The organism is Chryseobacterium sp. SN22 (assembly GCF_008329705.1).
In the GTDB taxonomy this organism is placed as follows: domain Bacteria; phylum Bacteroidota; class Bacteroidia; order Flavobacteriales; family Weeksellaceae; genus Chryseobacterium.
This window is the reverse complement of record NZ_VTSX01000021.1, coordinates 57,672-101,658: the sequence shown is the minus strand read 5'-3', so window position 1 is coordinate 101,658 and position 43,987 is coordinate 57,672. Positions and strand designations below refer to the sequence as shown.

48 protein-coding genes and 1 riboswitch (1 of these 49 running past the window's edge) are annotated in these 43,987 nt (G+C 40.1%); of the genes, 21 read left to right on the top strand and 27 right to left on the bottom strand.

Annotation, left to right across the window (positions count from 1 at the left end):
- The 7 genes from FY557_RS14955 to FY557_RS14925 all read right to left on the bottom strand — a co-directional run.
- A partial coding sequence (locus tag FY557_RS14955) for a hypothetical protein (RefSeq protein WP_149248043.1) occupies positions 1-1,847 on the bottom strand: 1,847 nt, incomplete at its 3' end.
- 11 nt (positions 1,848-1,858) lie between these two features.
- A complete protein-coding gene (locus FY557_RS14950; protein WP_149248042.1) occupies positions 1,859-3,577 on the bottom strand; it encodes a T9SS type A sorting domain-containing protein in 1,719 nt (572 codons plus the stop codon).
- Between the two features lie 489 nt (positions 3,578-4,066).
- Complete coding sequence (locus FY557_RS14945) at positions 4,067-4,357, bottom strand: hypothetical protein (protein ID WP_149248041.1); 291 nt, start codon at positions 4,355-4,357, stop codon at positions 4,067-4,069.
- Positions 4,358-4,587: 230 nt separating this feature from the next.
- Positions 4,588-5,871: a glutamate-1-semialdehyde 2,1-aminomutase gene (gene hemL / locus FY557_RS14940; protein ID WP_149248040.1), complete on the bottom strand. Its 1,284-nt coding sequence runs from the start codon at positions 5,869-5,871 to the stop codon at positions 4,588-4,590.
- Between the two features lie 81 nt (positions 5,872-5,952).
- On the bottom strand, positions 5,953-7,011 hold the full coding sequence (locus FY557_RS14935) for a glucosaminidase domain-containing protein (protein ID WP_149248039.1): 1,059 nt from the start codon (positions 7,009-7,011) through the stop codon (positions 5,953-5,955).
- A gap of 66 nt (positions 7,012-7,077) precedes the next feature.
- Entirely contained in the window at positions 7,078-7,980 is a 903-nt protein-coding gene (locus FY557_RS14930) for a 1-aminocyclopropane-1-carboxylate deaminase/D-cysteine desulfhydrase (RefSeq protein ID WP_149248038.1), read from the bottom strand.
- Between the two features lie 688 nt (positions 7,981-8,668).
- The gene (locus FY557_RS14925) at positions 8,669-8,995 is read right to left on the bottom strand and encodes a hypothetical protein (RefSeq protein ID WP_149248037.1); all 327 of its coding nucleotides are present in this window, start codon (positions 8,993-8,995) and stop codon (positions 8,669-8,671) included.
- Between the two features lie 40 nt (positions 8,996-9,035).
- On the opposite strand from FY557_RS14925, the gene FY557_RS14920 reads away from it, so the two are divergent.
- The 3 genes from FY557_RS14920 (at position 9,036) to FY557_RS14910 (ending at position 11,507) form a co-directional block, all read left to right on the top strand.
- Complete coding sequence (locus tag FY557_RS14920; protein ID WP_029294953.1) at positions 9,036-9,218, top strand: DUF5522 domain-containing protein; 183 nt, start codon at positions 9,036-9,038, stop codon at positions 9,216-9,218.
- 1 nt (position 9,219) lies between these two features.
- On the top strand, positions 9,220-9,750 hold the full coding sequence (locus FY557_RS14915) for a DUF4136 domain-containing protein (protein WP_146942899.1): 531 nt from the start codon (positions 9,220-9,222) through the stop codon (positions 9,748-9,750).
- A 440-nt stretch (positions 9,751-10,190) separates the two neighbouring features.
- Complete coding sequence (locus tag FY557_RS14910; RefSeq protein ID WP_262713545.1) at positions 10,191-11,507, top strand: endonuclease; 1,317 nt, start codon at positions 10,191-10,193, stop codon at positions 11,505-11,507.
- A gap of 125 nt (positions 11,508-11,632) precedes the next feature.
- On the opposite strand, the gene FY557_RS14905 is transcribed toward FY557_RS14910, so the two are convergent.
- The 3 genes from FY557_RS14905 to namA are packed head-to-tail and all read right to left on the bottom strand — an operon-like array spanning position 11,633 to position 13,362.
- Positions 11,633-11,965 carry a CCC motif membrane protein gene (locus FY557_RS14905; RefSeq protein ID WP_146942895.1) on the bottom strand — a complete coding sequence of 111 codons (333 nt, stop codon included), beginning with the start codon at positions 11,963-11,965 and terminating at the stop codon, positions 11,633-11,635.
- Between the two features lie 16 nt (positions 11,966-11,981).
- Positions 11,982-12,278 carry a DUF2752 domain-containing protein gene (locus FY557_RS14900; protein ID WP_149248036.1) on the bottom strand — a complete coding sequence of 99 codons (297 nt, stop codon included), beginning with the start codon at positions 12,276-12,278 and terminating at the stop codon, positions 11,982-11,984.
- Between the two features lie 31 nt (positions 12,279-12,309).
- Positions 12,310-13,362: an NADPH dehydrogenase NamA gene (gene namA / locus FY557_RS14895; RefSeq protein WP_149248035.1), complete on the bottom strand. Its 1,053-nt coding sequence runs from the start codon at positions 13,360-13,362 to the stop codon at positions 12,310-12,312.
- Positions 13,363-13,465: 103 nt separating this feature from the next.
- Here namA and FY557_RS14890 point away from each other — a divergent pair, with 103 nt between their 5' ends.
- The 3 genes from FY557_RS14890 (at position 13,466) to FY557_RS14880 (ending at position 17,589) form a co-directional block, all read left to right on the top strand.
- Positions 13,466-13,948: a cytidine deaminase gene (locus FY557_RS14890; protein ID WP_149248034.1), complete on the top strand. Its 483-nt coding sequence runs from the start codon at positions 13,466-13,468 to the stop codon at positions 13,946-13,948.
- A gap of 519 nt (positions 13,949-14,467) precedes the next feature.
- A riboswitch (cobalamin riboswitch) is annotated at positions 14,468-14,643 on the top strand.
- Positions 14,644-14,672: 29 nt separating this feature from the next.
- On the top strand, positions 14,673-16,502 hold the full coding sequence (locus FY557_RS14885) for a TonB-dependent receptor plug domain-containing protein (protein WP_149248033.1): 1,830 nt from the start codon (positions 14,673-14,675) through the stop codon (positions 16,500-16,502).
- Positions 16,503-16,512: 10 nt separating this feature from the next.
- Positions 16,513-17,589, top strand: coding sequence for a hypothetical protein (locus tag FY557_RS14880; protein WP_149248032.1), 1,077 nt, complete (start codon positions 16,513-16,515; stop codon positions 17,587-17,589).
- Between the two features lie 655 nt (positions 17,590-18,244).
- Here FY557_RS14880 and FY557_RS14875 read toward each other — a convergent pair.
- The 8 genes from FY557_RS14875 to FY557_RS14835 form a co-directional block, all read right to left on the bottom strand.
- Positions 18,245-19,666, bottom strand: a complete 1,422-nt coding sequence (locus tag FY557_RS14875; RefSeq protein WP_149248031.1) for a CCA tRNA nucleotidyltransferase — start codon at positions 19,664-19,666, stop codon at positions 18,245-18,247.
- A 173-nt stretch (positions 19,667-19,839) separates the two neighbouring features.
- A complete protein-coding gene (locus FY557_RS14870; protein WP_149248030.1) occupies positions 19,840-20,388 on the bottom strand; it encodes an L-threonylcarbamoyladenylate synthase in 549 nt (182 codons plus the stop codon).
- Between the two features lie 1,150 nt (positions 20,389-21,538).
- The gene (locus tag FY557_RS14860) at positions 21,539-22,042 is read right to left on the bottom strand and encodes a DinB family protein (protein ID WP_149248029.1); all 504 of its coding nucleotides are present in this window, start codon (positions 22,040-22,042) and stop codon (positions 21,539-21,541) included.
- A 99-nt stretch (positions 22,043-22,141) separates the two neighbouring features.
- A complete protein-coding gene (locus tag FY557_RS14855; RefSeq protein WP_149248028.1) occupies positions 22,142-22,564 on the bottom strand; it encodes a GNAT family N-acetyltransferase in 423 nt (140 codons plus the stop codon).
- 79 nt (positions 22,565-22,643) lie between these two features.
- Entirely contained in the window at positions 22,644-23,783 is a 1,140-nt protein-coding gene (locus FY557_RS14850) for a cystathionine gamma-synthase (protein WP_149248027.1), read from the bottom strand.
- Between the two features lie 120 nt (positions 23,784-23,903).
- The gene (gldC, locus tag FY557_RS14845; RefSeq protein ID WP_149248026.1) at positions 23,904-24,230 is read right to left on the bottom strand and encodes a gliding motility protein GldC; all 327 of its coding nucleotides are present in this window, start codon (positions 24,228-24,230) and stop codon (positions 23,904-23,906) included.
- 123 nt (positions 24,231-24,353) lie between these two features.
- Positions 24,354-24,557, bottom strand: a complete 204-nt coding sequence (locus FY557_RS14840) for a thioredoxin-like domain-containing protein (RefSeq protein ID WP_228451799.1) — start codon at positions 24,555-24,557, stop codon at positions 24,354-24,356.
- A 396-nt stretch (positions 24,558-24,953) separates the two neighbouring features.
- A complete protein-coding gene (locus FY557_RS14835; protein ID WP_149248025.1) occupies positions 24,954-25,937 on the bottom strand; it encodes a gliding motility protein GldB in 984 nt (327 codons plus the stop codon).
- Between the two features lie 229 nt (positions 25,938-26,166).
- Between FY557_RS14835 and FY557_RS14830 the strand changes: the two genes are divergently transcribed.
- The 6 genes from FY557_RS14830 (at position 26,167) to FY557_RS14805 (ending at position 29,934) form a co-directional block, all read left to right on the top strand.
- On the top strand, positions 26,167-26,367 hold the full coding sequence (locus tag FY557_RS14830) for a hypothetical protein (RefSeq protein ID WP_149248024.1): 201 nt from the start codon (positions 26,167-26,169) through the stop codon (positions 26,365-26,367).
- A 272-nt stretch (positions 26,368-26,639) separates the two neighbouring features.
- Positions 26,640-27,185 (top strand): GNAT family N-acetyltransferase, encoded by a 546-nt coding sequence (locus FY557_RS14825; RefSeq protein WP_149248023.1) that lies wholly within the window; start codon positions 26,640-26,642, stop codon positions 27,183-27,185.
- Positions 27,186-27,202: 17 nt separating this feature from the next.
- The gene (gene nadE / locus FY557_RS14820) at positions 27,203-27,994 is read left to right on the top strand and encodes an NAD(+) synthase (protein ID WP_149248022.1); all 792 of its coding nucleotides are present in this window, start codon (positions 27,203-27,205) and stop codon (positions 27,992-27,994) included.
- A 110-nt stretch (positions 27,995-28,104) separates the two neighbouring features.
- Entirely contained in the window at positions 28,105-28,581 is a 477-nt protein-coding gene (locus FY557_RS14815; RefSeq protein WP_228451797.1) for a ribonuclease domain-containing protein, read from the top strand.
- A gap of 75 nt (positions 28,582-28,656) precedes the next feature.
- Complete coding sequence (locus tag FY557_RS14810; RefSeq protein ID WP_149248020.1) at positions 28,657-28,968, top strand: barstar family protein; 312 nt, start codon at positions 28,657-28,659, stop codon at positions 28,966-28,968.
- Positions 28,969-29,337: 369 nt separating this feature from the next.
- Complete coding sequence (locus FY557_RS14805; RefSeq protein ID WP_149248019.1) at positions 29,338-29,934, top strand: Crp/Fnr family transcriptional regulator; 597 nt, start codon at positions 29,338-29,340, stop codon at positions 29,932-29,934.
- Positions 29,935-30,114: 180 nt separating this feature from the next.
- Here the strand turns inward: FY557_RS14805 and pafA are convergent, their stop codons facing one another.
- Positions 30,115-31,761 (bottom strand): alkaline phosphatase PafA, encoded by a 1,647-nt coding sequence (gene pafA / locus FY557_RS14800; protein ID WP_149248018.1) that lies wholly within the window; start codon positions 31,759-31,761, stop codon positions 30,115-30,117.
- A 279-nt stretch (positions 31,762-32,040) separates the two neighbouring features.
- Between pafA and FY557_RS14795 the strand changes: the two genes are divergently transcribed.
- The 3 genes from FY557_RS14795 to FY557_RS14785 all read left to right on the top strand — a co-directional run bounded on the left by FY557_RS14795 (position 32,041) and on the right by FY557_RS14785 (position 33,558).
- Positions 32,041-32,625 (top strand): DUF6896 domain-containing protein, encoded by a 585-nt coding sequence (locus FY557_RS14795; protein ID WP_410496025.1) that lies wholly within the window; start codon positions 32,041-32,043, stop codon positions 32,623-32,625.
- Positions 32,626-32,751: 126 nt separating this feature from the next.
- On the top strand, positions 32,752-33,012 hold the full coding sequence (locus FY557_RS14790) for a hypothetical protein (RefSeq protein WP_149248016.1): 261 nt from the start codon (positions 32,752-32,754) through the stop codon (positions 33,010-33,012).
- A gap of 9 nt (positions 33,013-33,021) precedes the next feature.
- On the top strand, positions 33,022-33,558 hold the full coding sequence (locus FY557_RS14785) for a GNAT family N-acetyltransferase (protein ID WP_149248015.1): 537 nt from the start codon (positions 33,022-33,024) through the stop codon (positions 33,556-33,558).
- 177 nt (positions 33,559-33,735) lie between these two features.
- Here FY557_RS14785 and FY557_RS14780 read toward each other — a convergent pair whose 3' ends face one another.
- Positions 33,736-34,110, bottom strand: a complete 375-nt coding sequence (locus tag FY557_RS14780) for a winged helix-turn-helix transcriptional regulator (protein WP_149248014.1) — start codon at positions 34,108-34,110, stop codon at positions 33,736-33,738.
- Between the two features lie 88 nt (positions 34,111-34,198).
- On the opposite strand from FY557_RS14780, the gene FY557_RS14775 reads away from it, so the two are divergent.
- The 3 genes from FY557_RS14775 to FY557_RS14770 all read left to right on the top strand — a co-directional run bounded on the left by FY557_RS14775 (position 34,199) and on the right by FY557_RS14770 (position 35,701).
- Positions 34,199-34,741, top strand: a complete 543-nt coding sequence (locus tag FY557_RS14775; RefSeq protein WP_149248013.1) for an NAD(P)H-dependent oxidoreductase — start codon at positions 34,199-34,201, stop codon at positions 34,739-34,741.
- A 103-nt stretch (positions 34,742-34,844) separates the two neighbouring features.
- Positions 34,845-34,967 carry a hypothetical protein gene (locus FY557_RS20490; protein WP_262713544.1) on the top strand — a complete coding sequence of 41 codons (123 nt, stop codon included), beginning with the start codon at positions 34,845-34,847 and terminating at the stop codon, positions 34,965-34,967.
- Between the two features lie 353 nt (positions 34,968-35,320).
- Positions 35,321-35,701 carry a hypothetical protein gene (locus FY557_RS14770; RefSeq protein WP_149248012.1) on the top strand — a complete coding sequence of 127 codons (381 nt, stop codon included), beginning with the start codon at positions 35,321-35,323 and terminating at the stop codon, positions 35,699-35,701.
- A gap of 250 nt (positions 35,702-35,951) precedes the next feature.
- Here the strand turns inward: FY557_RS14770 and FY557_RS14765 are convergent, their stop codons facing one another.
- From FY557_RS14765 to FY557_RS14745, 5 genes are all read right to left on the bottom strand, one after another.
- Positions 35,952-36,878: a malate dehydrogenase gene (locus FY557_RS14765; RefSeq protein WP_149248011.1), complete on the bottom strand. Its 927-nt coding sequence runs from the start codon at positions 36,876-36,878 to the stop codon at positions 35,952-35,954.
- A gap of 126 nt (positions 36,879-37,004) precedes the next feature.
- Positions 37,005-37,556: a biliverdin-producing heme oxygenase gene (locus tag FY557_RS14760; RefSeq protein WP_149248010.1), complete on the bottom strand. Its 552-nt coding sequence runs from the start codon at positions 37,554-37,556 to the stop codon at positions 37,005-37,007.
- 24 nt (positions 37,557-37,580) lie between these two features.
- Positions 37,581-39,773, bottom strand: coding sequence for an ATP-binding protein (locus tag FY557_RS14755; protein WP_149248009.1), 2,193 nt, complete (start codon positions 39,771-39,773; stop codon positions 37,581-37,583).
- Positions 39,774-40,106: 333 nt separating this feature from the next.
- A complete protein-coding gene (locus FY557_RS14750) occupies positions 40,107-40,322 on the bottom strand; it encodes a hypothetical protein (protein WP_149248008.1) in 216 nt (71 codons plus the stop codon).
- Positions 40,323-40,339: 17 nt separating this feature from the next.
- Positions 40,340-41,353 carry a nucleoid-associated protein gene (locus tag FY557_RS14745; RefSeq protein ID WP_149248007.1) on the bottom strand — a complete coding sequence of 338 codons (1,014 nt, stop codon included), beginning with the start codon at positions 41,351-41,353 and terminating at the stop codon, positions 40,340-40,342.
- A gap of 373 nt (positions 41,354-41,726) precedes the next feature.
- Between FY557_RS14745 and FY557_RS14740 the strand changes: the two genes are divergently transcribed.
- The 3 genes from FY557_RS14740 (at position 41,727) to FY557_RS14735 (ending at position 42,740) form a co-directional block, all read left to right on the top strand.
- Positions 41,727-42,083, top strand: coding sequence for a hypothetical protein (locus tag FY557_RS14740; protein WP_149248006.1), 357 nt, complete (start codon positions 41,727-41,729; stop codon positions 42,081-42,083).
- A gap of 79 nt (positions 42,084-42,162) precedes the next feature.
- Positions 42,163-42,294, top strand: coding sequence for a hypothetical protein (locus FY557_RS20485; RefSeq protein ID WP_262713543.1), 132 nt, complete (start codon positions 42,163-42,165; stop codon positions 42,292-42,294).
- Between the two features lie 50 nt (positions 42,295-42,344).
- Complete coding sequence (locus tag FY557_RS14735; RefSeq protein WP_149248005.1) at positions 42,345-42,740, top strand: hypothetical protein; 396 nt, start codon at positions 42,345-42,347, stop codon at positions 42,738-42,740.
- Between the two features lie 51 nt (positions 42,741-42,791).
- On the opposite strand, the gene FY557_RS14730 is transcribed toward FY557_RS14735, so the two are convergent.
- A complete protein-coding gene (locus FY557_RS14730; protein ID WP_228451798.1) occupies positions 42,792-43,229 on the bottom strand; it encodes a DUF255 domain-containing protein in 438 nt (145 codons plus the stop codon).
- Between the two features lie 470 nt (positions 43,230-43,699).
- A protein-coding gene (gene dnaK, locus FY557_RS14725; protein WP_149248004.1) for a molecular chaperone DnaK crosses the window boundary here: on the bottom strand, positions 43,700-43,987 show its 3' end. Its footprint extends 1,608 nt past the window's final position; only the last 288 of its 1,896 coding nucleotides appear in the window; its start codon lies off the right edge, out of view; the stop codon is at positions 43,700-43,702.

The window sequence follows — 43,987 nt, the reverse complement described above, 5'->3', positions numbered from 1 at the left end:
AGAGAATTCAGACTATTCAAGTTTGGGTTTAAATTACTATTACTCTTTGCATACGAACCTGTAAAAACTTGATATTTCTCTGAGCCTTCTAAAATTCCAGAACTAGAATTATCATTATTTTGATAACTATATATAGTTTCTAAGTTTTGGTGATTATCATTTTCAATCTTTTTTAATATTCTTGGACTATTTACGGTTCCAGTTTCATTTGCTAACTGAATGGTTTCAAATTGTTGATTATATTTATTTATTTTTGAAAACGTTCCATATTCATATATATAGCTTGTATTTCCTTTAGTCGGATAAATTATCTTTTTTAAAAGTCCAGTATCAAATGCTGTAAAGTTATCCGGAGCTGGAATCGCATAAGGACCAATATCTGACGCAGCGTAACCGTAATTTCGCATATCACCATTCCAAAATCCTAAGTCATTTGATTGAGCTTTAATATATTTTGGAAAGTCATCAATATTATAATAATCCATAGTGTAATTTTCTCCTAAATTATTTCTTACGCCAGTAAGAAATGTTCTTTGATTCGTAGCACCATAATTATTATAATCAAGATTTACTTTTTTTATAAGTAAATTATTCCTTTTAATATTAATCTCTTTTAAATATTTGCCAGAAATTTCTAAAGGATTAGTAGTTAAATCATATTTGTAATCAATATTAATATTACCATATTTTATACTGTCTAAAACAGCTTTTTTTGTTAATGTTGACACTTCTGTGTAGGTATAAAGCGATAAATAGGTGTTTGGGACTGGTGTTTCATGAATATATTCTGTATAATTTTCAACCAGTTCGGTAGTTAGGTTATTATTTATAATATTTTGTTTTGAAGGAAAATTTGCATCACGGTTATAATCGCTATCAACATATAATTCACGTCCTGTACCTCCATTATTTCTGTAATTATTAAGTATAGTGAGATTTACAGGTTGGTAATAAGCAGTGACTTCACTTCCATCATTGAGTATTATTTTTTTTAAAGACCAAGAATCAATATAATTTGTTTTTGTATTAGCTGCGCCTGTCCACTGTCCATATTCAGGATGCCATGATTCATAACTAACATTATTAAAACTATAATTGATATCTAATGTTTCAACTCCTCCACCAAAAAAATATTGATTACCTTTATCGTCTGTTATCTTAATTTCAGAAAAATTAAGATTTTCAAAAATATTATGAAAACCAAAATTAGCAACATCGATCTTTAACGAAGTATTTTCAGAATATACAATAATTTTCCCATTATTATCCATAACAAAATAACCATTATATCCCATAAAATTAAAATAAAACTTATCTGGTTCAAAACTTATATAATCATTAGCATAAAAACTTGAGGAGTTTGGAATATATGATTTTGGCTCAATATTAACATTATGATTAAATATTGATATCTTGTCAGCATCAACTTTTGTTGTTAAACAGTCATATTTTTGATAGTTCATATATCCACTATAAGCTGGCAATATTCTAAAACCTCTTATACCATTAAGAGCAGCACCAGAATTAAGTTCATTTACAGTTGTTAAATCAATTCTATGAGGTTCCCTAGTAATTTTCCCAAACTGGATCATACTCCAGTTAAGCCCAACATAACCTGGTGTTATATGAGGAACAAACCCCCTTGACTCATACGATAGTTTGTTATTTAATCTGAATTTTCCTTCAGTAACTTCAAAAAGTGGAATATCCAAATTAATTGTACCAGAATTCATATTAATATTTTCATTAACACCTCTAATCAAAGAATAACTTTCTGGTGGTTTTGTTTGGGTTAAATACAGTATAAATACGTGTATGAAAAATAATACATTTATTTTCTTGATCATTTTCAATAATTTTATTTTTTAATCAATTTCCCACTCGCCGTTTTCCCACCATCCGTCTTCACCGATACCAGGTAAGCCCCCTGAACCAGTGGCTGAGTATTAATTTTGGTTACTTTGTTTTTTGTTCTGATGCTCTGAAGCTGCCTTCCGCCCATATCGTAGACCGTAATCTCCGCGGAAAAACCGGCCCCTGAGGCTCTCGAAGGGCCGTCATCCATTCCGATTTCCACATACGCATAATCTGATACCGGGTTCGGGTAGATCTTAATATCCTGCTTCTCGATCAATTGATCGATCTGTTGATCACCCAGCTTTACGATCTTCCAGTTCTCTTTGCCCAGTTCCTCGGCACTGGTTCCGGCCAAAATGATCGAGCCGTCACGGTTCAGTTTAATATCCGATAGCCTTTCTTCCTTTTTGCTGGATTCTCCTTTCACATGCTTTCTCCACTGCTCATTGCCGTTCTGGTCCAGGTACAGCATCCAGAACTTTTCATCATCCGTTTCGATTTTTCCCTCCGCCTGCGTATAGCCGCCCAGCAAAATCCCTTTCGTATTTTTATCATCCGCGGACTTTACCACACTCATGCCCATCAGGACATCCCGGTTCTTGAAATTGTAGGATTTTTGCCAGATTTCTTCGCCTTTAGAATTTACCGAGATGAGCCAAAGGTCTGTTCCTTCTTCGATGCCCACGGTTTTATTCCCGGATCTTTCCGATCTGGATTCGCCGCCGATTACGTATCCGGTAGAAGTCATGGCCAGGGTTCTTAGATGATCATCGCCTTTTCCGCCGTAATTCTTTTCCCATTCTACCTTGCCATCTTTTGAAAGCTTAACCAAATAGAAATCGCCCTCTCCGTAATTAGGTGTTGTCTTAGCATAATTGATGATTGATGAATGATCATTGATTTTGGAGGATGCCGGGCCGGTATTCTGCCGGTTATCATTTATATTATAGGCACCGCTTCTGGAATAGATGCCTAATAAAGCTCCGCCATCAATGGTCGGAATCATTTTCTCTACTTCGTCCAATCCTCTTCCGCCTAAAACAAGCTGTGAGATTTCCTTTCCGTTTTTATCTAATCTTACAATTACAATATCTTTTGAACCGTAGCCTTTCTCTGCATTCTGAACATTACCTGCAATACAAAAACCGAAGTCCGTGGTCTGGATCACTGCTCTTGCCTCTTCATCTACCACAGTACCAATGGTTTTCTGCCACAATTCATCTCCAAATTCGTTGATTCTAATGAGCCAAAAATCACTGCCTCCTTTGGATTCTTCCTTTTTATCCAGGCCTTTTCCGCTGTAGGAAGTTCCGGCAATTAAAAATCCCCCATCCTGTGTATTGACCGTGGCCGATAAAAAATCATGGTTTTTCCCGGCGAAGTATTTTTCCCAAACTTTTTCTCCTTGTTGGTTTAATTTAACCAGGTGATAGTCGTATCCTGCGTTTTGTTTTGGGCTGTCTGCTGAAGATGCGCCGGCCCCTGAGGTTCTCGAAGGGGTCGAAGGAGTGGTCCCTGAGGCTCTCGAAGGAGTGGTCCCTGAGCCTGTCGAAGGGTGGATTGAACTTCCTGTGATAAGGTATTGTCCGTCAATCGATGTCGTAATCTTGCTTAAGAAATCCTGCGTTGAAGATTTAATGTCTTTCTGCCAAATCACTTCCTGGGCAGACATACCCAGAGATATGCACAGAAAAAATGCGCTCATGTAGAGTTTTTTCATGTCCTTAGTAATTAATTATTAATTTTTTTTATAATTCCTGCAAAAGTATACTTTTTACCTCACAATCCAAAGATTTATTATATCTATTTACCATTAAAATCATTGTCCGGCAAAGCTATATCAGCAATGCGACAAAGCATGACGCATTATTTCTGAAATGAAAAAAATTCAAAAATATAAATCAGCTACAGAGACAAGAAAGAAAGAAAGAAAGATAATTATTTAAGTTAAACCGAAGGTAGAAATTGGATTAACAGGTTGGAAAAGGAATGATAAATGCCGAAAGTTTCTTTTGCCAACATCACTTTCAAAAAGTATATGATCGAATGAAATAGGTTAATACCAAACAAATAGGAAATCTGTTTAAATTCCGGGCCCACCAACCCGAATTTAATTTTTGATTTCAATAATCGACTGAAAATAAATTAACTATAAGCGAATTACGGTAAATACTACCAAAATTTATTCTTCTAACTCCTGATGCTGTTCTTATTGATCCATATTCCAATTCAGAATTTCAATATTTCGCTCAGCGTAGCCTATTGCTTCCTGTACGGATAAAAACGGACGCGAACTGCTGTCCGCTGAGATATAACCTTTTTCATCGATCAGATATTTTCCGAAATGCAGATAATAAACGGTATGGTCTTTTGCTATGTTTGATGGAAAAGCACCTGACTGTAAGAATAACGGATGCCCCGGCTCCTGCTTCACCAGCAGGATTGGCAGATACGTATTTCCGGAATATTTCCACTCCCCCGTTTTAATTATTTTATGCATGCATGACCTGAATGTTTTTTTATGGCGTAAAAATAAGCTGTTCAAAAACTTTCAGGATTTCATGAATATTAATTTGATATTAAATGATGTACACAATAGAAAAACGCAGTAGATACTGCGTTTTTCTATTTATACGTGAATGGTCAATCGTCAATTTTGCCGCGCAAGTCAATTTTTTAAATTACATAAAAAATTCACCATTCACCCGAAGGAATTGACAATTGACATTCCTATGAATACTCAAATTTCCTCACCGCTTCCAGCGTCCTATCGATTTCCTGATCTTTAATCGCATCGCTGATGAAATAGGTTTCGTAGCCGCTTGGCGGAAGATAAATCCCGTTCTGCAGCATCTGGTGGAAGAAATTATTAAATAAGGCATGGTTGGCTTCCTGGGCTTCGTCAAAATTAGAAACCCTGTTCGTATGGAAGAATACCGACATCATCGATCCTTTTCTGTTGATTTTATGGGCAATTCCTTTTTCATTCAGGATTTTACCGATTTCAAAATCCAGCGTTTCCGTGGTTTTATCAAGCCTGTTGAAGAATTCAGGATCATTTTTGATCAGCTGCAGGGTTTTCAGTCCGGCCCTCATGGCCAAAGGATTTCCACTTAAGGTTCCTGCCTGGTAGACCGCCCCTTTCGGCGCTAAATAATCCATAATTTCGTTTCTTCCCGCAAAAGCACCTACTGGAAGTCCGCCGCCGATTACTTTTCCGTAAGTTACCAGATCCGCCTTCACGTTATAAAGTTCCTGTGCTCCTCCGAAGGACAATCTGAAACCGGTCATAACCTCATCAAAAATAAGCAGGGCACCGTTTTCATCACAGATCGTTCTCAGTTTCTGAAGGAATTCGTTTTCCGGAAGCACACAGCCCATATTTCCGGCAACGGGCTCAACAATCACCGCTGCAATCTCGCCTTGATTATGTCTGAATAAATCTTCGACCTGCTCTATATCGTTATATCTGGCCAGCAAAGTATCTTTTGCCGTACCGGCTGTTACGCCCGGAGAGTTGGGATTTCCGAAAGTAGCGGCCCCGCTTCCCGCCTTAATCAGGAATGAGTCCGAATGGCCGTGGTAACAGCCTTCAAATTTTACAATTTTATCTCTGCCGGTAAAGCCTCTCGCCAAGCGGATGGCACTCATACAGGCTTCCGTCCCTGAAGATACCATTCTGATCTGGTCGATGTTCGGGACATTTTCGGTAATGAATTTTGCAATTTCCGTTTCAAGCTCTGTCGGTGCACCGAAAGAGAAGCCTTTTTCGGCCTGGATTTTTAATGCTTCCAGAACTTCAGGATGGGTGTGTCCGAGAATAGCCGGTCCCCACGAATTGATGTAATCGATATACGTATTATCATCGGCATCGGTAAGATAGGCTCCTTTTGCAGACTTCATAAAAACCGGCACTCCTCCTACGGATTTGAATGCACGGACCGGGGAATTTACGCCGCCGGGAATGTATTGGTAGGCTTCATCAAATAAAGCCGAACTTCTTTGGTACTTCATTATCTAGTGGTGGTTGGTTAATCGGTGAAAATTGATTGTTTTCAGTTTTAATGACTCACAATCAGCCGCCGTTCAACAAAATTAATTTCTTGGTTTTTTATCAATTAAATAGATCAGCTGTCCCGGTGTCGGTTTCTGGCCTTCATCCATTCTGTTTTTGGCGTACAGCTTATTTAATTTGATTCCGAATTTCTGGGCAATGTCATGCATGTCTTCGCCGGGTTCGGCTTTGTAGGTCGCCGTATTCCCATCGGAATTTTTGGATTCAAGGAAGACGATTTCGTTTTTTTTCAGCACATCACTGTCCAGTTCGTTCCATTTCATCAGCTTGCTTTCGCTGATCTTGAATTTTTTGGCAATAAACTGAACATTGGTATCTTCAGGAATGATGATGTATTTCAGGCCGTCGTTGGGATGGCTTTTAATAAGGATCGTATTTAGCATCTCTGCCCGGCTCTTGATCCGCTCTACCCTTTTCTGCTGCTGGGCGTAGGAAGTCTGCTTGTACGGAACCTCAACGGTAACCGGTGCTTTAGCCTTTTTTACATATTTTTCAGAATCCATCTGAGCCATGAAGCTTACGTCATTCTTCAGATCCGGATACATTTTAAGAACGGCATACAATACCTCTTTAGAACTGGTATTGTCGAATTCATATAATTTGTAACGCTCGATTTTACCGATCAGGATCGATGCATAGCGCGGATTGGTAGCATATCCTGCTTTTTTCAATCCGGTAGCCCACGCTTTATAATCTTTCATATCCAAATTAAAAAGATTGGCGTAGTACTTCCTTGTCGATAAAAAGATCGAATGATCTTCATAAGACTGCCTCGGGTCATCATAAACCCGGAAGCACTCATTCGGGGCATCATCGGTATGCTTCATGGTCTTTCCGGTCCAGTCTTCCTTGCATTTGATCCCGAAATGGTTTTTGCCTTCCAGTGCCAGCCGGCTTTGCCCGCCTCCGGTTTCCAGCAGCCCCTGCGCCAGGGTGATGGAAGCAGGGATCCTGTATTTTTCCATTTCCTCCACTGCGTATTTGGCAAATTTCTGGATGTACTGATCTTCAGTAGCCCAGGTCTGGGCTGAGAATTTTGATAAAACTAAAAGGCTTACCAGCGTGAAAAGTCTTTTCATCTTATAATTTTTTTGTTTTAAAATGAAAGATGGAACACTAAGTGTTTCATGTTTTCCAATTTTACTTTATACGATTAATGTTCTGTTCTGTTTTTCCAAAAGCAGGTTTGCCCCTTCGATTCCCTGCAATCCGCCGGTATGAAAGCACAAAATCCTACTGTCTTCAGGAAAAAAACCACCATCCATTAATTCAAATACTTTCTGCATCATCTTTCCTGTATAGATCGGCTCCAGAGGAATATTGTGTTTCTCTTTAAAATCATTGATAAAACGGATATTTTCATCCCTTATTTTACCATAACCTCCAAAGCTTGAATCTATTAGACTAAAATTCTTCTTCGGGGTCAATTCCAGGATTCTGTTTTCCAGTGAATGATCATCAACCACCTTGAATCCTATAACTTTCTGATTGTCTTCACAATATTTTGAAATCCCGGCAATCGTACCCCCGGTTCCGACTGCGGTACAAAGATAATCAAAATCTTTTGTTTCGTCATTCAGCATCATTTTTACGCCTGCTACGGCATCCGCATTGGTCCCTCCTTCCGGAATAATCAGGGCATCAGGGAATTCTTTCTGCAAAAAAACGGTTAATTTTTCTTTATGCCGGTAATCTTCCCGGGTAACAAACTGTAAGTTCATCCCGTTCTTCTCAGCAAAAAGTAAGGTAGGATTGTCACGCCATTTATCTTTCAGTTCCTCACCCCGGATGAGTCCTAACGTCGGAATACCGGCGATGTTCCCTACGGCGGAAACGGCAGCGATGTGATTGGAGAAAGCCCCTCCGAAAGTAATGATGTATGGTTTTTCTAGGTTACGGTCCACATAATTGTTGACGTTAAAAAACAGCTTCCAGTACTTATTTCCTGAAATCTGAGGATGAACGAGGTCTTCCCTTTTCATAAAGAGTTTTATCTTCTTTCCGGTAGGAATTTCAATAATGGGAATAGGTATTTCTGGAAGTTTCATCAGATGCAAATTTCCGAATTTATTTTAAATGATAATTTCTAAATTCGTTAAACTAAACTTAAAAATAATAGCCATGAAGATTCGGATTTAAATTTCTGCCGGCAATCTTAGACTCAATGAAGTTAATGACAAAAAATCTCCCACGGATTACGCAGATTTGTACAGGTCATGGCTTGGCTTCGGCTCCGCTCAGCCACAGGATACCCGTTCCTTGAAAACAATAGAATGTAAAAAGTAATTAATAGTAAGCTTGTGGGCAAAATTATGCTGAACACCAAGTTTACAAAGAAAATTTTCCTTCAATGTTACTGAAAAGATTCACAGAGCCGTTTTACTTATAAAATATCACCAGGTACAATTCCAGTGTCATATAAGAAAACAGTATATAAAGAATCGTATTTATTTTATTAACTCTGTTTCAGCACTTATTAAAAGGTTAGATATGCTCTCGAAACCGTTTTTTATATCACGCAGATTTTACAGATGACTCAGATTTTTTTTGATTGTTGTAAGGCTTATGATAGTAAGTACAAAATTTGTCATTGACTGGATCGATCTACGATTTCTCATAGGGAACCTGAACATTGTCTTAAAGAATAGTATAAAAATTAGGTCTGGTTACTAATGAAATGGCAATAATACCAGAAAATTCTACAAACTTTAATCATTGAATTTTAAACTTTGAATTTTAAAGGTATTTCCTGAAGCTCCAGAACTTCCTTACGTTGAGATAATCAAGATTGTGTTCATTGGCATACGCTTCCCTTTCAAAAGAAATCCGAAGGTAGGCCTGATCTGCATCTTTCAACTTCATCAGCCAATAGTAATACTCTACAACGTAGAAGATATAAAAGAAAATAACCAGCATTTCCATTTGTTGCCTGAGGTGGATTTTTTCGTGGTTGATCAATACGTTATTTTTCTTATCTTCGGGATTCCTAATGAAGATAAAAGGAAAAAGAGCAATGCCGTTAATTTTTAATTTTTTTAAAGGCTTTTGGCATATAATTATCATAATAACAAATATAAAAGTTTTTTACTTAGAGATTTAACCTATGGCACTTTTTGACATCAAAGAAGGTGAAGACTTTTACTACAACGAGCAGGGTTATAAGGTTTTTACAGAAAAATTCCATCTAAAAAGAGGACATTGCTGTAAAAGTGGCTGTAGACATTGTCCTTACGGATACGATAAAAAGACCGATACATTTATTAAAAACGATAAAAAAAATAAATAAAATGAAGCGCTATATTTTTATTCTGCTGGCTTCGGCTACTTTGGGTTTAACGTCTTGCAGTCCTTTCAATGTACGTTCCGATTACGCAAGTACGGCTAATTTCAATACCTACCGAACCTACAAGCTGAGAATTGATGATCTTAAACTGAATGATATTGATAAAGACCGTGTTCTGAATGAGCTGTCGAGACAGCTTCAGGCAAAAGGTCTTCAGGCCGGAGAAAATCCTGATCTGATTATTAATGTAAAAGCCAATCATAAAAAAGTGACTGATATCAACACCACTTCACCGTACGGTGCATGGGGCTGGGGCGGACCTTTTGGCTGGGGAATCGGGATGAACAGAACCTGGACCAGCAATTACAACGAAGGAGCCATTATTGTCGACATGGTAGACGCTAGATCAAACAAACTGGTTTGGCAGGGGATAGGAAGCGGAATTTCCGTAGACCGTCCGAAAGCCAAGCAGAAACAGATTCCTGAGATCATGATGGAAATTATGAAAAACTACCCGCCACAACCGGGAAAATAAAATTTTAACCAATCAGATATATAGAAAGCCGATACAAATTGCTGTATCGGCTTTTTGGTTTCAACCTGGGCATTAATATCAAATACTATATACTAATATTCTATTTACCAATACTTATATTATTTTAAATTTTATTATTATTCACTGACTATTAAAATTAACAATTCCGTAATTTTTTATTGATAGATTTATAGTAATCTTACTTCTTAAAATATTTATATGAAAAATTCACTGTTTCTTCTGATACTGGCTTCGGGTCTGGCCAGTGCGCAGGCCCCTTCCGGCTATTACAGTTCGGCCAACGGTCTTTCAGGGGCTTCCCTGAAAACGGCTTTGAGCAACATCATTACCAACGGCCATCAGGACAAAGGTTATAACGGCTGTGGACCGGCTATAAGACAACGGACATCGATAAAAATTATGAAAACGACGGTTCTATTATGGATATTTATTCCGAAAAGCCATCAGGAGCCGATCCGTATAAATTTATGCCGGTCACCAACCAGTGCGGAACCTATTCAACGGAAGGAAACTGCTACAACCGGGAGCACCTGGTTCCGCAGAGTTTATTTAATCAAGCTTCCCCGATGGTTTCGGATATTCATTTTATCCGGGCTACCGATGGAAAAGTAAACGGTATGCGTTCCAATTATCCTTTCGGGAAAGTGGGGACTGCAAGCTTTACTTCCAAAAACGGTTCCAGGTTGGGAACTTCCGCGTCTTCGGGATATTCAGGAACGGTGTTTGAGCCGATCGACGAATTTAAAGGAGATGTGGCCCGGATGATTTTTTATTTTGTGACCAGATACCAGAGCAGGCTTTCCTCTTTCTCCTCCGGAAATATGCTGGGAAGTTCCGCTTTTCCGGGATTACAGACCTGGGAACTGAATGTCCTGCTGGCCTGGCATAACCAGGATCCCGTTTCTCAGGCAGAAATCAACCGGAACAATGCCTCCTACTCCTTCCAGGGCAACCGGAATCCTTTTATCGACAACCCGAATTACGTAAACCAGATCTGGGGCTCCGGATCTACTTCAGGTACGGGCACCACCACCCCACCAAGCTCAACGGGCTGTGCCAGTGAAACCTTTGAAACGATCCCAACAGCAAGCTCGGCTTCGTACCTTACGAGAAACTGGACGAATAACGGCATTTCATGGACGGCTACCGATGCACGGACCGACCAGACCCTATCTTCAAAAGCCATTACCATCAGAAACGGCTCTTTAACTTCCGGCAGTTCTGCTAACGGAATCGGATCCCTGACCGTAACGACGCAGCTGAAATTTACAGGATCGAACGGAACATTTAATGTAAAAGTAAACGGAAATACCGTTGGAACAATCCCTTACAATTCCAATACAACGACGACCACCATCAATAACATCAATATTTCAGGCAATGTAGTGATTGCTTTGGAAAATAACTCGGCCAGCAACCGGGTAGCGATTGATAACCTGAGCTGGACGTGCTATTCCGGTACTTCACGGCAGATTCAGCATGTTTATACGGCAGCCGGTCCGGATCAGAATTCATTACAGATTTCCAATAATCCGGTTTCAGGCAATGAAATTTTTGTAAAAGGGGAAACGCAGGACATCAGAAAAGCAGAAATTTATAATCTTCAGGGTAAAACCGTACAGACCATTGATCGGCCTTTTCAAAACGGCAGGAATTCAATCAGGATTAAAAACCTGGGACAGGGCTTTTATCTTCTGAAGCTTGATGAAGTGATGCTAAAATTTATTGTAAAGTAATGAATGGATGATGGAAGCTTGATCATGGAAATTTAATGCTTACCGCTAATCTTTTAGATCTGAAATTTTTTACATGAAAAAGCCTTCCCCAGTTGGGAGAAGGCTTTTTTTATTTCCGATCCGGATTACTGACCCATCAGGTCTCTCATCCTTTCCTGCATTAGCTGAGGGTCTTTCATTGCCTCCCATCCGACGGTTGAAAGCATTACGATGACATAAATAACGTACAATACGCTGAGTACGATTCCGATGATTGCCATAATTTTACCGGCATTCAGCTGGCTGTAATTGGAATACAGTGCCGGGTTCTTTCTGTACAGCTCGCCGTCTTTTTTAGCTAAGACAAGCGCAATAATTCCCGCAATAAGCCCGGGAAGCCCGTAGCAGCAGCATCCTACAATCGATACGATTCCTAAGATTAAGACGGCGGTTGCGTTGGGTAATTTTTGTTGATCCATAGTTTATAATTTTGATTTAGTTTAAGGTGTGTACAAATAAGTGTTTATAAAAATAGGAAATAACCATAACAATAGCATTAAATATGGCTAAAAAAACCAATATACTGCTGTAATTTCTTTTCCTGTCTACAAAATTGAGAACAACGGTGGCAAAGAACAGCAATATGGTATATACTGCCGGAAACATATGAAACGCTTCCGTAAACCTTCCTTCAAACACCATGACCACAGCCCGCTGTGTTCCGCAGCCAAAGCATTCGATTCCGAAATACTTTTTAATCGGGCACGGCAGCATGAAGTCTTCTATTCTCATTCAGATGATTTTGTTTTTCAAATATATAAAATTAACCAGAAATTCTGGCTCTTTCATACTGATGCGGGAAAAAGCAATCTTTATTCATTTGGAAAGACCCATGAACCGCTTTGTACGGGTTCCTTAAGATCTCCCGGGCAATAAAAATCAGATCGGCTTCTCCTTTCTGAAGAATTTCTTCCGCCTGTTCTGTGGTGGTGATCAGTCCTACCGCTCCGGTTTCGGCCTCCGCTTCGTTGCGTACTTTTGAAGCGAACGGAACCTGATATCCTTCATGAACCGGAATCTTGGCACCATGGATATTTCCTCCGCTGGAAACGTCTACCAGATCCACCTGATGCTGTTTCAGGATTTTAGATAATTCGACACTATCGTCCACATCCCAGCCGTTTTCAGCATATTCGGTTCCGGAAATCCTTACAAAAAGGGCTATGTTTTCATCCAGTTCTTCGTTTACCGCATCCACTACTTCCAGCAGGAACCGGATTCTGTTTTCAAAGCTTCCGCCATATTCGTCGGTCCGGATGTTGGACAGCGGTGACAGAAACTGATGCAGGAGATAGCCGTGGGCCGCATGAATTTCAATCACGTCAAAACCTGCCGCTGCCGCCCTTCTCGCCGCCAGCTTAAAATGCTGTACCTGTTCCTTTATTTCTTCCGTCGTCAAAGCATGCGGAATCCTTTCTTTCGGATGATAGGGAACGGAGCTCGGCGCTATGGTTTCCCAACCTTCTTCCACCGGAATCTGGATATTGTTCCAGGTAGAACCTTTCCTCCCCGAATGGGCCAGCTGGATTCCGATCTTGCTTTCTGAATGCTGATGCACAAATTCCACGATTTTCCGGAGTTTTTCGGCCTGTTCATCGGTCCAGATGCCCATACAATGGTTGGTAATCCGCCCGCGGGGCTCTACACCGGTAGCCTCTACAATAATTAAACCCGTTCCGCCCTGGGCACGGCTGCCGTAATGCACAAAATGGAAGTCATTGGCCAGTCCGTTTTCACAGGAATACATACACATGGGCGACATCACCCAACGGTTTTTCAACTCAACATTTCTGAATTTAATTGGAGTATATAACATTTTAATCTGGTTTTAAAAAATTGAACGTTGCAAAGAACAGGCCTATATTGCCCACCTCACGAAAAAGAAGTAATTTTATCCCCCTTTTTTTAATCCACAATATATGAAAAAAGAAACTCAGATCCGTTACGAGTATTTTAAGAATAGTACCGAACTGAACGATATAGAGAAAAAATTATTCGAAAAAGCCAAAGAAGCCCGCGAGAAAGCCTATGCCCCCTACTCCAATTTCCTGGTGGGCTGTTCCGTCCTGCTTGAAAACGGGGAAATATACTTGGGAAACAACCAGGAAAATGCGGCCTACCCTTCCGGGCTTTGTGCGGAACGAACAGCCTTGTTCTGGATTGCCGCCAATTTTCCGGATGTAAAGATTAGAAAGATCTTTGTGGTGGGCGGGCCTAAAGAATTCCATGAGAAAAACCCGCCGATTCCGCCATGCGGAGGGTGCCGCCAGAGCCTGATGGAATACGAAACCAAGCAGCAGGAGAACATCGATCTTTATTTTTCAAGCATGAATGAGGAAGTGGTAAAAGTGCACGCGATTAAAGATCTGTTGCCGTTTTATTTTGATGCGACTTTTTTGTAATTTTTAACTTTTTGATTTTCTTAATACTTTTAAACCACCCCGTCTAAATTTTCTTTGAATTTATCCACTCCCCCAGCCGGAGCGGAAGAATTACGCTTCGTTTTCGTGTAGTTCGTAATATTTGGATTGCGTATATTTCTCACAGGTCTGTTTTTTCCTTTTTCCTTACGAAAGGGATTTGTTATGAGGGTGACTAAGGCTCTCAAAGCCATCCTGTCCCGGATTTTTAGCCCCGATAGAAGCGGCATCCTTTTGGGTTGCGGATGGAGCAGAGCGGAAGCCGTAATCCAAAAGATACAGTGGATAGCGGGAATAAGCTCCTGATATTTTTTAAGGACCTGGAGGATTTGAAGTTGTATGAGTTTGAAGGTTTAAGAGCATATGGGGAAATAGCCGGAATTTGGCAGAAGGTTTATGTAGGGCCGGTTCTTTATTTATAATTGCCTGTAGGTTTTATAGTGCTCATACCATAGTTTGGGGTTATTCGGTTTTGGGGTTTGCTTTTCCATTGAATAAGTTTATCTTTGCAAAAATTTTGGTTTCCAATCATTTGGAATGAAAAGGGAATCGGGTGGAAACCCCGAACTGTCCCCGCAACTGTAAATCGCAAAAAGATTTCTACGACAAACCACTGTGTCAACGGGAAGGTGTAGAAAGCGAAAGTCAGGAGACCTGCCAGAATCTAATTTAAAATAATTGCTTTCGGAGGAAAGGCAAAAAGAAAATGGATATAAAAAAATCGCTGGTACTGCTTTTTTCGTCTTACGGTTGTTTTCTTTTCGGACAGGAAACAGCGATCGATACCGTTTATGTTTTCGATAACCAGATGAGCAAGGTGAAACTTTTCCATAAAGTAAACACCATCCGTCCGGAAGACGCCAGGAAAAACTCAACCAATCTTTCCGAGATATTACGTTTTCAATCGCTTGTTTACATCAAAGAGAACGGACGCGGTGCGGTGTCATCGCCTTCTTTCCGGGGAACAGGCGCCGGGCACACCGCTTTTGTATGGAACGGCATCAACATCAACTCCCAGTTTCTGGGACAGGGGGATGTGAATAACATTCCGTCGATGGGATTCGACCAGCTTGATGTAAAAGCAGGAAGTGTAGGTGTTATTTACGGAAGCGGAGCCATCGGAGGAACGATACACCTCAACAACAGCCTTGAGTTTGATAAAGGGTTGCAGACCTCGTTATTTTCTGAAGCGGCCTCCTTCGGTACGTATAATAATTTTGCAAAAGCGTCTTTCTCCAATAATAAATTCAGTTTTAAATTTTCGGGGAATTACTCGGTAAGCGAAAATGATTATGCGGTGGAAGAATCGAGGAACTACATCAACCAAAACGGAGAATATGCAAATACGAACTTTAATTTTGCAGCAGCCTATAAAATTGCGCCGCATCACCAGGTTTCGTGGATTTCCGAGTTTTTCAACGGAACCCAGCATTTTCCCGTATTTTTCGACAGCCAGACCAAAACCAAATATGAAACCCAGAATGTGAGAAGCCTCCTGGTCTGGGACTGGAATACGTCTAAGCTGAATAATGTATTCCGTGCTGCGTATACGGAAGAAAACTTCCAGTATTTCGACAATATCAGCAACCCTAAAAGCAGTGGCGGAACGGGTAAAAATTATATCCTGAAAAATGATTTCAACTATTTCCTGAGTCCGAAATGGAACCTCAATATCATCGGGGAATTCCAGGTGAATAAGGGGGAAGGCTACATGAGCGGCATTAAAAGTATCAGCCGGAATGTCGGTTCCCTAGCCGGATTACTGCGGTATTTTGCGACAAAAGATTTGCGTTTTGAAGCAGGGATCAAGAAGGATTTCGTTGAAGGGTATACTACCCCAACCCTGCTTTCTTTTTCGGGAAACTGGAACGTGGCAAAATGGTACAATCTTAACCTGAATGCAGCTAAAAATTTCAGATATCCCTCCTTTAATGATCTTTACTGGCAGCCCGGCGGAAACCTTGACCTAAAACCTGAAACGGCTTATCAGTTTGACCTGAAAAACCAGTTTACCATCGCCAATGTAAAACTAACGCTGACGCCTTATTACATCAGGATTACGGATATGATTACCTGGCTTCCGGGCAACATGGGCTATTACTCTCCGGTCAATACGTCTAAAGTGCAGTCATACGGCCTCGAATCCCAGGTTGAATACGGAAGAAAATTCGGGAAACATCTGCTGAGATCGAATCTGGGCTATTCGTATACGAAATCCACCAATCTTGAAACGGACAAGCAGATGATGTATGTTCCGCTCCATAAGTTTTTCGGAAACATCGATTACCGGTATTCTTTTATAAAACTTTATGTTCAGGGGATGTACAACGGGCTTACCTACGCCGACAGCGAAGAAAAAAGAAGTGCTGCCATAGAGCCGTATTTTGTGATGAATGCGGGAGCTTCAGGAACTTTTTTCAAGCATTACACCATTGGCGGTAAGGTGAACAATATTTTTAATGAAATCTATCAGACCACCGCTTTTTATCCGCTGCCTAAAAGGAATTACAGCGTCTATTTGAATATTAATTTTTAAATAAAAATAAATGAAAATCAGAAAAATTTTATCTCTTGCATTTGCTTCGGCCCTGTTGTTCAACATTGCCTGTAGCGATGACGAATTTGTGATGGAAACACAAAAAACAGATTATACCAACGGTATTATCATTGCCAATGAAGGAGGGTTTACCACACCAACTTCTGATGTTTCTTACGTAAGCAACGACCTTGCGGCTTTACAGAACGGGATCTATGCGGCAAACAACAACAAGGAAATTTTAGGAAGCGTTCTTCAGACCATCGGTTTCAGAGGCGACAATGCGTATCTGGTCATGAATACGCCTAACAAAATTGAAATCGTTAACCGACAGACTTTCAAAAAGCAGGCTACCGTTACGGCAAATCTTGATAATCCAAGATACATCGCCTATTCCGGAAGCCAATATTATGTAACCAACAACAATTTCGGATCGGTAAAGAAACTTAACGTTTACAATTCAAGCGACAACAGTTTCGTGAAGAGCATCAATTTCGACCGTTATGCGGAGAAAGTAGTTGAAGCCGGAGGGAATATCGTGGTACAGACCGATGGAGCTTACTATGATTCTACCCCTCCTTACGCAAGCCACCCGACCGGAAACACCATCACCATCATCAATACTTCCAGCAACTCGGTGGCTACTACGGTAAGTTTACCGAACAATGGCGCAATTATCAGAGATCTTGTTTCTTATAACGGATCTGCCTATGTACTTACTTCTAATGATACCGCTTCTTATATCTATAAGATCAATACGGCAACGGGGGCCTATCAGACGACAACCCTGACGACCATTCCTCAGGTTCAGAAGCTGAAAATCGATTCGGATAAATTCTATTTCGTGGATTACAGCAAAGTGTATTCAATGAGCATTACCTCTACAACGGCTCCTACCGCTGCTTTGGTTTCCTTAACGGGTGTTACCAACCTGTACGGATTCAACGTGATCGACGGAAGACTGTACATTGCTGATGCCAAAAATTTTACCTCAGACAGTAAAGTATCGGTTTACAATGCCAACAACGGTTCATTGTTAACCTCTTTCAATACAGGAATTGCCACAAACGGTTTCTATAAAAATTAATATTCCGGCTTATCCGCGAATATAACCACTTTTTTTTCCGTCCGGCTCCTATGAGCCGGACGGATTTTTTAAGTAGAACAGGTTGGAAAAAGGAAGCTGGAGGCTGGAAGTTTTTCCCTCTTAACATTTAAGTGAATTCAAACCAGGAGAAGGATTTAAAAGACTGGAGAAGGATGCTGGATGCTGGAAGTTTCTTCGGTTAATATACTGCCGACAGTCTTATATATTAAATGATCTTATTGGCATGCTGTTAAGATAAAATTCTATTTAAAATCCGAGTCATATCTCTGCTTTTTCTTTCATTAAATCGCTGAAAACAAATTAAATACTATCGGATTCACATTAAATACTTCAACAATTACTTTATTTCAGGACATATCTTAGCCAGAATATTTCAAGCAAACCGATCAGCCACCAGACGGGAAATCTGAAGAAAGTGTATAATAAGGTAAAGTTATCAGCAGACGGCTGACCTTTTATGGCTTTCTGAACTTCATAATGGATGGAACCAACAGGAATTGTGATTCCAAAAAATAAAAATACAACCAGATAAAATATCCAATTGCATTTATAATGATCCTGTATTTCCAGGCTGTAAAGCTGAAGATTACAATGATTGCCAGTACGATATAGTCGAATACTCCGAAAAACATTTTTAAACCAATTCCAGTCCCAGCTTTTCCGCTTCGGTAATAACAAACCTTCTGGCTTCTTCACTGTCATTTCCGATTTCGCCTTCCAGAATGGCTTCTTTTACTTTTTCCTTTAAGATCCCGATTTCGCGGCCGGGCTTAAGGTTGAACATCGCCATGATTTCTTCCCCGGAGATCGGTGGCTGGAAATTCCGCACTTGGTCCTTCTCTTCCACTTCTTTGATCTTGACGGCCACATATTCGAAATTCTTCTTGAATTTTTCCTGTTTCCTGGAATTTTTTGTCGTAATATCGGCTTTGCAAAGCGTAAACAGATCCTCCAGATCTTCTCCTGCATCAAAAAGCAGCCTTCTTAATGCCGAATCCGAAGCATCATCGGTAATCAGGGCAATCGGACGGGAAGAAAGTTTGACCATTTTCTGCACGTATTTCATATCCGGGCCCAGCGGTAGCTTTAACCGCTGAAACAGCGTTCTGACCATTTTGGAACCTAAAAACTCATGCCCGTGAAATGTCCATCCCGTTCCTTCTACGAATTTCTTTGTCGGCGCCTTGCCGATATCGTGCAATAAAGCCGACCACCGCAACCATAGATTGTCGGTATTTACCGAAATATTATCCACTACTTCGAGGGTGTGGTAAAAATTATCTTTATGGGTCTGCCCTTCCACCTCTTCTACGCCTTTCAGATCAATCAGTTCGGGAATAATCAGTTTCATCAGTCCGGTCTGCTCCATTAATCTGAGTCCGATCGACGGTTTTTCCGAAAGCATGATCTTATTGAATTCCACCATGATCCTTTCGCGGGAAACGATTTTGATTCTTTCCGCTTCCTGACTGATCGCTTCCAGAGACTTTTCTTCAATCTGAAACTGCAAGGTTGATGCAAAGCGGACTGCCCGCATCATCCGCAGCGGATCATCGGAATAGGTCTGCGCCGGCTCCAAAGGTGTTCTTAAGATTCCTTTTTCCAGGTCTTTCACCCCATCAAACGGGTCGATCAGCTCACCGAAATGATCTTTGTTCAGGGAGATGGCCATGGCATTAACGGTAAAATCCCTTCTTTTCTGGTCATCCTCAATGGTTCCGCCTTCCACTTCCGGCTTCCGGCTGTCTTCGGTATAGCTTTCTTTCCGGGCACCCACAAATTCCAACTCCAGGTCTTTATACCGGATCATGGCGGTACCGTATGTCTTAAAAACCGAAACCTTCATTTTAGGATCGATTTCCTGCCCGACGTGCTGCGCCAGCTCAATGCCGCTCTGTTCAGTGACAAAATCAATATCCGTGGATGCTTTTCTCTTCATCAGCAGATCCCGCACATAGCCGCCGACAATATATACCGACTGGTTGTTCCGGGCTGCGACCTCAGAAATGATTTTGAAAAGTTTCAGGTTTTTATTCTGATTTAAATTAATGAACATTTTTTTAGGTTTAAATAATAGTTTTCAGATCACGGATGACAAAAGCAAAGGCAGTTTCCATCCCGTTATCTAATGTAAAACCATTAAGAAAAACGGATATTCAGGTTAAATACCAAAGCTCCGGCTTCTTAATGGCTGTATTATGTTGCAAAGATAATTAAATCTTTTTCTTTTTATTCGCGGAGCACTTTTATTCTGTTGTCATTCCAAATCTTGATCACCGAAGATCCTGAATATTTAGAAACTTTTTCGCGGTCTTCTTCCACGGCATAATCCACCAGGCCGATCATTTCCGGAGAAATATCCGAAAATGCAAGCGGACTTTTTTCACCGCTGAAATTGGCCGACGTGGAAACCAGAGGCCGGTTGAGTTTTGTAATTAATTTTTTACAGAAATCATTCTTAACGAGACGGATTCCGATGCTTCCGTCCTCCGCCAGCAGTTCTTTCGGCAGGCCCCGCGGCTTTTCGTAAACAATGGTAACCGGCTTTTCGCTCAGGTCGATGATTTCCCAAGCCATCTCCGGAACATCCACCAGGTCCTGCAGCCTCTTTTCAGATTCCACGAGGATGATCATGGATTTGTTTTTTTCCCGTTTCTTGATTTCAAAAATTTTGTTGACGGCTTCTATATTGGTGGCGTCACATCCGATTCCCCAGATCGTATCGGTTGGGTATAAAATGGTTCCGCCGGATTTTAATAGGTTGACAATGTTTTCCATAACTCACTGAAGGCGGGCTTTAGCCCACTTTTCAAAGATAAAAATTCTATAGGCTTCAGCCAAATGAATTGTTTTAAAAACAGGTAGGTATGAAACTTTTTCTTTCAAATCTGATCTTAAATAAATATCGATATTTTTATATGATTACGGGATAACATCAATAGGAATGGGCTAGGTCATCCTGGGCTTGGCGAAGGAAGCCCGTTTGGCAAAGAGGAAAATCTCACCGGCTTCAGCCGAGACTTATTCAAAGTTATACTTCTCCTTAAACTTCAGATGTTCTTCCGAAGGTTTGCCTTTTATGATGGATTTCCTGGTTCCTGATGTAATTCCGTACCGGCTCAAGCATAGATTCGGAAACGGAAATGGCAAAATATTCGTCCTGCCGGGCAAATTTTTCACGAATTAACTGGATTTTATTAATTCAGAAAGAAACTTCTGAACATAAGGAAATTAAACAATTGCAATGATAAGAAAACTATTGACCTATCTACATAAATTCCTTTTTCTGCAGCATTTGCTTTAATGGGTTTCCAGACTTTCACCCTTAATGCAGCAGTATTTAAAAAAGGAATTCTTTTTCCTTGAAAACACGAGATGGATATAAATTTTAATAAAAGGCATTTGTGTTGCTTTGGCTAAAAAAATAAATTATTTTTAAATTTTAGCTAAAGCCGGATGGATGGTATTGGGAAACGGGCTAAAGCCGTTCTATTGATAGTTTCTAATTCAAATATTTTTAATTTTCAAAAAAATCGAAAAAAGTAAAGCGGATAAAATTGAGGTAAGCCAGAAAAAATAACCGGCATTCAGTTCGATAATCGGAGCAATCCTCCCGCTTTGGTCATTGTCAGGCTTTTAAAGGCGAGAAACGATAAGGCGAGAACAAAAGAAATTATCAGTAAGAAAACAGCAGTATTCTTTTTTTGTTTATATAATAAAAATATTCCTCCAAAATAAAAGGGATTGGCCAACCAAACGCAACCCTCCGAAAATCCGCCGCCGCCAAAATGCATCCAGCCAAATAAGAAAGCTAAAAAGGATGGATATTTAACGGTTCCAAAATATCGGTATGTTATACAGTGTTGGGTAAGCGATATTAAAAATACAGCCAGACTAAGCAGAATTGCACGATGAGTTTTAAAGAATCTCACAAATTAGGCAGATACCGTTCCTCAATGATATTCAAATGATGCAGGTTATGGCCGACAATCAGCTTGCCAATAGTCTCTGCGGAAATCTGGTTTCCGTTGGCGCTTCCGACAGTTTCCAAAGCTGAAGCATTCATGGTTTCCAGTAAAATCCGGGAGGACTTTCTGAGCAACTGGTATTCTTCAAGCAGCGAATCCGGATGCCTTTCATTGGCAAATGAGCGGCTCGCATAAAGTTCTTCATCAAAGCCCGGCAACTCATTTTGATCACCCCGGGCGATGGCCAGAATCCGGTACTGGAAAATCCTTTCGGTGTCCGACAAATGTAAAAGCAACTCTTTCAGGGTCCATTTTCCTTCAGCATAAGCAAAATAAGATTGTTCTTCAGAAAGCTTTGAATAGACCGCAACGGTTTTTTCACCGGATGTTTTTAATGCTTCCAGCCAATTACCGCATGGAACTAAGTCCAGATAACGCTGGATATATTTTTGGAAATCAGTCATATCTTAAATAATGAGTAATGGGTAATGAGCAATAAGCAATGGATAATAAGTGAATGATAGTTTTTAAATATTGATTTAAATGTCTTTATTGGTCCATTCTTAAAAATTTACTTCATCGTAAATTTCAAAACCGCAGTTTGGATATAAACTGTTGCCGATGTCGTTGGACTTGGCGGTTTCGAGGAGAATCCCGCAGGCACCGGCTGATTTGGCCATTTCTTTGGCTTTTTCAATCAGTGCTTTTGAAAAGCCTTTTCCACGGTCATTTTCATTGACAAATAAATCATTCAGCAGCCAGTAACGTTTCATTCTGGTCGAAGAAAACAAGGGATAAAGCTGTACGAACCCGACCAGTTTCCCTTCGCTTTCAGCAACAAAAATTCTGGAGTCTTCGTTTTCAATTCTTTCGGTTAAAAATTGTTCAGCCGCCGGAAGGTCTGAATCTTTTTGGTAAAATATCCTGTACTGATCGAACAGTTCAGACAACTGCCCGATGTCTTCAAGGGTTGCTTTTCTTGTCATGGATGGGTGAAACTTTGGTAAAACTTTGTCAAAGTTAAGAGCAATGAAACTATAACTTTGACAAAGTAATTAAGTTATATTAAGAGAATGCATTTTCAAGATCGGCGATCAGGTCTTCCGCATCTTCGATGCCAACGCTTAAACGTACCAGGTCATCGGTAATGCCAAGTTCCGCACGTTTCTCTGCAGGAATGGAAGCGTGGGTCATTAAAGCCGGATGATTGGCTAAAGATTCTACCCCGCCTAAAGATTCCGCCAACGTAAATACTTTTACTTTCTCTAAAAACTTAATGGCATCCTCTTTTTTACCGGATTTAAAGGTGAAAGAAACCATTCCGCCGAAATCTTTCATCTGTGCTTTCGCCAGTTCGTACTGCGGGTGGGATTCCAGTCCCGGATAGATTACTTTATCTACGGCAGGGTGGGATTCCAGATATTTGGCAACGGCCATTCCGTTTTCAGAATGTCTCTGAACACGTAAGGCCAGGGTTTTAATCCCCCTCAGAACCAAATAAGAATCGTGAGGACCTAAAATTCCGCCGCTTGCAAACTGGATAAAGTGAAGTTTCTCTCCCAGCTCAGCATCTTTGGCCACCAAGGCTCCGGCGATCACATCAGAATGTCCTCCCAAATATTTCGTTGCAGAGTGCATCACGATATCCGCTCCCAGATCGATCGGTCGCTGAAGGTAAGGCGTCGCAAAGGTATTGTCTACGGCTACCAGAATATCCTTTCCTTTTGCCACTTCCACTACCGCTTTAATATCGACCAGCTTCATCAGCGGATTAGTCGGGGTTTCCACCCATATCAGTTTCGTTTTATCGGTGATGACATCGGCAATTTTTGAAACATCATCAAAATTGACGAAGGTAAACTTCAATTGGTATTTTTCAAAAAGCCGGGTAAACATCCGGTAGGTTCCGCCGTATAAATCGTCTACTGCAACCACCTCGTCACCGGGATTCAATAATTTCAGGACACAGTCGATTGCTGCAAGACCCGATCCAAAGGCCAATCCTCTGGCTCCGTTTTCAATGCTCGCCAAAGAATCCTCCAACGCCTGTCTTGTAGGGTTGGCTGCTCTGGAGTATTCGTATCCGGAATGAACACCCGGGCTTTTCTGTGCAAAGGTCGACGTTAAAAAAACAGGAACATTCACCGAACCTGTCGCCGATTCGTGGTGCTGACCACCGTGTATTACTTTTGTATTGAAATTCATAATAATTTGCTTTTAGCTTATTGCTTTTGGCATTTAGCTTTACACCCTATACCAAAAAATTTATTATTATCGTGCAGGCATTGGTAGGCCAGCCGCCTCTCGCCAAATGCCAGCCGCTTTTTACATTTTAATCGCAGATTTCACGGCAAACTCTTCCGCCATTTCTTCGATCCACTGGGCTACATCTTCTTCTCCTGTTGCTCTCTGATAGGTATTTCCCAAAGAAACCAGGATCTGATGGATAAACATTTTCATCTGGTCCACCGGCATTTCTTTCGTCCAAAGATCGATTCTTAATGCTTCCATCGTTTTTTCGTCCCAAACGGAAATCATGGTTGCCTTGGTATCTTCCTTTTCTATTCCACCGTCCTGTGCATTCCAGGTAATGTTTTCCGGGATGTGGTTTTCATCCAGTTCTACATCTATTGTAATCTGAGTTTTTCTCATAACTTCTATTTGTTTCTAATTTGATGCAAAGTTAATACTTCTTCAGCTTATCCAAAATTTCTACAAAGTTATCTTCATCCGGAAACGGCGTATTCAGATTAAATATTTTCCCCTCCGGATCAATCACAATAAATCTCGGATCGACTGGATTTTATACATATTCATCAACTTGTCCGCATCTTTTAGCCAGAATTGGGGAATATTTGATGATTTTGTCTTTAAATAATTTTTCCATTTCAACTGATTTTCATCGACGCTTACCGAAATAAACTGGAGATTCTGATAATATCTATACTGATTATTTCTCGCTTCGAAAACCGGACGGATTTGTTTACAAGTTGCACCAGGTTGCCCAAAGATCGATCACTACATATTTTTCCCGGAATTTGGAAAGATTTATAGCTTCCCTGATCATTTAAGAAACTGAGATCCGGAAAGACAGCTCACCGGGAATACGACCGATCTGCATTTTCATGGTGGTGGATTTTCCGGCTCCGTTGGCACCCAGAAACCTGAAAATGCTTCCTTACGATACTGCGATACTGATATCTTTTAAAACCGGATGTATCTGGGAAATTCAAAACTGAGGTTCTGAATATGAATATGTTTAATAATATAAAACAAAAACCGTGATGTGCGATACAAAGCAGTAAAAATCAACATAAAACTTCACAAAAAAACCTTCAGGCTTTGCTGAAGGTTTGATATACTGATGTTGTATGTTTATTTTAATTTCGGTTTGTACCCTGACTGGTTGAAAATTATTGTAGCATCCATTTTCAGGAAATCCTGCAATTTGGTATCCGGCTTTTCATCCAAATACGCTTTACAAATCTGCCATCCTGTAAAAATCCCGATCTGTGGTGATGATTCGTTGTCGATTTCCGTGTAAAATTTGGAGAATGGTCCCGGCGCAATAAAACGGTCTTCCAGGCGGTGATCGTCTCCGAAAATCAGGTTGTTTTCTACAAAATAGTTCCAGATATTCGCTTCATTCGCTTCCGCCCACTCGTACTGCTTCTGTGTGTAATTCATTTTCAGGTATTCCGGATAGGTTGGCAGAAAGGCATCTTTGAGAATCATGATTTTACCGTTCAGGATCATCATGTCGATAAACTTCTGATGGTCCGGCGATTCTTTTACCAATCCTTCAGCAAAAATCTGCGCTACTTTCGGTACAATGTTGTTCGGGTTCATGGATTTCTGGAAGTACATTTCCAGCCCTTTGTAATTGGGATTCCCATCTCCCATAAAACCGGTAACGTCTATGAACAGAAGGTTTTCTTTGGCATTATAGAAAATAGGATCCTGCACCATCTGTAAAGCAGACGAAAATAAAAATACTTTGGGGCTTTTAAATGAAGGGAAATGGTATTTGATATGCGAAAACAGATCCTCAAGATCTGCCTGCAGTTTTTTCGAATCTATTTTGGCAATAGCTTCCTTGTAGATTTTGATCTCTCCGGCATCCGTTCTTCTTTTAGCAAAGTCGGCATCGCTCACGGTTCCCTGGAACCACGGATATTTGGCTTTAAACTGCTCCGAAGAAACAGCCGGGTTGTAAAGTTCCCTGGAAATATCGGTAATTTCAACTTTTTCGGCAGGTGCCGTAATCTCTACATTCCACTGGTTCTGAGATTCTTTCTTACAGGAATTCAGGGCTAAAACGAATCCTGCAGAAAGGGCTATAATTCTGAAAATCTTCATAGGTTTACATGAAATTAAAGGGTACAAAAATAATGATTTAAACATAACCTGATGATGAAAAATAAAATTATTACCGCACTACCGTTTATTTTCTTCCTGTCCTCCTTCCCTGCCCGACATCTTGTTTTAAAGATAAAAATTTTTAAAAAGGCTTTCTTGAAATAATGACCTCAATAAAGACGAAAAAATAAGCCTGTCTGAAGCCGAGAGTGTTGAAAATTTATTTCTGATGAATAAAGGCGTTATTTCTGGAGAAGACTTCTCCTGTCAAAAATGTGATTATCTTTTAATAAAAATAATCTCTAAATTGCCACTGAAAAATATGGATAATGTACAGCTGATTTCCTGTGCAGGCAGCAAGGTTTCGGTTTTTACGGCGAATAACTTGAAAAGCCTGACTTCATTATACCCTGGATGGCAATCAGATTGAAAATATTTCCCTGCAATCGACTCCGAAAATTAATCAATTAACCGTATCTTTAAATAAAATTAAGATAATTGATGTGAGTGCCCTCAAATACCTTAAAAAGCTGAATCTGGAATCCTTCAATATCATGAAAGCCTCATCGGGAAAAACGATATTAAGAAAGGGCCGGCCAACGTCACGATTTCTGACCGGAACAGCCTTAGCAACAGACAATTTAGAACCTCACCTGCTTTTCAAATAAGAAATCTACAGGATATCCTAAACACATTACGCCCATGATTACATTAAGACCGGAGCAGCCCCAGGATTATGAAAAGGTTTTTCATCTTATTGAAGAAGCCTTCAGAAATTCTGCAGAAAGTAACCATCAGGAACAGTTTTTGGTGGAACGGTTGCGGAAATCCCCGGATTTTATTCCGGAACTTTCCATCGTTGCTGAATTTACTGATGATGATACGGGACGTGTTGAACTGGCAGGTCATATTTTGTTTACAAAAGTTACGGTAGAAAACGGTCTGCAAACCTTTTCTTCCCTTACATTGGCCCCGGTTTCCGTAAAACCCGCTTATCAGGGACGTGGAATTGGCGGGCATTTAATCGCTTTCGGACACATGATTGCCGAAGAAATGGGATACGAATCGGTTGTATTGGCAGGCCATGCAGACTATTATCTAAAATTTGGGTATCGTAACGCTGCAGATTTCGGAATCACATTTCCATTTGATGTTCCAGGTGAAAACGCGATGGCCACAGAACTGAAAAAAAATGCGTTAAAATATAAAAAAGGCAGGGTAAAATACCCGGTAGAATTTGAATTATAATTAAAAATAAACATATCATGCAAACCCAAAAGATTATCGATCATATTGTAAACTGGCTGAAAGATTATGCGTTAAAAGCAAAAGTAAACGGATATGTCATCGGTATTTCCGGAGGTGTGGATTCCGGAGTGGTTTCTACCCTTTGTGCCATGACAGGCCTTGAAGTTTTATTGCTGGAAATGCCGATCCGTCAGAAAGAAGACCAGGTAAACCGTGCCCAGGAGCATATCGCCGATTTAAAGAAAAAATTCCCGAATGTAAAAGCACATGCGGTAAACTTAACTCCGGTTTTTGAAACTTTCGAGCAGACGGTTCATGAGTATGCGGAAGGTAATCCTAACAAAAACCTGTCGCTGGCCAACACCCGATCCCGTTTCAGAATGCTGAACCTGTATTATTTCGGTCAGCTTCACGGACTTCTGGTATGCGGAACCGGAAATAAAGTGGAAGATTTCGGGATCGGATTCTACACCAAGTACGGAGACGGCGGTGTGGATGTTTCCCCAATTGCTGACCTTTATAAAACAGAAGTGTACGAAATCGCCAGAGGACTGGATCTTATTGAAAGTATTCAAAATGCCATCCCTACTGACGGACTTTGGGATGCGGAAAGAACAGATGAAGACCAGATCGGCGCTACCTATCCAGAGCTTGAAAAAATCCAGAAAGAATACGGTATTAAAGCGGTTGAAGATTACGAAGGACGCGATAAGGAAGTGTTCATGATTTTCGACCGAATGCATAAGGCCGCAAAACATAAAATGGTTCCGATTCCGATCTGCGATGTTCCGGAAGAATGGAGAGCTTGATTAATTTAACAACGGATCAATGTGACAGTGTAACAATTGAGTGATTTGTACATTTGGTAAACTGTTACATTGCTGTATTGGTACATTAGATTAAAGATATGAATAATAAAATGAGACCGCTATTTTTTATTTGCCTCGGGCTTCTCTTCGGGATGTCGGTGATGTATGTTTACAAAAACTTTATTGCGGATGCGAAACCGGTTTCTACAGAAAAGTTGAGTAAGGCGGGAATAAACGATTCCGGGGATTCTTTTCAGCAATCGATCGATCAGCTGACGGAAGAGAAAACGGTTATCAATTATGTTAAACAAAACCATAAGCTTCCGGATTATTATATCACGAAAAATCAGGCCCGAAACCTCGGCTGGAATCCTTCAAAAGGAAACCTTTGTGAGGTGGCTCCGGGGAAGGCCATTGGCGGAGACCGGTTCGGCAACAGGGAAAAAATACTGCCTGCCGATAACAAATATTTTGAGGCAGACGTGAATTATCATTGCGGAAGCAGACAGGCAGACCGGATCGTTTTTACCAGAGGCGGTGAAGTATACCTCAGCAAAAACCATTATAAAAGTTTTAAAAAGCAGTGATTTTACAATGATATTGTTTTATTTTGCTTTTATTTTCCGGATGTTAATCAGTAAAAACTGAAAATTCAATTCAATATGAGTACAATATATATCGATTTTACAGACATAGGAGATGATGAGGATTTCTATGCCCAATTAAAAGAAAAACTGCCGCTTCCGGAATATTTCGGAGACAATCTGGATGCGCTTTCGGATGTAATTACCGGCAGACTGGAAATGCCGCTCCACCTTGAATTTGTCAACATGACCGTGGACCAGCTGGAAATCTTTGAAGATCTTCTCACCACCCTTGAAGATGCGGAAGAAGAAATGGAAGATTTCACTTTCACTTATTTCCTTGAACAATATGAGGATGACGAAGACGAAATTGAAGAAACCAAAGAATAATTTTAAAAAAGGCTGCCCGGATTTCAGGGCAGCCTTTTATATATAAACCTTAACTGACCAACAGCCTGATGAGCATTCTATATTTAAATCAGCAGGATAATTTTAAAATCAGATAACGGATCATAAACTATTATGGATTTTGTTGGGCCAGTTTAAACCCGTCCGTACAATACCGCCATGCTTCTTCTACTGAATTTCCAGGAGCTTAAAAAAACTTTATTTAGCCTAAAATTTCAACGGATTGAACAAAAACCTCAAAAAGTCTTTACATAGGGCATTTTTGGGGCATCTATGTGGTATCTTTCGGTTTTCCGGCGATAGGTTATTTTATTAATTTTAGCTTCTACAATCAACTATTAAAAATAATCTATGATCATCTCAGAAAACCTATTGTTTTCTCATGGAGCTGAACTGCAAAATTATCATTCCGGTGACTTTATCATCGAAGAAGACAGCACCCCCAAATATTATTTTCAGATAAAATCCGGCACTGTAAAATTGAGCAGCTTTTTGGAAGACGGTAAAGAATTTATTCACGGGATCCCCTTTGATGGTTATTGTTTTGCGGAGACGTATCTTTTTACGGACAAGAAATACGCGGTAAATGCCATTGCCATTACCGATTGCGAAATCATAAGGCTGGAAAGAATCAGGTTTACTGACCTGTTGCTACAGCAGCCACAGCTCATCCTGGATTTATATTCTTTTACGGCAGACCGTATGCATTACCGGTTTGTTACCTCAGCACCTTTCTTCTTTAAGGACCCGGTGACGAAACTGCATATTCTGATGAAATACATTAAGGCCCATTTCGGTTTTAAAGATCAATTTTCTTTCCCCATCCCATATACCCGGCAGCAGCTCGCTTCTCTTACGGGAATGCGGATTGAAACGGTTATACGGGCCATTAAGAAAATGGAAAAGCAGGAAGTGCTGAAAATCGATAACAGCAAAATTTATATTTGAAACATGAACGTAAGAAGCCAGATGAGTAGCTTGAGGGATGCCGGAAGTTTCACGGTCCATACCATTGCCAAATTCACGTTAACACTTTTTAAACAAACGTTCCAGTTAAATCTCACTTTGCCATAAAAAAATCCTTAACTGCACATGCGGTTAAGGATTTTTATTTTATATAAGGTAAACCTATTTTCCAATTGCTTCACTGATCGGGTTTCCTACATTTCCGCTTGGGAACTGTATTTTCAGTAAAGAAGAAACCGTAGGCGCAATGTCTGTCATGAAATAAGGCTTGCTGCTTTCGCCGTGCCGGATTCCCCATCCCATAAAAATTAACGGAATGTGTGCATCGTAGGAGTTCCATACACTGTGGGTAGTTCCCGTTTTCGAATACGGAGGAAGCATGGAATCATGGGAAATCAATTGGATATCCCCGCTTCTCTGCCTGTTAATCCCATTAATAATCCTTTGCTTGATCGGCTCCGGGATGGTTGCTTCCGAAACCTTTGTTACCGCTACGGCATAGAGGTCGGAAGGATCGTTTTCGATTTCCTTTACCGTGAAATCCACGACGTCTTCGAGCTTGATATTGTTGTCTTTCAGTAATTTTCTGTCGAAATAAATCTGGTAATTATCCACGGCATTAATCAGCTTATCCACCCCGAATTTTTCTTTCAGCTTCTGGTTCACATTTTTATCCATTCCGTCGCCGAAGAAGCCGGTGGTAATTTTATGTTCCTGTAAAAACCCTACCGAATGCGCGCCGCCATGGTCTGCCGAAAGGAAAACCGTATACTGCCCTTTTCCGACTTTGGAATCCAGGTAGCTGAAAAATTGAGCCAGGTCCTGATCCAGTCTTAAATAAACATCTTCCACTTCAATAGAGTTCGGACCGAATTTGTGTCCGGCGTAATCGGTGGAAGCCAGATTGATCGCCAGCATATCCACCACATCGTCCCCGCCTAATTTCTCTCCTTCAACAGCAGCTTCCGCTAATTTTAGTGTTAAAGTATTTCCGAAAGGCGTATAACGGATGTTGTCTTTTTTAACCTGATAATCGGCTGCCAGGTTGCTGTATGGGAAAACCGGTGTTTTGGCACTTCCCAAAAGTCCTTCCCAGGCAGAATTGTCCGGCGCACTTTCCGTATACTGATCGATCGGAAGCAAAGTATTCCAGCCGTTTGCCACCAGTTTTTCCGGCAGGTTCCGGGCATTGAAAGTTTTGATCCACTGCGGAAGATCGTTCATGTACCAGGTACTGGTAATGAAATTTCCGGTAGAATCGTCGAACCAGAAAGCTCCGTTCGGCGTATGGCCCGCAGGCAAAATAGATGCTCTGTCCTTCAGGGAAACCCCAATGACTTTACCCTGAAAATTGGTGGCCAGCTTCAGCTCATCAGTAATGGTAGTCGACCATAGGTTTTTCGGAGAATGGCTCCCGATTTTGGCATTGGTGGTTCCCACCGGCTGTACGCTTTCATCGGTGGTACAATATACATTCTTCCCGGTTTCCTTATCCGTCCAGTCGTTTCCGGCAATCCCGTGAATCGCAGGAACCGAACCTGTATAAATGCAGGTGTGCCCTAAAGCCGTAACGGTCGGCACATAAGGAATGTGAACGTTATTTAAAGAATAGCCTGTGTTTAAAAGCCTTTTGAAACCGTCGTTGCCATACTTGTTATAAAAACGGTACAAATAGTCCCATCTCATCTGGTCCACCACCAAACCTACTACCAGTTTTGGCCTTTCGAGCTGAGTATTTTTGTTCTTCTGTGCATTAATTGTGATTACAGAAAGGCCTATGGCCGCCGCAACCGAAATTTTCCTAAGCATCCGCTAAATTTTTATTGGAAACAAATTTACGGGTTTTGAAAGTTTTGGTGTATGAAGTTTTGATTAAATTTGGCAAAGTTAAAACTTATTTAACTCTTTGTTTAACCGCAAAAGAGACTGAAGATCTTCATAACGGAGATCAAGCTAAATGTTTTACGTTGAGAAGCCCGCAAAAGTCTTTAACAATCTCTGACTTTTATGGTTATGAGTATTGTAATGATTGCGAAACATTTTACTTTTTACTAGTAAAATTATTTTAAACAAGATCAATAGGTAGCGATGAAAAAATTAATTACAGATGAAGATATAATCAGGCATCAGAGATTCTTTGAAAGCTGTGCGAAAGACTACAGGAATTTAGCGAAAAACCTGATTCTGGAATTGGTTCGAAAAAAGAAAAAAAAGTTGGATGAAGATTTTCCTTTCCTAACATTTAACCGCATGAAAGGAAGCCAAAAGCATCATAAAGGAAAAATGAACGAGTGGGAATATTTTTTTCATGGGTATCATTGTTACTTTTTTAATACCAGGACAAAACTGGAAATTGAAGTTCCCTTTATGTTTGGAATGGAGTTTGGCGATCTGGATCCTTACTTCTTTTCAATTTTTATTAAAACAAATCCTGATTACCAACCATTGCTTTTCATTATTGAGAATAATTTTGAAGATGGAAAAAGAATTTTAAAAGTGATGCTGGAACTGGGACTCTACGAAAAAATTTGTTCCAATCTTCCGGGGCATTTTGGAGTTGCCGTTAAAGACCGGGATACGGTTGAAATAAAAATTTTTGATCATGAAGCATACGCTCACCGCCACCAATCAAAATTTAATATTCTAAAATTGCTTGCAATCAGGAGATTTTAATAAGATTTTATTTAAATTTGAATTAACACAATTATCAGTATGTTCCAACCCCAAACCTCCGTATTCATGAATATTCTCAGGCCATTACTTCTCTTTATTTCCATTTTGCTTTTCAGCTGGCTGTTTATGAGTAATATTAATCTGATTAATGTAGCCAAAACCCTTAACGAAGCCGAAATCGGATCTGAGGTGGGAAAAGTGAATGCTTTTACCAATATCAACCGGCTAAAAGAGTTCACCATCGAGAAAATCAACTATCTGGAAGTGATCCGCGAAAGATTTTCGGAAAATGCAATGGTCAGGATTATTGTCATTTCCATCTTGGTGATAATACAGATTGCCCTGTATACGATGAGAGGAAATTTTTCCGGTTCAACCAGACCGTAAATACTGAATATGGAAATCAGAAAACTGGAAGAACTTACCGGAAACCCAATGCTTCTGTGGGGACCGATCGGCTACCGTACCGATAAAATTTTCGTTGTTTCCGCTATTGAGATCGGGACTTCTTTTGAATTCAGCTTGCGGGAAAAAGACCAACCTTACACCAAAACCCCGGAAATAAATTCCGGAGCTATGGAACAACTTAATGCCATTATCGGACAGGGACATTCTTTCGGGGTATTCCATGAAGATGAACTGATCGGTTTGGCGATCTGTGACTACAGGGAGTCAAACAACAGCCTGTTTATAAAAAATCTCCTGGTACGTGAAGCATTCAGAGGGCAGAATATCGGCAGGCTGCTGATCAAAAATATCAACCGTGAAGCCCGCGACCTGCAATGCCGGATCGTGGAAACCGAAACCCAGAACACCAATTATCCCGCCATACAATTTTATCGTAAGGCAGGATTTGCGATTACCGGAATCAATACCAAATTATATAATGATTCTACAGAAACCGCCCTGTTTATGAGTTTTGAACTTGTTTGAAAAAGTCATAAAAAGTTTTGATACATGAGCCCCACAAGATTTTTTTTCTGGCTAAGCTTAGCCGAAGCCCGCATATTTAAAACACATAGATTAAAAATCAGAGGTTTTACTTCTGTCATCTTTGTGGCTTGATAAAAGATTCATCAAACTCATAAACTATTAGTTATACACAGGTCTTTAAAAGTTATCCACAAATTCTCCATTTTTATCCACAATCTGGTTCCCCCAATCGGTAATGGCTTCCAATACGGGGATAAAGGTCTTTCCGAAATCCGTGAGTTTATACTCCACCCGGATCGGTGGCTTTTCACCAAATACTTTTCGCGATACCAATCCGTCCTTTTCAAGCTGTTTCAGCTGGAGGCTCAGCGTCATTTCCGTTACCGAGAATAGTTCTTTCCTCAGTTCGCTATATCTTTTCCTGCCGTCTTTCAGGTGATACAAAATAACGGTTTTCCACTTCCCGCCCACTAGGTCCATAGCCAGGCTTACCGAGCATGGATAGATCTTTCCGTTTATTTTTATATAATTACCGGCACACTCTTTTTTCATTTTTTTAAACCTATCAAATTGGATAGGTATTGCAAATGTAACGGACTCAAAATAATTTTGCAACTATAAATAATATAGTAAAAAAAATATGGCATTACTTATCCTGGGACATCCCGATATTGAAAAATCACTGGCCAATAAAACCATCATCGAAGAGCTGGAAAAAAACAGTCCGGATATTGAAATCAGAAATCTTTCTGCCCTTTACCCAGACTACAACATCAATGCGGAAGCCGAACAGAAAGCTTTGTTAAGGCATCAGAGTATTGTTTTTCAGTACCCGTTGTACTGGTACAATATGCCGGCGATCCTGAAACATTGGTTTGATTTAGTTTTTACCTACCAATTTGCTTATGGCTCAAAAGGCGATAAGCTCAAAGGCAAAAACTTTATTCCCAGCTTTACCGTCGGCGCTCCGGAAAGCGAATACCACACCATGGGCGAACATCATTTCAGGATCCATGAATTCTGTAAAAACCTTGAACAGACCGCTTATTACACCCGGATGAATTATGTAGAACCTTTTTATTTTCACGGAACCTCCGTTAATGCCGGATATCCGGAAGAGGACATAAAAAGCAAGGCCAAAGCACAAGGGAAAAAGCTGGCCGAGCTCCTGGGCAGCATCTGATTTTAATCTTAGAATTTTATTTAACAATTATTTTTAAATCACTTTATAGTGTATTAATAAAATAATTTGTATATTCGTTATCAGCAAATCAAAAAGTATTATTATGAAAAATTTTAAAAAATTAGTACGCAAAGAATTATTATTGATCAATGGCGGCGGCCGATGCCTTGAACCGAAAAGAATCTGTGAACCTTGGGAAGAAGGCTGCGGATGTGTTTACATTTAATAAACTTTCAGATATTTTTTCAATGGGGCGGTTTTACCGCTCTTTTTTTGTGGGCAATTTTAAACTGAATTGTAAAGAAATAAACCTAACGGGTTTTAAAAACCCGTTAGGTTTTGTCCGTCATTTTACCTGGCTTTTGAAGCTGTCCTTTGAAATTGTAAAGGCTTTTATAATTATGGTTTTCCGTAATGAAAAAGTAAAGGGATTGTTTAGTTTTGAAATAAAAATGATCATGAATATAAAACTGGAATTTTTTTGCCTTATCTCTTCTACTTATTCTCTTTAGCTGTAATAATAAAAATAAAATATTTAAAGAAGCTGATAGTATAAATACATCCGAAAATAAATATAATATGGGAACGAAATCGAACTTTAATGATAGTAAAATCACACTGATTGATAGTAAAAAAGAAATCAGAGAATCTGATGGTAATTTCAACCAAATGATCCTCTTTGAAGTTAAAGAAGATATCAGTATAGAAGAACTAAAAGATTATTGCAAGTTCGTAAAATCAGATTATACTGATGGGCATTTTCAGATTCTGGTATTCTTTAATAATTCAAGTGCCGCTAGATTTCCCGATAATCCACTTACAGCTTTATATAATGAAGAAAATGATTTGAAAAACATAAAGGCTATTTACACTCTTAATAATGTAAACGGGTATAGCAAACTTGACTTTTATGAAAAAAACAATTGGGAAAGTCTAGCACAGACGAGTGATATAGATTGATATGAAAAATTTATTATTACTTACCTGTTTAAACATAATGCTACTGATCTGAGAACATGCATTGATGAGGCTACCAAAAATGATAATTATACTGATAGTATGAAAATCAGAAGTAGCAGTCCTGTGTATCTTTTGATGAAATCTCAATAGCTTTGTGAAATTATGTAAATTTCAAAGAAAATAAAGCATTGAAATATAAAAAAACCGCGCCTTTCCGGCGCGGTTTCAATATCTAAAGATTTGTGGTTAATTAAAACTTCAAATCCCCGTTTACTTCTCTTACAGCATGGGCTGCTTCAGCAAACTTCAGCTGCTCGTCTGCCGTCAGGGTAACGTTAACAATTTTTTCAACCCCGTTTTTCCCAATGATCGCCGGAACACCTAGACAGATATCGTTTTGTCCGTATTCGCCTTCCAGCATCAAAGAACAAGGAATCATTTTCTTCTGGTCACAGGCGATGGCCTGAACCATTACTGAAACCGCAGCACCCGGTGCGTACCAGGCGGAAGTTCCCAATAATTTGGTAAGGGTTGCCCCTCCTACTTTTGTTTCTTCGATGACATACTTCTGCTGTTCAGCATCCAGGAATTCTGTTACAGGAACCCCGTTTCTTGTCGCTTTGCTTAATAAAGGAAGCATTCCGGTATCACTGTGGGCAGCGATTACCATTCCGTCTACATCGGAAATCGGAGCTTCCAGAGCTTCCGCCAATCTGTATTTGAATCTTGCAGAATCCAGGGCACCACCCATTCCGATGATTTTGTGTTTAGGAAGTCCTGACGTTTTGTGTACCAGGTAAGCCATGGTATCCATTGGGTTGGAAACCACGATGATGATGACTTCCGGAGAATGTTTTACCAGGTTTTCCGTAACTTCTTTTACGATTCCCGCATTGATCCCGATCAGCTCTTCCCTCGTCATTCCCGGTTTTCTCGGAATTCCTGAAGTGATAACCGCTACGTGAGAACCTGCAGTCTTGCTGTAATCTCCTGTTGTCCCGGTAATTTTCGTATCGAATCCGTTAAGTGATGCCGTCTGCATCAGATCCATCGCTTTCCCTTCTGCAAATCCTTCTTTGATGTCTACCAAAACCACTTCCGAACAGAAGTTCTTCATTGCGATGTATTCTGCACAGCTTGCTCCTACAGCGCCTGCACCTACTACAGTTACTTTCATAATTTTACTTTTTATTTATTTTAATTTGTTTGTATTGTTTGCCCGCTCTCTGTTGAGAACTCCCAAATTTAACAATTCCTGAAAAATTGGGCAATCTTTCAGGAATTTAATTGTATATGATATAAATTAGTTAACGTTCAGCAGGAAGGTGTACAGTTTCTTGGCTCCGGACAATACCTCATCATAGTTCTGTTCATCGACTTTCGTATCCAGTACTTCTTTGAAGTTTTTCCACATCGGTCCTGTATTCTCCCGGTAGCATCCGAAAAAGTTGAAGGTAACCCCCTCAAACCCTTCCGTTTTCGAAAGCTGTTTGGCGATAACGTTTCCGCCGAGGGTAGAGCCTTCGATCACATATAAAGCACCCAGAGCTTCATTTTCACTGGTAAATTCCAGTTCGTGGTCAGCAGTTCTGTTCTTCAGGGAGAGGCTGGCCAGGTCTTTTTCGATCAGCGGCAGTTTTTTACGGTCTTCCAGCTGGAGCCTTTCGGCTAAGTCACCGGAGAGGCTGCTGAAAATCCGGTCTTCCGAATGAAGCAGCATCAGATAATTGGTCCCGATGATTTTTTTATAGTCTTCAAGCGTAAACGTCCTGTCGAATATTTTTTTTGAGTTAAAAAGTTTTTCTGCAGCATCGTGATACGCTGCCGTATGTTGTTTCAGATATTCAGATATCATAATCGGATTTGAAAGTAGCCAGATTTAAGGCTTTTTAAAGGTTAAAATAAAAGAGGTACCGTGTGCGCTGCTATTATAATTCACATTTCCGCCCAGCCTGCGCATAATCCGGTGTACAATGGAAAGTCCCACCCCATTTCCTTTGAATTTCTTTGCATTATCCATCCGGTTGAAAATTTTAAACATCTTGTGCTTGTTTTCATCAGGGATTCCGATTCCGTTATCGGTAATTCTGTAAACCACAGTATCACCTTCTTCCATTCCTTCAATTTCCACTCTCGGCTCTTCCTGCCGGGAAGAGTATTTTATGGCATTGTTGATGATGTTCAGAAATACCTGGTGAAGCATGGTTTTATCGGCAAGCACATCCGGGCATTCTTTAATAATAACCTCACTATTGGGGCTTCCGAAAGTAATTTTTGCGTTTTCTGAAATTTTCGCAATGGTATTGGCGGTCTGAAGGGTTTCCAATTCAATTTCGCTATGCTTGGCACGGCTGAGCTGCAGGACATCGTTCATCATTTCCGCCATATTGTCGATTTCCTCGATAATGGAATTGATTTTATTACGGCTTTTATCCGATTCGTCGTTCAGGCTTTTTAAAAGCATCTGTGCATTAAGCTTCATCACCGTCAGCGGCGTCCCCAGGTCATGGGAAATCGTGTATGAAAAACTGTCGAGTTCCTCGTTTACTTTTTTCAGCTCATCATTGAGCCTTTTGATCGTATTGTAATTTTTGTGGGATGTTTCGAGAATAAGATCCTTTATGGCCTGCAATGCCGTGATATTTCTGGAGTTCCATCTTTTGGAGTTTCCTTTGATGCTTTCGGTAAATATCCGGAAAGAGGTACGGGGAGAGACAATCTGCCGCTCTTCGCCGTTCTGAGAAATGGTTCCTATTGTCTTCTCGGGATTTCCTGCCCAGTCGATGTGTTCATCAAATTCTTTCCGGAACCAGATCAGGAGGTTATTTTTGCTGCGTTCTATAAAATAAACGGCAATTCCGGCAATATCTTCCGTCAGCCCCAATTCTTCTCCATGATCTTTCAGAAAACTGCGGCTCAGGTACATATCATCTTCGGTATTGGCATGGGCCCACCGGATGATTCTGAGCATACTGTCAGGTCCCGGTACGGTACCTTCGGTTACAATATTTTCATCAGCAATGATGGCCAGCCCATCCGCATCCGGAAGGGTTTTTATCTGTGCTTTATTTTCAATCAGAGAATTGAATAGGTTATTATGCTTTAAGAATTCCGTTTTCAGGTAAGCCATCTTTCGGTTGAGTTCGAGCCGGTAGTTCAGCTCATTTTTCGATTTGAACGAAGAATAAGCATTGGATGCCAATGCCGTAAAAATCCCTGCCTGCACGCGGTCTTCCAGGTCAATATGTTTAGGCTCCACGTTCTGGCAGGTCACCAAACCCCAAAGCTGATCATCAATAATAATAGAGATGCTGAAGCTTGAAGATGCCCCGGAATTCTTTATGTACTGTCCATGAATTGGCGACATCCCGCGTGATGCGGAATACGTAAGGTCGATCGTTTCGTAAGATTTGCTTAAAAGCGGAACGGTTTCCGAATGCACATTGCTGAAAATTCTTTTTCTCTTTTTGAGATAGAGATCCCGGGCCTGTCTCGGAATGTCGCTCTCAGGATAATGCAGCCCCAGATAGCTTTCCATACTTTCATTGCTTTTTTCGGCAATTACTTTTCCGGAACCGTCCATGGCGAACTTATAGATCATCATCCTGTCGTAGTTTACGATTTTCGATAAGGTATTCAGTAGCTGGTCCCAGATTTCCTGATAATCATCGATAATGTAGAAATTATCGTATTTGTTGGAAATTCTCTTATTGGGGTTGGCAAGTACCTTTTCGAACTCAAGAAAAATAATACTTTTGCTTTTATAAACGGAGAAATGATATTCTTTTCCGCCAATAATAATTTTATCGTAATAGGTTTCGTTTTCTCTTCGTGTAAACTTAGGCAAAGAATTATAAATATCGGATTCTATAATACTCGCAAAGCTTTCAGAAAAGTCTGTAAGCTTTCTGCCGAAAAGCTGATTTAAGTTTTCGACAGAAAAAATATCCTCAATATTCCTGCTGAAAAAGGTAATGGAATGAGACTCTGCATCAATGCCAATCAGATAACCAAAACTTTGTATGTAGCCCGGAATATGGATAGGCTCTTCATGACACTCTACAAAATTCATATAATACTTTGACCAATCAAATATAAGTCTTTTTTCCGTGGTATGGTTTTTTTTCTATACAAATAAGTACCACAGTTTTTGAAAAAATTTCATTCTGCAGTGATATTTTAAGAATATTATTTGGTGATATTAAAGCTTTTAAAGTAATTTATTTTTAAATCCTTGTAAGTCTAACAGGATGGAAATAGTGTCTTCTTATTCTTTTCTTATGAAGCTGATTTTGCTTAATCCATAACGGCCACTACCCCTGAAGGAGCTGCCGATCCGCCGACAATTTTAAAGGAAATATAAAAACCTTGAAGCCGGAAGGTAGCAAAGCCCAAGATTGGCCAGCTACTTCATATGGAGGTATCGATACCCAGCCGGTGCAGCCGGTCGCGGCCGGGTTTTAATGAAGATAATGTTCAGGCTCAATGGAAATTTCGTTTTTCTCAAAGTCGGTTTCAGATCTTCCGCCGTAATGGCTACAGAATCTGCTTTATGCGAACAATCGATCACAATCCTCTCTGTAGTACCATTCCAACGGAATATGGTGAATGGTCCCGACATTAAGTTTTTTCCCAAATTTAAACTTCTTTCTCAAAATACAGCATATAATATTTTCCGTTCTCATCTTCTCCCTGGGCAAGCTTCTGCCGGTCGCCATGGATATAGATGTGGAAGTTCTTGTCCAGTTTAATAATACTCTTGAAATGCCGCTGCGTTTTTTTTACCGCCGCTTCGTTAATCGGAAATTCTTCGGCAATATTGATCTGCATATCCTGTTCGTAATCGGTTTTAAAATTATTGAAGCTTTCGATGACATGCTCGTCTCCCAATACTTCACTGGCAAATTCATCAAGCTTGAATTCTTCTTTTTCTTTAAAGAAATTGATGGACTTGTTCAGGAAATCCGCCTGATCCGCTTTTGAGACTTCAAATTCCTGAGGCAGCTGTTTGGTGATGTAATCTTTATAGACCATCAGGGCTTCCTGGGTATGGAAATATTCGTCATCCCGCTGTTTTACTTTCAGGAAATCCTCGAACCAGTAATACATATCGCCGTTTTTGTTGTTATCTACGACGGACAGTACATAGCCGGTTTCTTTATCATTATTATAGATCAGGGCAGCCTTATCAATTTTGGACAGACCGATCCCCTGGTCTTTTTCAATTTCAAAATTGTCTTCGCTGGGAGCAATTTTCAGGAAAGATTCTCTTTTTTCGGTTTTGAAAATACCGATTTTATCTACTCTTTCCGTACCTTCCCTTTCGTCCTCAAAATAGACGATGAACAGTTCCCCGCCCTGAACCCTCGGATTTTCTGCGGCTTCGAAAAGGTGCTTGGCAATATTTTCAGCTTCCCACATAAATTTGGCCTTGTCATCAAAAATCTCGGACACCGAACTGTATACCGGATTGTTTACCAAATAAGAATCGCTGTAAAAATGAAAGGTCTCTTCCGATTTGAAGGAGCCTAAAAAATAGTTCTCCAGCAATTCCGCCATGCCTTCTTCCAGCTGCAATTCTTCCTGCGAAAGGATCAAAGATTCTCCGTTGATTTTATTTCCTACTCTGTGTACTACGATTTTTGAAAACATGTTCCTGACTATTTTTGGACTGCAAAGATATTAATTATATCAGATAATCCGGATAATTCATTCTGATAAAAGACTTCTCATTTTGAAACGGTTTTTCTTCCGCACGGCCATCAGTTTTATAAATAATCATTTGATTTATAAACATATAATTCATAACACCCCACAAAGGAACGGAATTTGGCATTATGCTTGTGAACATCTAACCTAGAGATTATGGACTTAAAAACCTTAAACAGAATAGATACGCTTAGAAGAATGAAAAGCAAAGGTCCTCAACCCCCCGAATGGCTGAGACCCTATCACCTGCTTCTAATACTGCTTACGATTGCCGTAATAAGTTTAATCCTATTTCTTTAACCAAAACACCAAATATATGAATTACGTACAAGCTACCCAGGAAATTACCGTTGCGATTCCAGAAATCTGCGATGATCTGAAGAAAACCACTATAGAGAATTCTTACCACATCATCGAATTCTTAACCGATAAAATAAAAGCGATGATCAGGGAAAACAATACCGACTGTTTATTTAAATGCCTTCAGAAGATAGATGACCTTTATGAAGACGGCGATAAAACGGTAAAGAATGCCATTGAAAGTTCTTTTATCTATTCATTGGACAACTGCACTGCATTTTGTAACAAGGAATACCGTGATTTGATTTTCAGTCACCTTTCTCCGGAACTGCAGAAAGTGTATGCACGGCAGATTTACAGCCATAGCATCTGATTTCATTACATTTTTAGCCTGTTTCATTACATAAAACAAAGAAAATTAAAAATAACAATTCACTATCAATCAAAAACTTATGAAATCCAAGATCCGTAAAATATCCGATTGGAAAACGCTTAAAACAACGACCAACAGACATAATCTTGAAATTTTAGCAACGCATATTGCTGTTATTGTAGGCGGATTTGTTTTTGCAGCATTTCTGTAAACTTTGGTACAATTTTAGCCACAATACAGGTACTTTGAAAAATCTTAATTATGGTGAACGTACAAATGCAGACTATTAATCAAAAAATAGCGACTGAGTATTTAAAATTTTTCTACGCACCGCTTCGCACCGAAATTACCCAGTTATCCGTACAGGATAATTTTGCAGGCATTATCCAATCGACCATTAATTATCTGAGAAGACTACTGCAGGAATCTAAGGTAAACATTATTGCCCATCATATCAAACTGATGGAAATGATTTACAGAAGCGGAGATTCTTATGTAAGGGACATGATTGAAAACCTTTTCGTAAGATCTTTTGAAAGCTTTAAAAAGCGTGCTAAAATTTCACACTGGAAACTTCTATATCAATATATGCCTGTCACTTTTCAGTTGATCTATAACGATCAGCAGAAGCAGGATAAAATATTCTTTGGAAAATAAATACGCTCCCGGAGATTAAAGCGGCGAAACAAAATGTTTCGCCGCTTTCGATTAATTCTTTTTCATAAATGCCTTTCTGACCGTCTGAAGTTCGTTGTCGCTTATTTTGGACGACTTCTTCAGTTTAGCTGCAAATACTTCTACTTCTTCAGCCGTTGAAGGACAGCCAAGGTTTTCTTTTTTATCATTGAAGGAATCGGCAAGCACTTCTCCTTTCGGATTCAGGATCAGCCAGAACGGTAGCCCGGCATCTTTGCCTTTGCATTTATTCATCAATTCTTCACCTCCGGGATTTTCAAGCTTTTTCTTATCCCCTATCTCCTGCACATCCACATAGGCGGAAACAAATTTCTTTTCGAAAACAGGTTTTGTTTCCGGAAGGTTCATATTATTTTCCATTACGTGGCACCATTTGCACCAAGAGGCATGAAACATGAGCAGTACATTTTTATTTTGGGCCTTGGCTTCGGTGAGTGCTTTTTCAAGGATGACATCAGCTTTTTACTGAGCAAAATTTAACTGGAAAAACAATAATCCCACGATTAAAAATATCTTTGAAAACTTCATATTGAATTTTTATACGAATGTAATATTTTCCTACGCACAAAAATCAATTTTAATAATAAATTATCTTCACGACTAAAGAATTTTTCCTCATCGTTTACAATCCGAACTTCCCGGCAAAGAATGGTGGAAGGCCGCACCAAACTGTGCCTCGCCTACTCCTGTAATAGCACCGACTGGCAGGATCTCCTTTTACTCGAAGACGAACAAAAAGGAGAATTCAGCTACCCTACTATTTTTAAGGTTAAAAAAGCTGGTGCATATTACGTACACTTACAACCGCGTGAATATGAAACATTAGGTTTTAGAGTTTTTGGCAATTTATAAATTTATTAAGCCAGCAAAAAATCCCCAAGCTTTCGCTTGGGGATCCTATTTGTATGACTTTGTAAGTCTTACTTCACTTCTTCAAAATCTGCATCCTGAACATCATCAGCACCTCCTGCATTACCTGCATTCTGTTGACCTGCTGCATCAGCACCCGGCTGTTGGCCAGCTGCGTACAGTTCTTCTGAAGCAGCCATCCAGGCGGCATCCAGAGCTTCAGTTTTTGCTTTTACATCATCTGAATTTTTAGCTTCGAAAGCGGTTTTCAGTTCTCCGTGAGCAGCTTCGATGGCTGCTTTTTTGTCAGCAGACAATTTATCACCGAACTCTTTAAGTTGCTTTTCAGTTTGAAAGAT

What these genes read in the sequence shown, in the direction of transcription:
- FY557_RS14950 (WP_149248042.1), bottom strand. Translation starts at nt 3,577, where the DNA reads ATGAAAAAACTCTACATGAGCGCATTTTTTCTGTGCATATCTCTGGGT.
- FY557_RS14945 (WP_149248041.1), bottom strand. Translation starts at nt 4,357, where the DNA reads ATGCATAAAATAATTAAAACGGGGGAGTGGAAATATTCCGGAAATACG.
- hemL (WP_149248040.1), bottom strand. Translation starts at nt 5,871, where the DNA reads ATGAAGTACCAAAGAAGTTCGGCTTTATTTGATGAAGCCTACCAATAC.
- FY557_RS14935 (WP_149248039.1), bottom strand. Translation starts at nt 7,011, where the DNA reads ATGAAAAGACTTTTCACGCTGGTAAGCCTTTTAGTTTTATCAAAATTC.
- FY557_RS14930 (WP_149248038.1), bottom strand. Translation starts at nt 7,980, where the DNA reads ATGAAACTTCCAGAAATACCTATTCCCATTATTGAAATTCCTACCGGA.
- FY557_RS14925 (WP_149248037.1), bottom strand. Translation starts at nt 8,995, where the DNA reads ATGATAATTATATGCCAAAAGCCTTTAAAAAAATTAAAAATTAACGGC.
- FY557_RS14920 (WP_029294953.1), top strand. Translation starts at nt 9,036, where the DNA reads ATGGCACTTTTTGACATCAAAGAAGGTGAAGACTTTTACTACAACGAG.
- FY557_RS14915 (WP_146942899.1), top strand. Translation starts at nt 9,220, where the DNA reads ATGAAGCGCTATATTTTTATTCTGCTGGCTTCGGCTACTTTGGGTTTA.
- FY557_RS14910 (WP_262713545.1), top strand. Translation starts at nt 10,191, where the DNA reads ATGGATATTTATTCCGAAAAGCCATCAGGAGCCGATCCGTATAAATTT.
- FY557_RS14905 (WP_146942895.1), bottom strand. Translation starts at nt 11,965, where the DNA reads ATGGATCAACAAAAATTACCCAACGCAACCGCCGTCTTAATCTTAGGA.
- FY557_RS14900 (WP_149248036.1), bottom strand. Translation starts at nt 12,278, where the DNA reads ATGAGAATAGAAGACTTCATGCTGCCGTGCCCGATTAAAAAGTATTTC.
- namA (WP_149248035.1), bottom strand. Translation starts at nt 13,362, where the DNA reads ATGTTATATACTCCAATTAAATTCAGAAATGTTGAGTTGAAAAACCGT.
- FY557_RS14890 (WP_149248034.1), top strand. Translation starts at nt 13,466, where the DNA reads ATGAAAAAAGAAACTCAGATCCGTTACGAGTATTTTAAGAATAGTACC.
- FY557_RS14885 (WP_149248033.1), top strand. Translation starts at nt 14,673, where the DNA reads ATGGATATAAAAAAATCGCTGGTACTGCTTTTTTCGTCTTACGGTTGT.
- FY557_RS14880 (WP_149248032.1), top strand. Translation starts at nt 16,513, where the DNA reads ATGAAAATCAGAAAAATTTTATCTCTTGCATTTGCTTCGGCCCTGTTG.
- FY557_RS14875 (WP_149248031.1), bottom strand. Translation starts at nt 19,666, where the DNA reads ATGTTCATTAATTTAAATCAGAATAAAAACCTGAAACTTTTCAAAATC.
- FY557_RS14870 (WP_149248030.1), bottom strand. Translation starts at nt 20,388, where the DNA reads ATGGAAAACATTGTCAACCTATTAAAATCCGGCGGAACCATTTTATAC.
- FY557_RS14860 (WP_149248029.1), bottom strand. Translation starts at nt 22,042, where the DNA reads ATGACTGATTTCCAAAAATATATCCAGCGTTATCTGGACTTAGTTCCA.
- FY557_RS14855 (WP_149248028.1), bottom strand. Translation starts at nt 22,564, where the DNA reads ATGACAAGAAAAGCAACCCTTGAAGACATCGGGCAGTTGTCTGAACTG.
- FY557_RS14850 (WP_149248027.1), bottom strand. Translation starts at nt 23,783, where the DNA reads ATGAATTTCAATACAAAAGTAATACACGGTGGTCAGCACCACGAATCG.
- gldC (WP_149248026.1), bottom strand. Translation starts at nt 24,230, where the DNA reads ATGAGAAAAACTCAGATTACAATAGATGTAGAACTGGATGAAAACCAC.
- FY557_RS14835 (WP_149248025.1), bottom strand. Translation starts at nt 25,937, where the DNA reads ATGAAGATTTTCAGAATTATAGCCCTTTCTGCAGGATTCGTTTTAGCC.
- FY557_RS14830 (WP_149248024.1), top strand. Translation starts at nt 26,167, where the DNA reads ATGAATAAAGGCGTTATTTCTGGAGAAGACTTCTCCTGTCAAAAATGT.
- FY557_RS14825 (WP_149248023.1), top strand. Translation starts at nt 26,640, where the DNA reads ATGATTACATTAAGACCGGAGCAGCCCCAGGATTATGAAAAGGTTTTT.
- nadE (WP_149248022.1), top strand. Translation starts at nt 27,203, where the DNA reads ATGCAAACCCAAAAGATTATCGATCATATTGTAAACTGGCTGAAAGAT.
- FY557_RS14815 (WP_228451797.1), top strand. Translation starts at nt 28,105, where the DNA reads ATGAGACCGCTATTTTTTATTTGCCTCGGGCTTCTCTTCGGGATGTCG.
- FY557_RS14810 (WP_149248020.1), top strand. Translation starts at nt 28,657, where the DNA reads ATGAGTACAATATATATCGATTTTACAGACATAGGAGATGATGAGGAT.
- FY557_RS14805 (WP_149248019.1), top strand. Translation starts at nt 29,338, where the DNA reads ATGATCATCTCAGAAAACCTATTGTTTTCTCATGGAGCTGAACTGCAA.
- pafA (WP_149248018.1), bottom strand. Translation starts at nt 31,761, where the DNA reads ATGCTTAGGAAAATTTCGGTTGCGGCGGCCATAGGCCTTTCTGTAATC.
- FY557_RS14795 (WP_410496025.1), top strand. Translation starts at nt 32,041, where the DNA reads ATGAAAAAATTAATTACAGATGAAGATATAATCAGGCATCAGAGATTC.
- FY557_RS14790 (WP_149248016.1), top strand. Translation starts at nt 32,752, where the DNA reads ATGAGTAATATTAATCTGATTAATGTAGCCAAAACCCTTAACGAAGCC.
- FY557_RS14785 (WP_149248015.1), top strand. Translation starts at nt 33,022, where the DNA reads ATGGAAATCAGAAAACTGGAAGAACTTACCGGAAACCCAATGCTTCTG.
- FY557_RS14780 (WP_149248014.1), bottom strand. Translation starts at nt 34,110, where the DNA reads ATGAAAAAAGAGTGTGCCGGTAATTATATAAAAATAAACGGAAAGATC.
- FY557_RS14775 (WP_149248013.1), top strand. Translation starts at nt 34,199, where the DNA reads ATGGCATTACTTATCCTGGGACATCCCGATATTGAAAAATCACTGGCC.
- FY557_RS20490 (WP_262713544.1), top strand. Translation starts at nt 34,845, where the DNA reads ATGAAAAATTTTAAAAAATTAGTACGCAAAGAATTATTATTGATCAAT.
- FY557_RS14770 (WP_149248012.1), top strand. Translation starts at nt 35,321, where the DNA reads ATGGGAACGAAATCGAACTTTAATGATAGTAAAATCACACTGATTGAT.
- FY557_RS14765 (WP_149248011.1), bottom strand. Translation starts at nt 36,878, where the DNA reads ATGAAAGTAACTGTAGTAGGTGCAGGCGCTGTAGGAGCAAGCTGTGCA.
- FY557_RS14760 (WP_149248010.1), bottom strand. Translation starts at nt 37,556, where the DNA reads ATGATATCTGAATATCTGAAACAACATACGGCAGCGTATCACGATGCT.
- FY557_RS14755 (WP_149248009.1), bottom strand. Translation starts at nt 39,773, where the DNA reads ATGAATTTTGTAGAGTGTCATGAAGAGCCTATCCATATTCCGGGCTAC.
- FY557_RS14750 (WP_149248008.1), bottom strand. Translation starts at nt 40,322, where the DNA reads ATGTCGGGACCATTCACCATATTCCGTTGGAATGGTACTACAGAGAGG.
- FY557_RS14745 (WP_149248007.1), bottom strand. Translation starts at nt 41,353, where the DNA reads ATGTTTTCAAAAATCGTAGTACACAGAGTAGGAAATAAAATCAACGGA.
- FY557_RS14740 (WP_149248006.1), top strand. Translation starts at nt 41,727, where the DNA reads ATGAATTACGTACAAGCTACCCAGGAAATTACCGTTGCGATTCCAGAA.
- FY557_RS20485 (WP_262713543.1), top strand. Translation starts at nt 42,163, where the DNA reads ATGAAATCCAAGATCCGTAAAATATCCGATTGGAAAACGCTTAAAACA.
- FY557_RS14735 (WP_149248005.1), top strand. Translation starts at nt 42,345, where the DNA reads ATGGTGAACGTACAAATGCAGACTATTAATCAAAAAATAGCGACTGAG.